The sequence below is a fragment of the Pseudorhizobium xiangyangii genome (assembly GCF_020531965.1).
Taxonomy (GTDB): domain Bacteria; phylum Pseudomonadota; class Alphaproteobacteria; order Rhizobiales; family Rhizobiaceae; genus Neorhizobium; species Neorhizobium xiangyangii.
In genome coordinates this window covers 165299-219435 of sequence record NZ_JAJAWH010000004.1, presented here as the reverse complement: position 1 = coordinate 219435, position 54137 = coordinate 165299, and the positions used below count along the sequence as shown (strand labels likewise).

Sequence of the window (54137 nt, the reverse complement as noted above, 5' to 3'; positions counted from 1 at the left end):
CCCATCCGAAGAAGGTAACGGTCCGAATCCTTGGGCTGGCCGCCTCAGCAGCCTCCGTCATCGCAATGGCCGGCGACGAGATCCAGATCGGCAAGGCCGGCTTCCTGATGGTTCATAATGCCTGGGTTATTGCGATCGGCAATCGACACGATCTCGCCGAAGCAGCGAAGACGATGGAGCCCTTCGATGACGCGATGGCGACGGTCTACGCGGATCGGGCAGGCGTGAAGAAGGCAAAAGCTGCGGAATGGATGGACAATGAAACCTGGTTCAATGGTGAGCAAGCCGTTTCCGAAGGTCTCGCGACAGCCTTTCTCCCCGCCGATCAAATTACCGAAGATAAAACGAAGGCCGAAAGCGGCCGCTCGGTGAATGCTCTTCGCAAGGTGGATGCCCACCTTGCCAAATCCGGAATTCCCCGCTCGGAACGCAGGACGCTTCTGAGCGAGGTAAAGGGCGGCGCGCAAGGCGCTGTCGCTCCCGTCACGCAGGACGCTGACGACATCAGTGCCGCACTTCAGCGGCTTTCCAGTTCGTTCCTCAACTAAGGACCCTCAACATGAAAAAGACCTATGCTTTGGCAGGGCTTGTCGCTCTGCTGATCGTCGGCGCCTGCGTAGTTTTCGGAGGCGTTTCCGACGCTCATCTCGCTCTCATCCATCCCCCGGTAGCTGCGGATGTCGTGATGGCAATGACTATGGTTCTTCCTGGTCTCCCGCAGCCGAAACTACGCGGTATCCTGTCCGTTCGTGCGGAAGGCGCCCCCGGTGACGTTAAGGCCGCGATCGAGGCCGTGAACAAAGCTTTCGAGACCTTCAAGTCCACGCATGCGGAGAAGGAGAAGGAGATCAGCAAGCGCTTCGATGACGTTGTCACGACAGATAAGCTGGAGCGGGTGAATTCCTCGGTCGGCGATCTGCAGAAGGCCATCGACGACATCAATGCCAAAATTGTTGCGGCACAGCTCGGCGCTGGCAGTGAGGAAGTGAAGGATCGCGAATATACCGACGCTTTCCGCGCTCACTTCCGCAAGGGTGAAGTCCAGGCCTCCCTCAATAAGGGGGCGGACGACGAGGGCGGGTATCTTGCGCCGGTGGAGTGGGACCGTACGATCGTCGACAAGCTGGTGGAAATCTCACCCATGCGCCAGATCGCGCAGGTGCAGACGATCTCCGGCGCCGGCTTCAAGAAACTCTTCAATCTTCGCGGGACTGGGTCCGGCTGGGTGGGAGAGACCGCAGCCCGTCCGGAAACGGCAACGCCGGAATTCGGCCCGCTGACGTTCACTCCTGGAGAGCTCTATGCGAACCCGGCAGCAACGCAGCAGATGCTCGACGATGCGGAGATCAACCTGGAGCAGTGGTTGGCGAGCGAGGTCGAGACCGAGTTTGCCTATCAGGAAGGTGTCGCGTTCGTGTCCGGCAATGGCACCAACAAGCCCAACGGCTTCCTGACATATGTGACGGGTGCGGCGAATGCTGCGGCTCATCCTCTCGGCGCAATCGCCCTGAAGACCGCTGCAAGCGCAACCGCCATCGTCACGGATGAGCTGATCGATCTCGTGTACATGCTACCGCAGGTCATGCAGCAGAATGCTCGTTTCGCCACCAACCGCAATGCTCTCGGCACTGTCCGTAAGCTGAAGGATGGCGACGGAAACTACATCTGGCAGCCTTCCTTTCAGATCGGGCAGCCGTCTCAGTTGCTCGGCTACCCCGTAACTGAAATGGCGGCTATGCCGAACATCGCAGCGAGCGCTGTGCCGATTGCCTTCGGTGACTTCCGCCGCGGCTACTTGGTTATCGACCGCACCGGCGTCCGTGTTCTGCGCGACCCATACTCCAACAAGCCCTACGTGATGTTCTACACCACGAAACGCGTTGGCGGTGGCGTCCAGGACCCGCAGGCCATCAAGGCCCTGAAGATGGCGGCCACCTAAGCCGTCTTCACTGATGGGGGACAAGTAGGCGGGCCACCTTGGCCCGTCTCATTCTTCAACCTCAACTGAACAGGAGGCCAAAATGGCCAAGAAAACTACCACGCCGACGGGTAAGTCCCCTGAGCAAGTAGCTGAGGAAAATCGCCAGAAGCGAGCCGAAGCTGCTGAGAAAGCCACCGCCATCGCCAAGGAAGAAGGCCGCCTGCCTGAAACCATGGCTGTGACCAACCCGGCACCAGCAACCGAAATGGATGCAGCCAGCGGAGCATTTATCGAGCCGGAGATTAAGAAGGCCATCCCGGTCGATCATCCGGCAATCGAAAACAATCCGCGGGCAGGTACGTCGGCTGTCCAGAACGGCGGCGATTTTAACGATCCTCGCCGCCGCCACCCATCCGACCCGGATTTCGTCGGCCAAGGCCTCGATCTCAGTGTCTACGGCAACAAGTCCGACGAGTAGTGCGATCGGACCGGGCGTCCTCTGGCGCCCGGTCCCTCTATAGCAAGGGGGTTTTGATGTTTCGTCCCGTTCTGGCAACGCCAGCGACCGTCCTTCCGGTAACCGTCGAGGAGGTAAAATCCTCCTTACGTATTGATGGCGATGATCTGGATTCTGAAATCGAGAGCGCCATCAAATCAGCGGTCGCCCACTATGAGGGATGGAACGGCAAGCTGGGGATTTCGCTGGTCGAGCAGACTTGGCGGGTTTCATTCGGACGCTTTGAGCGCAGCATGTTTTTGCCGCTCCGCCCTGTACAGCGCATTACCTCTGTTGATTGGAAAGACATTGACGGTGTTTCCGCGCCCGTCACTCCAGCCGAGTACCTCCTTCAATCGGATGCCGGCGGAACCTATTTCGCTCGGTTCTTCGACGCATATGTCTTTCCCACCAGTCTCTATGAGACCTCGCCTATCTCGATCGACTATGTCGCCGGCTGGCCGTTGAAAGATGGCAAGGCGACCACGCCGGAAGATATCAAGAGCGCGATCAAGATGCGTGTTCAGATGCAGATCGATGAGGCAGCCACGGCAAATCGAGAGCACCTGAAAGATTTCGAGCGCGAGCTCGTCAGCAAATACAAGCCTCCGAGAATCTAAGGAGCCAGCTATGCGCGTCCGTTTCACCCACTCATTTGACTACAAGCCGACCCCTCAAACGACGGTCGGCTATCTCGCCGGCATGGAAGCGACCGTTAAGCGCGAGTGCGCAGAGCAGGCGATCGCCGCCGGCAAGGCCGTCGAAGTCGAGCCAGCAGGGAAATCAGCCGATGGCGCCGATTAAAGCCCCGACTGCGCAGGAGCTGCAGCATCGTGTCGCCTTCGACAAGCGTATCGAGATTGACGACGGGGCGGGGAATACCCGCGGCGAGTTTCAGGAGCAGTTCACCGTTTGGGCAGCATTTCGCTCCCGCGGCGGCTCAGAAGCTGTTGTTGCCGACCGGCTGGAAGGCCGAAACCTGCTTGGCGTCTACCTTCGTTCATCCTCACAGACGCGGGAAATCACGAACGACTGGAGAATGAGGGACGCTCGCACCGGTGACGTCTACGCGGTCAAGATCGTGGATGCCGTGACCGATCGGCGGTTCGTCTATCTGGAAGCTCAGACTGGAGTGGCTGCCTGATGGCCTTCAAGGCGAAGATGCTGGGCCGCGAGAAGACCATGCGCCTCCTCAACGGCATTGTGCCGGAAGCAGAGAAAGAACTGGCGAAGGCTCAGATCGAGGCGGCGCAGACCGTCGCCAACAAGATCAAGCCGCGGGCGCCTGGTCCACGCACCGGTGCCTATCAGTCGAGCATTCAGGCCGACAAGCTGGCGAACCGACCGAAAGAGCGATCCATCGGCGGCGGTGCGTCCAACAGCAACACCAAAGACCCGAACGCCACAGGCGTGTTTGCGGACTACATCTGGCGCTTCCTTGAATTCGGTACCGTCAAGATGGCGAAGCGACCGCACATCTTCCCGACCTGGCGACAGGAGCGGAAGAAAGTTCGATCCAAGATGGCCGCAGCCGTCCGCAGGGCCGTGAAGAAGGCGAAGAGCAAATAAGATGGCCTCACCCTCATTCGAGCTTCAGGTCGCGATCGTGACGCGCCTGAAAGCCGCTGCTGCTGTGACTGCATTTGTCGGCGTCCGTGTCTACGACAGCGTTCCGGAGAATCCGACGTTTCCCTACATCACAGTTGGGGAAGGCGACGAGACGAGCGACGACGCTGACTGCGTCGATGGGTTCGAAATCTCGCTCGACATCGATGTCTGGTCCCGCGCTCAAGGCTTCCCGGAAGCGAAGAAGATCAGCGACGAGATCCGCAAGGCGCTCAAGTCGCCAGAACTGACCATCCCGACAAACGCTCTTGTCGACTTCCGTCACCGGCAGACGCGGTTCCTCCGCGATCCGGACGGGCTCACCTCGCATGCCGTGATGACCTTTGAGGGCTTCGCGGAACAACCTTAACCGCCACCAGGAGAATACCAATGGCCAAGGCTACGACCATCAAGGGCGGGAAGTTCCGCGTCCTCATCGGCAATGACGCCACCCCGATCGTGTACGCGGCTCCCTGCGGCTTCACGCAGCGCTCGATCACGCTCAACAAGGGGCTTGAAGAAGTCAACGTCCCCGACTGCGACGATCCGGACGCCATTGACTGGGTCGGCCGCGATGCGACTTCGCTCTCCATGTCGATCAGCGGCGAGGGCGTTCTCGCGTCCGAAAGCGTCGAGACTTGGCTTGATGCGTTCGAAAGCATCGACGCTATCCCGGTCAAGGTCGAGTGGGAGTTTCCCGCGAAAACCATCACGTGGACCGGCTCCATGCATCTTGAAAGCGTCGAAGCAGGTGCTGCCAATGCCGGCCGCGCAACGCTGAACGTCTCGATGCAGAGCGACGGCGAAATGGTCCGCACCGTCACGCCGGCTACTCCATAATGAGCAGAGACGGTTCCTGCGAAGTTCCGTTTAATGGCCAGCGGACGAGGTTCAAGCTGGCCTGGCGCGAACTGATGAAGATCCAGGAGGCCTGCGATGCGGGGCCCTACGTTGTGCTTGATCGGCTCCTTACCGGCCGGTGGAAGCTTCAGGACATTTCCGAGGTCATCAAGTGGGGCCTGATCGGTGCAGGTATGCCCCAGGCTGAAGCTCTCAAGCTGATCGAGACTGAGGTGGAAGAGCGTCGGCCGCTCGAAAACCTCGTGATCGCCCAGACTGTCCTTGGCGCTGGCGTCGTCGGCGCACCGGAGGAAGCGGTCGGAAAAAAATCGGCGGCGGCAAGTCAGGGAAAGCGGAAGACCCGCTCCCGAACGGCAAGTTCCGATTTGCCGCCATCATCGCAAACGGCATCGTAATGGGGATGACGCCGGCGGAAACGCTGGCGTGTTCCGTCTTTGAATACCTCGCCGCTCTGGATGGCTTCATCGAGGCCAACGATCCGGACGGCGACAAGAAGCTGAACGAGTCCGAAAAGGACGATCTCTGGGAGTGGCTTAACAGCTAGCCGCCCAGAGCCTTTTTCTTCGCGTCATCTAGATCGGCGGTCGAGATGAAGCCGCGGAATATGCACCTTGTAAGCGCCTGCTGGTCGTCAGAGCGCGTCTTGAGGTTACCGATGTCCCGCACTCGTTGGGTGCAAGCCCGTTGCTCTGCCAGCAGCTCACGCCGCTCCGCATCTCTGTACTGCGACCACGCATAATAGCCGCCACCGGCGATGATGACGACGCAGGCAGTTGCGATCAGGGCTTTAAGCCAGCCATCCATTGAGGGGTTCTCCATTGGCAACCGATAACGAACAGTTGGTGCTTAGCATCAGCGCCGACACGCGCCAAATCCAGCGCCAGTTGAAGACGCTCATTGGCCAGACGCAGCGCGACACCACGGCTATCGAGAATGCTTTCGGCGGGATCGATAAGGCTGCCTCTGGTGCATTCGCTGGTGTTGTTGCCAACAGCAATCGAGCGGGACGGGCTGGAGCTGATGCCGGGCGTAAGCTCGAAACGGCAATGAAGGGTTCTGCTGTCCAAACCTCGAACCTTGCAGCCCAGCTAAACGATATCGGCGTGCAACTTGCAGGCGGGCAGTCGCCTTTCCTGATCGCTCTCCAGCAGGGAACGCAGATCAACCAGGTATTGGGGCAGGGCGGCGCTCGTGCGGCCGTGGGTGCTCTTGCTGGCGCATTTACGTCGCTGATCAACCCTGTGTCCATTGCGACGATCGCCATCATCGGACTAGGCGGGACGGCGATCCAGTATTTCTCCACTCTGTTTTCTGAGGGCGAGAAGTCTGAGGAGACGCTGAAGAAGCAGGCCGACCTTATCCGCGCCATGGCGAAGGAATGGGGCGATGCAGTCCCGGCTCTCCGCGAATATTCCGACGAACTCGAACGCGCCAGCCGCGCTGCAGAACTGAATGAGGCAGGCGGTATCATAAACGAGCGGGCACTGGCAGACACCCGCACGCAGATCGATGACGCGGCGATTGCGATCACGGACCTTGTATCTCAGCTGCAAAGCGCAGGCGAAGAGACGGGAGTCATTACCGGTCTACAGACCGCGTTCAACGACTTCGCCAGCGCGGCTGAGGACGGGTCTCTGAAGGTCGAAGACGTCAAGTCTGTTCAGGACGCTCTCGCGACGGCGATCAACAGCACCGGCATTCCGGCGCTGGCTGATTTCAAGACGATGTTCGACCAGCTGGCGGGGTCTGCCCTCGGGGCTTCGGATGCCGTTCGCCAGACAAACGCAGCCATAGCGCAGGCTCAGGCCCGGATGAACGATCCGCGCACTTGGCGCAGCGCAGGCCGGACGGATCAGTTCGGCGCCGATGCAACGATCCAAGGGCAGGAATTCAACCTTCCTGATGCTGGCCCGACGCCTTCTGGCCGTCCGACGATCGAGTTGGGCACGGACGATGGTTCGAAAGCGGCCTCACGGGCGGGTAAAAGCCGCGCAAAGGCAATCAGCGAGGCTGAGCGCGAGCGCAAGGCGGTTTCCGATCTGATCGAGCAGCTTGAATTCGAACAGCAGATGATCAGCGCCACTGATGCCGAGCGAGCCGAAGCCAACGCTCTGCGCCGTGCTGGTGCTGCCGCAACTGAAGAGCAGAAGGCGAAGATCGCGGAACTGGTCGCGGCAACCTATGCCGAGCGCGATGCCATCAAGGCCAGCAAAGAGGCAATGCAGGAACTGAAGGCGGTAGGTCGCGACGTGCTGGAAGGCATCGTTTCGGACCTCAAGGCCGGCAAGTCTGCGGCTGACATCCTGGCGAATGCGCTTGGCCGCATCGCTGACAAGTTGATGAGTTCGGCGCTCGACGGCCTATTCGGTGGTATAGGCAGCATTTTCGGTGGTGGCGGCTTTGCGGCGCTTCCAAAGACTGGGCCTATCCCTACTCCTCGTGAGAGAGGTGGCCCCGTCACCGCTGGCCAACCCTACGTCGTCGGTGAGAAGCGGCCGGAGCTGTTCGTTCCGAACGTCAGCGGTCGGATTATTCCCAAGGTTCCCGGTGGCACGACCAGCATCAATTTCGCACCCGTCATCAACGCTCCAGGAGCCGACAAGTCGGAACTCGCCGCCGTGCGCCGCGATCTGGCGCGCATGAAGGCGGAGCTACCGGGAACGGTAAAGGCAGTCGTCCGCGACGGACAGAAGCGCAGGCAGGTTTAATGGCGATCACCTTTCCTCGCGAGCTGCCGGAGGGCTTCAAGTTCGTCACGGCCGACTTCGCCCTCAACGATCAGGTGAAGGCCTCTCCGTCTGGTGCTCGGCTGATAAACTATACGCAGGTGGCAGATCCGGCATGGCTGGCAACGCTTGTAACGAAGGGCCTTCGTCATTCGCAGTTTGCCGAGCTGGAGGCGTGGTGGCTTTCGCTGCGTGACAAGAACCGCGTGATGTTCCGGCATCCTCATGTTTGCTATCCGAAGAACCACGGCCAGAACCAGGCGCCGGCCGATGATGCCGGGGCTATAGTGTCGGTGACGGGCGGGAACGTCCTGAACGTCGGTAGTGTCGATGCAGGGCTATCTCTTGTCGTGGGTGACCGCCTCGGTCTGGAGAACGGCCTCCGTCGCCACATCGGACGCATCACGGAAGTGACCGGCTCGGGCACGTCGCGAACCATCACGATCGAGCCGCCGCCTTTCGCCGCGGTATCGGCTGCTGGCACCGTTGTGCGCTTTGCACGTCCCGGCCTTGTCATGCGGCCCGTTCCGAATAGCTGGTCCGTCCAACAGTCGGGCGGGCGCTACACGGCTTCGTTCCAACTCGTAGAAGGGCAGTGAGATGAGCGAGAAAGAGATCCAGACCGTCATGGCTCATGAGGTCGGCACGATCCCTGCCGAATGGCTCGCGCCTGAGACGGAAGCCGAGCCGCAGCCAGAGCCGAAGTACAGCCCGGATGATCAGGGGTTCAAGAAGGCCGTTATGGCCGTCGTTCTCGACATGAAGCGCCGCAAGGTCATCTGATGCTCTCCACCGCAGTCAAGAACCTCTACAACGAGGGGCGCATCAGCACGCGCCAGATGATCCGGTTCCAGTTCGGGTCTGGCGTCTATGGGTTCATCGCCCGCAGCGAGCCACTGACCTATTCAGGCGTCGAATACAAGCCGTTCGGCCTGATCGAGGTTTCGGATCTCGGCGGCGGTTCAGGCACGACGGCCGATGGCAGCTTCACGCTGACACTGGCAGAAAGCCCCGACGATGGTCTGACGCCAGCCGTGCTGACGCAGATCGAGAACGAGGACTACCGCGACCGGCCCGTCCGGGTGATGGACGCACACTTCCATCCTGATACGGGCGAACTGCTTCAGGTCGAGACTGTCGCTCGCGGCTACCTCGACGTGATCGAACATGCCGTCGATCCCGAACGCGGGTATGTCCTCACGGCGCGCTGTGAAGGCCGGCAACTCGACTACAGCCGCAAGAACGACCGCATCCGCTCAACTGCGGACCAGCAGCGCCGCGCACCTGGCGACAAGTTCTTCGAGCACGCCGGCAAGGCGGGTCGCGTCGAAGTTCTCTGGGGCCGCACGAAGTCGCAAGGATAATCCATGAGACACCCCGAATGGGAAAGTCGCCTCAACGCGGTTGTGGCGAAGCATCAGGCGTATTGGGACGGCCACAACGAGCCAGTTGTGCGCGAAGGCCAGTTGCCCGGTGCATGGGGCGTGTCCGACTGCTGGACGCTCACCATGGACGCCGTCGAGGCCGTGCAGGGCAAGCGCATCCTGTCGAAGCTCCGCAAATACAAGAGCGAGGCCGCGGGCTACCGCCTCTTCGCCAAGGCCGGCTTCAAGACGGTCGAGGAGGCGCTAGCATCCGTTCTGGAGCCGGTGCCCGTCCTCCTGGCGCAGCGCGGCGACGTCGGCGTAATCGAGCGCGACGGCGTCATCTCGTCCGGCGTCTTCACCTCTGCTGGTTTCGCTGTCCGCACGATCTATGGCCGCAGCGACACCATTGCCGGCAAGAAGCACGAAACCATCATTGGCTTCGATCTTCAGTTCCTGCCGCTCTCGGCGGTCAAGCAAGCTTTTCAGGTTCGATAGATGCCCTTTATTTCAGCGGCGGTCGCCGCCATTGGTGCCATTGGCACGGCTATCGGCAGCCTTGGCATCATCGGCAAGGCCATCATCGGCATTGGCCTCAACTTCGCTGTCGGTAAGATCCAGGAGGCGCAGGCCAAGAAGGCTGCAAAGAAGTCGGCCGGCACGCAGTTCGAGCGCGCCTATGGCGAGAACGTCAGCCGGAAGGTCGCCTGCGGCTATGTCGGGGTCGCCGGCCATGACGTCTATGTCAACACCTACGGCCCATCCAACAAGAACATGGACCAGGTCTTCGTGTTTTCGGATTTTCCATGCGACGGCTTATCGAAGGTGTGGGCCGGCGGGGATCTGCTTTCCCTAAATGTCGTGGCCTCAGGCGAATCCGCTCAGGTCTATGAGGTAGCAAGCGGCAAATACGCCGGCAGGATGGGCTTCACGTTCTTCACCGGTCGCCAGACCAGCGCCGACAGTGGGCTAATTGCAACATCCAACCCGTCCGGTCGTTGGACATCTGAGCATACCGGAGCGGGAATTTGCTGGGTGAAGGTGTCTCTGCTTTACAGCCAGGAGAACCTCAACAGCTTCCCCGACTTCTTCTTCGAGATCCGCGGCGCTCGTCTCTACGACCCGCGCAAGGATTCGACGGTCGGCGGATCGGGCGGTCATCGCTGGGGCAACTATGCCACCTACGAGTTCACCGAAAACCCCGTCATCATGGACTACAATTACCGGCGCGGCTTCTCGTGGAACGATGACATCTTCTGCGGCATGGAAATGCCACCGGAAGATCTGCCCATCGACAAGTATGCCACGGCGGCAAACATCTGCGACGAGATTGCCGGCGGCGAGCGTCGTTACCGCTGCTCCATCATCTTCGATACCGACGTTGACCACGGCGACAATATCGACGGTGTCATGCAGGCCTGTGGCGGCATGGTCATCGACAGCGTTGACGGCTCATGGCCGCTCATCGGTACGGAACAGCCGATTGTCGCGACGTTCACCGATGATGACCTGATCGTTGGCGAGAACGTCCGCTTCCAGCGGCGGCGCTCCATGGCGGAACTGGTCAACTCAGTCGGCGGCACCTATCCAGAGACAGCCAATATGTGGAGCCCAGCCGGCTACGACACACAGACGAATTCCAGCCAGGTTGCGCTCGATCGCCGGACGCGTGACCTTGCCATCAACTTCGATACGGTCCCATCCAAGCGGCAGGCCAACCAGCTTGCCTCACTCTACTACAATGAGAACCGCTATGAGGCGACGGCCGAGCTTGTGCTGCGTCCGTACTTTCAGGACATCCATGTCGGTGACTGGGTGCGGTGGGACTCGGAGATGTATGGTGACCGCGTCTACATCGTCCAGAGCCGGTCCATCCGCGCTCTGACCAGCGACGGGCCGCGCAACGTGGCTATCTCGCTTCAGGAGCGTGACGGCAGTATCTACGCCGGCACGGGTGTCCTTCCGCCGGTCATCTCCATTCCCAGCGGTGACCCGGTCTATCTGAACGAGCTGCCCGACTGGACGCCTATCCCGGTTCTCGCCACAAGCGACGACGGGCGGACCATTGCGGCCTTTCGTATGTCGTGGTCGCCCTTCGATGATGTGTCAGTCACCGCTATTCAATTCGAGTGGTGGCCGACTGCCGAGCCGAACAACCGGGTTTCGAAGAACGTAGAGCCCGATGTGACAATCACTCTCCTGCAGGAAGGCGTAGTCAGTGAGACGAACCATAGCTTCCGCCATAGGCTGATTGCTCCATCGCGCGTCACCAACTGGTCGAGCGTCAAGACTGCAACGTCTCTGGCGAGCGGCAATGCGGATCTGGAAGTCTACCTCGGCAACCTCAACAAGGAGGTGAAGGAGCAGTTCCAGAAGCTGTTCCAGGGGCTGGATGATCTTCGCCCGATCGTGGAACGGTTGCTGACGAACACGGCTTTGGCCGATGCGTCTTTCGAGACAAGCAAGCGTCGTCTGGAAGCGAAGCAGGGCGCAAGCCAGGCTTACTTCGAAGAGAACATCGCGGTCATCGCCTCGGAACTGGAAGCAGTCGCCGCCCAGATCACGGACATCTATGCCGAAGTGGACGACCGCTTCGCTCAGGGTCGCATCGAGTTTCGTGCGGCTGCCAATCAGTCGGGCGTCGATGCTCGGTTCGCGGTGGTCCTGCGGTCCTCGATTGCCAACGCCTTCAAGGAAAGCGGCTTCTTCCTTGAGCTCTACACCACCGGCGGCGTTCAGCGGTCGCGCTTCGCCGTGCTGGCGGATCAATTCGTTGTCACCGATGGGGCTAACTCGACACTGCCCATGGTCTTCGAGGGCGGGGTTCTGAAGCTTCAGATCGCCAACATCGGAACTGTCACAGCGGGTCTCATCCAGAGCACCAACGGCAAAATGGTCATCAACCTGAACGCCGGCAACATGTCGTTTTCGGATTAAATCATGTCACTTCGTGCAATCTTCAACGCTGGCCGGATCATCATGAGCAAGGCGGGGTTTGACGCCCATGGCTCACTCCCCGACGAGAACAAATTGTTCGACAGCAACTGGTTCGCGACGGGCATGATCGCCGCGCAGGGTACCTTCAACAAGCCGTCCAACGCGGAGTTCTCGCACCCCCACGGTCTTGGGCTGCACTATGTGCCAGCAGCGGAAGTCATCCCTCCGAGTAAGAAGCCCATGTGTGCGACCGTCACCAGCACGCACATCATTGTTCCCGGCTTCACCGAGTCTGGGACATATCGCTATACAATCTGGGCGATCTCCCAATGAAGAGGATGATTTTAGGCAACAAGTTCGGCGTGCCGGGCGTCTATATCTCGCAGCCTGGGGACGACATCGATAACCCGACAAAGAGCCTTCTTCTCGACAGCCGTTTCGCCACGATGATGCAGGTGCATTATTACCAGCGAGTTCGTCTCAGCAAGAACGACCAGTTCAACGGCACCTGGCGATATTTCACAACGCAGTCGTATCCCGCCTTGGGCTATGCGCCCATGATCTACACCACCTTGATTACATGGCGGAGCGAAGAGGCGGCATATCCGAACGGTATTGACGTCATCCCCGGAGCCCGAACCATAGATTCCCAAATCATCAATGCTGGATCTTCGAGCATGTCTGCCGAGTTCGTCGCGGGTGGTGCTGAGATGGACCTCGATCTGTTTTTCGTGATCTTCAGGAACCCGGCGATATGACAGAGCGGTTCTTTGTCGGAAACGATGGCGGGGCATTCAAGCTCCGCGTCTCGAAGCCCGGGATCACGGCGCGAAATGCAACTGTCGATCAGTGCTTCCTCCACGAGGGCGGCAGACCTCTGGCCTTCGTTGCGCAAGGTAGCCTCGGTGTCGGGAATGGTGGTTCGGCGTCTGTGGCGCTCGGTCGATCGTTTGCCTATCCACCGGTGGTTGTTCTTCGCTGCGCCACCAATAGAACCGCGGGACGTTACGCAACGAGCGGCGGGACAACCGGTTACTACGCCACCCTGAATATGGCTTCCGGCGTCCTGACCATCTTCAATCAGCTCGGCTACACCGACACCTTCAAGTACGTCGTCTTCATTCCCTCATAAGGGCTTCTTCACATGGCAACATCCTTCTACGACGTCGGGTCTGTGACCCTGACGAACGGCAGCGCCGTGGTGACTGGCGTCGGCACGCTGTGGCAGACCGCGCTCATCACCAATGGTTTCGTTGCGGTCGAGGCGCCTGGCAACCTCCTTCCGATCCTGACCGTCGATAGCGACAGCCAGATCACGGCGGAGCAAGAGTGGACCGGTGCGACCGGCACCTACTCCTACGGCATCCTCCGCCAGACCGACCAGATGCAGGACAACGCCGAGAACAGCCGTGCGCTGGCCTATGTCATTTCGGAGATCCGCAACGGGACGCTGTTCAAGTACGACGGAGCCGGCGATCTCACGAGCCTCGTTCTTCATGACAGTAAACCGAAGGGCTATAGCTATCTTGTGCTGGAGGGGGCCGCCGCTCAGCTTTATGTGAAAGCCAGCAATGCCGAGGGGGACTGGGCAGGGCCATTTGCTTATGGCGTTGGACCAGTAGGCCCGCCGGGTCCAGTTGGTTTTCTCGACTTCAAGGGCGAGTATGACGCTGGCGAAGCTTATGTTGCCAACGACGGTGTCCGCTACAACGGCTCATCTTGGGTGGCGCGTCAGCCAACAACGGGCAACGCCCCGCCAAACCTCCCGACGACGGAGAACGCCTACTGGTCTCTGCTCGCGATCAAGGGGCAGGACGGAACCGGGATTGGCGACATGGTCGCGGCCGTTTACGATCCCCAAGGCAGGCAAGCGGATGTCTTTGCGGAAATTGATGAGAAACAACTTGATCTCGGTCGGAAGCCGATATCCAGCTTCATCGCTACCGGAGTTGAGACGGCAGCCGTATTTGAGATCCCCTCCGGCTGCTTTTCTGTTCTCCTATCCGGTACAGTCATAACATCGGCGGCTGGTGCCCTCACATACATGCGCTTGAGCTTCGATGGCGGGACCACCTATCTTTCAGCGTCCGATAGCTACAACATTGGGCGTCTTGATATGTCGGGATCGACTATAAGTCACTCGGACGCTGGATCGCAAACACAAGTTGTCGCCGCCATTAATAGCGGGCTCGCTGGCGTTCCATGTAAGATGAGCCTTTGTGTGGATTCTCCCGCAGGTTTAGCTGTAGCAAGGTTCAGCGCGGTTTCTTACGCCCTTGGCGTGGGCACCATGGAGCGGCGATTCGAGGAGCACGGTCTTTCGCGTGGGGTGGGGGCCCCGACCCATGTGATGTTGTTTACTTCTTCTGGGACATTCAACGTCGGCACTCGTGTACACGCGGAGGCATTCTAATGACCATTACAGTCTGGGAGAATGGCGTACTGAAAGAAAAGCCAGCGGGCTTCATAGCGCCCATTGGTAATGCCTTCGTGGGCACTATCTCGAATACTGCGCTAACCCCCCGTCAGCTGCGACTGGGCCTCGTTACCAACGGCTTTTCGCTGGATCAGGTCGATGGCGTAATCAACGCCATCGAAGATCCGCAGCATCGCGCCATTGCTATGATCGAGTGGCGGGACGCGTCCCAATTCGAGCGAGATCATCCACTCATTGCGCAGGTCGGTGCTGCACTAGGGCTAACTGGAGATCAGATTGACGGGATGTGGGAACAGGCACTGCCTCTCTAGGCGCGTATGTCTCTGGTCTGGAGGGTGCCGCTCCGGAGGCGGGCATCTACCCATTTGCCAAACTTGATCATCGGTCTCTCGATGCAAGCGTATGACAGGTAGGCGGCAACCAGGACCAACAGTGTCGTCGTAATTAGGATCACGTAGCTGTTTCCGATGAAATTTCTCAGGATTGATATGAGCAATATTCCGAGGGGGACGTGAAGCAAGTAGATTGAGTAAGTCATGCTGGAACTATGATCCACAGCCTTGCCCCACCGGGACCAATCCCACGAAGATATCCAGACGAAGAAACCAAATAAGGAAAATACTACAACCTGAGAAATAAGGTTGAAATCCTGATGCAAACGCATCTCCATTGGTCCTGTGACTAAGAGACGAGCCCCATTAAACGCCAGTATAACCACTATGGGGGTCATCAGAGACCTGATGTTCATGATGCCATGCTTATTCCTAGCGACCCAGAAGCTTGACCCGATCAACATGAAAAGCAAATACGACAGGTCAACGGCATTGAGACCAAGAGCGTTTGGAGCGTCGGGGGCGGTAGCCACGAAAGCTTGTGCTGCTAGGGCTTGGACAGCAAGCACAGCAAGGATTCCAGCTGAAGCCCACAGGATTTTCCGCTCGGATAGCTGCCCCAATATCGCAATCAGGAAATAGAATTTCCACTCAATGACGAGGGTCCACGTCACTCCAAGAATGTTTTTGTACCCCGTAATATCGTTGGTCAGCGTCATTGTTGACAGTACAGCACCGATGGAAAGATCGCTCCACACCCCGACCAATGCCTGGATTGCCGCCGCCGCCAAGACGGCACAGACGAGCATCGGAAAGATGCGGAACGCCCGGTTCAGGAGAAATACCGTCCTGCTGTAACGCTTGAGCATCGGAGGTACGATCCATCCGCTGATCAAAAAGAACAAGCCCACGCCGACTATCGCAGTCGCTGTGCCCCACTCCGTCAGGAAGAACCAGTCTGGCCGCCACAGCACATTGCTGGCCTTATCGAGAAGTGGGAGATCTGTAGATCCAGACCAGCGGTAATATGGGTCATCTGCAGCGACGTTGCCGCCGAACATTAGGTGCCCCCACAAAACCAATAGCGCAGCAATCAAGCGGGCGACATCTAGGCCATATTCCCTCTGCATTTAGCCCCTGTTCCTACGGCTAGTGTTCATGCGCGTCTGTGAATGAAGATCAATCACAGCGTGCCCCGCTAGTCGAGTGCTTTGTGCGGTCAAACACACACCGACCATCCCACAATCTGGAGAACAATCATGAATGTGCCCATCACGGCGCAGCAACTTCGCTTGGCTGCAAAAGGGAAAGTCAACGAAGCGAATATGAACGCCGTGCTGGATGCTCTCAGCAAGTACGGGCAACGCTTCGGGCTCGATAAGCCGCATCGCCTCTCCCAGTTCCTTGCCCAGGTCATGCACGAGAGCGGAGATTTCAAATACGACAAGGAAATCTGGGGGCCGACCGCTGCTCAGAAACGGTATGAAGGCCGCAAGGATCTCGGCAATACCGCGGCTGGAGACGGCAAGCGCTTCATGGGCCGCTCAGCCATCCAGATCACGGGCCGCGCGAATTATGCCGAATTTACCCGCTGGTGCAGAGCCTTCGCAAAGACAGCCCCCGACTTCACCAAGGAACCTGAGAAGGTCAACACCGATCCCTGGGAAGGTCTCGGGCCGGTCTGGTACTGGGACACGCGAAACCTCAACAAGTGGGCCGACCAAGGCGATATCGAGACGGTCACGAAGCGCATCAACGGCGGTCTCAACGGCTACGATGATCGGGTAAACCGATACTGCCGCATCTCGCTTGTGCTTCTCGGGTATGGCCCGAAGGACGTTGGGCTGTTCCAGAAGGCTAACGGGCTCGATGACGACGGCATTCCCGGTCCAAAGACGCGGTCCTGCCTTCATACCGCCCTTGTCGCGCTCGTGCCTGGAGAAGCAAAGAAGCCAGAGGTTAAGGCGGCACCCGTCACGGAAGAGACCATCGTGGAGACTACCGTCACCGTTCCCGTTGACCGGCCCGTTGTCCCGGCAACGGTCGAGAAAGAGGTTCGCCAAAAGACGGGCTGGGGTGCTTGGCTCACTACCGCTCTGGGCATTGTCGGCGGCTTCGGAACGTGGCTGGCGAGCGCCGAACCTCAACTGGTTATCATCCTCGTGGGATCTGGGCTTCTCTGCGCTGGGCTCATCTTGTTCGGTGGGGAATGGATAGTCAGGCGCGTGAAGTCGATCCGCCGCGAGTTGGAGGCCTGACATGTTGGCCTTCCTTCTTTCACCAATCGGGAAAGCTCTGGGCGCAGCCGTGGTCACCGTCGGCATGATCTCTGGCGTCTTCCTCTACGGCAAGAGCGTCGGGCGTCAGGGAGCCGCTGTGGAGGCGCTCGAACTATCCGTCGAAGTCCTGCGCGAAAGGAGCCAGATCGATGACGAAATCTCTACTTCTGATGCTGCCACTCTGTGCGCTCATTACGGGCTGCCAGTCGAAGAGCAGCGCGAATGTGTGCGACGGCTGGAGCAAGCTTCGGCCGAGCCTTGAGACTGCTGTGTCGATCTCCTCCGGGGATAGGCCTTTCGCCAACCAAGTCGCTACCCACAACGCCTTTGGAACAAAGCGCGGCTGCTGGTGAAGCATCCTTCGAGAGCCGGTTAAAGGGCAGGGTATCGCATGCAGGATGAGAACACAGGGCGCCGCCTCGACGCCATAGAACGGAATGCCAGTGACCTTGCAAGGACGGCGACCGGGATCATGGAAGAGATTGCATCAATTAAAGCGCAGGTGCGGGAACTCGAGAAGCACCATCAGGACTACCGTGTCCGAAGCGCGGCGGAAGCTGAACGGGACAAGGCATTGCAGTCTGACATCGCCAACATCAAAGACGACATCAAGTCGATCAAAAGCCTTGGCAAGTGGGCTCTTACAACCTTCATCGGCGCGATCATCCTTGCCTTTGTCGCGTTCCTCATCAGGGGAGGGCTTGCCCCATGATCACAAAGAACCTCGCGTTCCTCGGCATCTATCTCTCGGCGGTGATGGTCCTGATGATGGGGTTCTTCACCATTGGGCCAGAGCTGGAGACAAGGTTCTGGCCCGCCTATGGGAAATTTCGACTGGTGTCGGTTGAGCCCTATGGAGAGGGCCACTCTCGCGCCGTCTTCGAATTCGAGAAGAAGCGATCCTGCACCCCGGCCGGTTTCGCGTGGTTCAACGGCGAGATCGGAAACAGCTATCAGGTGGTGAATTTCTCGATCGATGGACCCGGCGGAAGCGGCGTACAGCGGCCCACCGGCCACCATGTCTCCAGCCCGTACATCATCGAGGTAAACCCGAACGATGTCCGGACGCGGCTTCTGGGAGAGATCTACAGTCGCTGTCATCCGTTCTGGATCACCCGCTCTGAGGTGTTCCCCTAGAGCTAGCTCGGCGGCAACCCGTTCCGCTCCCTCATCCTATCGTACCAATCCTCAACAGCCTTCGCAGCTTGCCAGTGCTCTTGCTCCCAGCCTTGGTGGGGCATGATCCGCTGTGGAAAGCCTTCGTGCTGCGCCGCTCCGCCTGACCACATGAACATTCCTTTGCGGCTGTGCGTGGTCTTGTCCAGCATGATCCGGCCGATGCAGATCTTGCCATCGTAGGCGCTCCAGTCTTCGTGCCCTTCACCGGGCCACGTCGGCGTCCAGCGGTATTTCTTCTGCCAGGTCATACAAGACACTCTATATTAAGCACTCGGTGATGGAATGTGCGGATGACGAAGCGTCCTCGCAAGCCTAGTGCTCCGCTGCTAGTCGACGAGAACCTGCCAATCAAAGGCGGGAGGGTTAAAAGGCGCGACCCGCATCAGCCTGATCTCCCCTTCGACCCCATGCCTGAACGCATTGAGCCATGCCTTGCAAAGCTGGCGAGCAAGCCGCCTCAGGGCGATGAGTGGTCCTATGAGATCAAATGGGACGGGTACCGGCTCGCGGTCCATATCGAAGCGAGCGGCAAGGTCCGGATCATTACGCGGGGCGGGCATGACTGGACACACCGTTTCCCCGGCATTGCAGTCGCAGCGCGTGAATTTATCCCGAGCACAATGATTCTCGATGGTGAGGCCGTTGTGCTTGATGAGCAGGGGCGTTCTGACTTCGGACGCCTCCAGAACTCGCTGGGTGGGAGAGGCGGAAAGCTACCGGCCGGCAATGCGATCCTGTACGCCTTTGACCTGCTTTATCTCGACGGTCATGATCTGACGAAGATGGAATATGCCGGGCGTCGAAACATCCTTGACGGTCTTCTCGGAGGGCTCGAAGGCGCCATCCGGCTGTCTGATGAGTTCGATGCGGATCCCGACGAGCTACTCCGCCACGCATGCTCCCATGACCTTGAAGGCATTATCGCCAAGCATCGTGACCGGCCTTACCGCTCTGGCCGGACCGGTGACTGGCTGAAGATCAAATGCGTTCAAAGCGAAACGTTCGCGATCGTCGGCTATGAGCCGTCGACGGCGGTGTCCGGAGCCATTGCAAGCCTGCTTCTCGCTGCCCTCAAGGGGCCGGACTTTGTCTACGTTGGGAGCGTCGGGACTGGGTTCAAGCATGACGAGGCGAGGGCGCTCAAGAAGCAACTCGACAAGCTGAAGTCCAGCAACCCTCCTGTGCGCGTTCCTGGAAAGAAGCTGGTGCTGACCGCGCCAACTCTGGCCGCTGAAATAGAATTTCGGGCCTGGACGCACACCGGCACCCTGCGTCATGCCTCTTTCAAGGGGCTGCGGGACGCGGCGGACTGGGCTGAAATCTACCGGATCTCTGACGGGCACGGTAACGACACCCAATAGATTCAGACAGATGGTCCTAAGGGGGTGTTAAGTTGCGTCGCGGAAAGTCGATCTGTAGGCGGCCTGATCAAGTTTGAGCAGTGTTTCAGTGAGGCCACCTAAATCGGAGCGGATAGGCCACAGTATGCGGGCAGCGCACAGGAGGAAAATTCCTGCCTTCTCGACCTTCTCGATGGTTATGCCAATCAGTCGCTCGTCTGCGTGGAGCTGAACAGATTCAAACCTTTTCCCTTCTGGAAGTTCCGATATTCGCATACTCCGCATGTAACCGGCCTCGTTTGGATGGGCACCGTGATCTATCGCGTGTTCGTACAATTCGGAATAGAAAGAGCCGAGCGTTTGGTTCGCCTTAACAATCTGCGCAAGTACTCTCTTGTGCGTGAACATCGCCCTGGTGGCCGCCTTATGCTGCTCCGAATCACTGCGTCGAAGCCAGCATTCGGCGCGAGTGAGGTCACTGCCTATGTATAAAGAGTAAGCTGCGGTCTCAATGCAAAGGCGAAGCATTGTCGCTGTCTCGTAAACCTGGCCGGACGCCACGAGACTGACAGCGGCCCGAAAGCTACTATGTGCTCGCAACATCACAGTCGCGGGGAACCAAGGGTCAATATTTTTCGAGCCATTGAAAAGGTCGTCCACGGCCTTGTCGATTGCCACTAACCGGTTGAAGGGTGCCCTCTTATTGAAAAATGTCGCGTACTGGTTGCCCCGGGCATCGTCAAAGAATTTCGTCAATGGGTCGTTTCCCCACTGAGGGGGAGCCTGATCAGGCAATGTCATTGCGGCCTCTCTTAAAGGTCATTCTCGAATTGATAAAGGTTGTGCCGGTCCGCCACAACCCGACCGGCATTGCGCGGATTGGCGTAGGTGCCGAGGAATACTGCCACACTCCGCCATCCACCGGCGTCCATCGTCGATTTGACGTCTATACCCATCGCGAGCGTGTTGTTCGCGAACGCATGCCGGCCGCAGGTGTGAGACGGCTTGTAGGAGATGCCGGCGCGTTTGCAGACGGCGGAAATCCTCTCGTTGACAGAATGGCGGTTCCGGTAGCGGAATACGCGAGCTTCGGGATCCGGGGCGGTGGCGAGTGCGCGCATTCTTGTCACGAGCTGGTCCGTCATAAACCGCACCGAGTTGTGCTCGGTCTTGGTCTTCACCAGGAGCGCCGTTCGACCGACGAAATCCACATCCTGCCACCGCAGCGAGATAGCTTCCGAAACACGTGCGCCGGTCTGGCTCATGAAGAGCACGAGGCAAGCGACATGAGGCAGTCCGTCTTTTCCGCATTGCCGGACGAACGCGTGCAACCATGCCTGCGATGCAGCCTTCTTCCGCTTCGGTCTTTCCTCCCTGAAATTCCTGATCCTGAAGATCGGCGCCCAACCTCGATCATAGGCATGGTTGAGCACCGCCCGGATTGGAGTGATCGCGCATCGGTTTCGAGTTGCGCTGCTCTGTGTCGGATAAAGTTCCTTCGACAGTTCCTTGATGTCGAAGGGGACGATGTCTGTCAGCATCGCGGTACCGAGATGAGGCAGGATCCTGAAGAGGTACTTTGCTTCTCCACCGTGTTTTACATAGCTGGTGGCTGCTTCTGAAAAGGTCTTCATCTGCGATATCCGGGTATGGATACCCGACTGCAACGTCATGTTCATGGTCGCTCCTCATGGGGAGAACAAACCTCGCACGCGGACCGTTTGCGGACCGATTGACTTGAAAAGACCAGAACAAACCTAGATCAGGTGCGCGAGGCTGGCCCGGAAAAGGTGGGTTTTCGCGAAGCCATCGCCGTTCGGGACGGGGGCTTCGCATCGAAATCGTCTTCTGATTTTAAGCCATCCTGAACTCCGGGATTGGCCGCCAACACGGCGGAACAGATTGAAAACATCTGGTGGGACTTTGGTGGGACTCTCTGCACCGAACGCTGCATTTTCCCCCGTTCCGTTCCCTTTTTCTTCCAAAGCACCAATTTTCCGCTTGCGCCCGAATGGCTGAAAGACTAGGGAAATCATGCTCATTGAGCAGGTCGGGGCGTAGCGCAGCCCGGTAGCGCACTTGACTGGGGGTCAAGGGGTCGCAGGTTCAAATCCTGCCGTTCCGACCAATTAAATCAAATACCTAGTCAGCTCTCCCCGGGGCTGGCTATATTTTTTTGCGGAGCCGCGATTGCACACGAGCCCTGCCGACCCCTTGGACGCACGCCCGGTCCATTTCTTTTCTGATCGATGAAAATGACGCCAGCGGTTTCGAGGGCGGCGGACACGGAGGCGATGAGTTCAGCCCCGAACGCGACGTTTGCAAGTTCTGACAATTGTTCCCGTAATGCAGAGAGCACTCTTCACGCAGCCCGCAGTGCCGGTCCTGCGCGGGATCGAAAAGCCTTTTATTCCCGCGGTGAAACTTCAGCGCTGATTTGCAGGCGCTGACTACTGCTTTACACCCGCCTGAAAAAGGCGGGGTCAAATTATTTTGCGCATATTTTGCGTCTCGTTCTTCCCGCTTTTTTTGCCAAAATTACCGCCTAAGTAAGGTCATAAATTTAATGCGCGCATCTCGATATCTTTCAGTTTCATCACAGCGCTTCCATGAAACTGGGGATGTCGGCCTGTCGCAAGACGCCCTTGTCGGACGCGGTGCGTCCGACTGGTCGAACGGCCAGGTGGCGGCGGGGCGGTCGCCCTTGCTTTCGGGTGTCGCTACGGCAGCGCTTCTGGTGTTCAGCTATGCTGGCGGCGCCCTCCCGAACGTTTCCATCGCCGCATCCCGCCGCCGCTCCCTGTGGTATATCGCGCCTAGCCTGGCCGCCTGGCGCCTGACGCCGGGCTGCTTCGCGCTGGCTGCCGCTCTGCTGGGGCCGCTTTCGGCCAGTTCCGCGCATGCCGACAGCTATCTGATCGGACGGGGCGGCGACGGTGCCGCGGCTGCCCAGCCCGGTGGCAACGGCATGGGCGGCGACGGCGGCGGCGGCGGCATCGGCGGGGGTGGCGCTGGCGGCACAGGGCCCCACGGCGGTGGCGCCGGCGGCGGCGTGGAAACGGGCGGATACCTGGATCCCGGTGGTAATGGTGGCAGCAACCCCGGGTCCGATGGCGGCGTGGGCGGCTACGTGGGCGGCAACAGCGCCGGCGGCGGCGCCGGGGTTGGCGGCGGCGGCGGTGGTGGCCCGCACTCGCCGGGCACGGATGCCGGCGGCGGCGGTGCTGGATTGGGCGGCGCAGGTGGCCAATCGCTGGGTGGCGTTTCCGGTGCAAGCGGAGGAGTGGTTCGAGATATTTTCGGCGGAACCGTGTCCGCCAGCGCACCGGGCCAGGGTGCGCCGGCCGCCGCCGGCGCGAGCACCTCCACCGCGCGCACCTACGATTACGTAGGCGTGGGCGGCGGCGGCGGCGGCGCCTCGGATGCGGCCGGCGGCGGTAATGGTTTCACTGGAAGCTTCGGGTTCTCTGGCGCTCGCCTGACCGTCAATCGATCAATTTTGATCGGCGGCGGCGGTGGTGGCGGGACGGTCGGCTTTGCTGGCGGACGCGGCGGCGACGGCTTCCTGATGTTGAGCAACGGTGCGGAAATGGTGGTGGCCGAGCATCTGCTGGTCGGCGGCTCCAACGGCGGCGGCACCCTGGCCATGGCGAACGGCGGCCGAGGCGGCAGCGGTACGCTCCAGGTATCCGACGCCAGCGTCCTCATCGGCGCGGGCGGCCGATTGCGGCTGGGCGGTGTCGCGGGCGGCGGATCGGGAGCGTTGTTGCTCGGCCCGGGAACGCTGCATTTCGGTGCCGGCGCGACCTTCGTCATCAACGACAACGGCGCCTTGCGGTTCGGCGGCGCCCCAGGCGCGAACATCGAAGCCGGCAGCATCGTCGGTCTGGGAACCCTGCGAAATGACGGCAGCATCGAGTTCAACCAACGGGACACCGCCCTCCTGGAGGCCACGGTCACGGGCTCGGGCAGGATTATCTCGACCAGCGGCATTGCCACGCTGACTGGCGAGAACACTTACACGGGCGGCACCACGATTGCCGGCGGAACGCTCCAGCTTGGCAATGGCGGCACGAGCGGCAGCATTCTGGGCAATGTCACCAACAACGGAACGTTTGCTTTCAATCGGTCCGATGCGCTCAGCTTTGCCGGCGTGATTTCCGGCAGCGGAGCGGTGAACAAGACCGGTTCTGGCACCACGATCCTGACGGGTGACAGCAGCTACACAGGCAATACCGGCATTTATAGCGGTGCGCTGCAGGTCGACGGCAGCATCGTCAGCAGTGCCCATGTTTATGATGGCGCTACTTTGAGCGGGACAGGCACAGTCGGCTCGGCCATGGTCCGGAGTGGCGGTACGCTTTCTCCCGGATCGACAACGAGCGGTTCTGGTACATTGACTGTCGGTGGTGATCTGACGTTCGCAGCCGGTTCCAGCTATGCGGTGGGTATTGCAGGCGACGGCGCCAGCGATCTCACGCATGTTATGGGAACAGCGTCCATTCTGGGCGGCGTCATATCGGTAACCGCACTGGATGCGCAGAGCAGCTACCAGAACGGGCAGACATATAAGATCCTCACATCGGATACTGCGGTAAGCGGCACATTCGACGATGCGGTGTCGAAATCCGCGTTTCTCGATGCCAACGAAACCTATGATGCCAAAAATGTATATCTGACAGTTTCGACCAAGGGGGCCGATGAGGTGCTCTTCGAAACGGTCGCTGAGACAAAAAACCAGATGGCAACCGCGAAAGCCCTGGATACGCTTGAGCAGTCAGGTCCTTCTCTGGGCCTTTACAACAGGCTGCTGATGCTGAGTGCTGATGAAGCGCGCAATGCATTCGACCAGCTGTCCGGCGAAGCGCATGCCTCTGCAAAGGCAGCGCTTGTTGAAAGCAGCCAGTTCGTCCGCAATGCGATGAACAACCGGCTGCGTTCAGCCTCCGGCACCACGCCAACCCTGCCTGTTATGGCCTATGGACCGGAAACCAAAACGGTCCCCGACGCTTTCGACAGCTTCACGCCCGCCGCAAAGCCTGTAGACCATGGCGCCTGGATGCAGGGCTATGGCTCCTGGGACAGATACGATGGCAATGGCAATGCCGCCGGGCTCGACTATACGACAGGTGGCTTTGTCACCGGTGTGGATGGTATGGTTCTTGACAACTGGCGCCTTGGTTTCCTTGCGGGCTACAGCAGAACAACCTTTGATCTCAATGAGCGTTCATCGTCAGGGCAAAGCGATAATTATACGCTCGGCGCCTATACGGACACACAATGGGCCATGCCGCAGGGTGCACTGGCGCTTCGTTCCGGTCTTGCCTACACCTGGAGCAAGGTTGAGATGGAACGCCTGGCATATTTCTCAGGCTTCTCCGACAGTCTGGGGAGTAACTACAATGCCGGCACTCTTCAGGCCCATGGCGAACTTGCCTATCGCTGGGGCGACGAAGAAACGTTCCTGGAGCCGTTTGCCAACCTGGCCTACGTGCGTGTTCATACGGACAGTTTTATGGAAAGCGGCAGCACAGCCGCCGCATTGTCGGTCGGTAGCGACACACTGGATACCGCGTTTACCACGCTTGGCGTACGGGCATCCAAAGCGTTCACACTGGGCGGTCTTATGGCGAGTGCGCAGGGCTCAATCGGCTGGCGCCATGCCTATGGTGACCTTGCCACCAGTTCGACCAACAGCTTCGTCGGTTCATCGGCTTTCGCCGTCGATGGCGTGCCGATCACCAAGGATGCCGCCACAATCGAGGCGGGGCTGAATTTCATGGTGTCTTCGGATGCAACGCTCGGTATCAGCTACACCGGCCAATTCGGCAACGATGCCTACGAGAATGGCTTCGATGCCAAATTCAGGGTCAGGTTTTGACGTCACAATCAACACACCTGAAACCGTAGATCGTTTCTTCCCCAAAGGTCACAGCGCCGAAATGCTGAAAGCCCCGCCGGGACGACGGGGCTTTCAGTGGTCGTGGAAATGCCGAGAGTAGGCAGCCGGGACCTGGATGCTCACCGGCATGTGTGGCAGATGATCAGGTGATCCGGACGGTTAGCGGCTCCAGGCCCGCAATCGTTCCCACCAGCTCGTCACCGCGCACCACCGGGCCAACGCCATGCGGCGTGCCGGTCAAGATGATGTCGCCGGCCTTCAGTTCGAAGTAGGTGGACAGGTTGGCGATGATTTCAGGCACTTTCCAGATCAGAAGCTCGATGTCGGACTGCTGACGCGTCTCGCCATTCACGGTCAGCTTGATGTTGCCCGAGGAAATGTGGCCGCATTTCTCCACCGGCGTGATCGGGCCGCATGGGCAGGAATGATCGAATGATTTCGCAATCTCCCAAGGCCGGCCGCTGCCCTGGATATCGCGGCGTGTCATGTCGAGTGCGACCCCGTAGCCGTAGATATGGCTGAGCGCTTCGGCCTCCGGAATGTTGGTGCCACCGGATTTCAGAGCGATCACCATTTCCATTTCATGGTGAAAATCGTCCGTCTTTGTGGGGTAGGGCACGTTTCCGCCGTCCGCAACGATGGCATCGGTCGGCTTCTGGAAGAAGATCGGCGGGTCGCGCTCTTCATTGCCGCCCATTTCCCGCACATGGGCGACGTAGTTGCGCCCGACGCAATAGATGCGACGCACAGGAAAGGCATCTGCGGTGCCGACGACAGCAAGGCTTGCTGCCGGCAGTGGCGAGATTACGAAATTTCTTTTGACCGCGGTATCCATGGTTCCTCCTCCAGTTCACCGGTGACGTTCATAATTCAGATTTGGCGCCGCAGCCAGAAAAATCTACGATCCTTATAAAATGCGGCAATGCAGCATAATCATAGATTATTTTGACAATGGGTGAGATCGATGTTTTAGATGTTCGTCATCCGCTGAGGACAGCGGCGTTTTTGGGAGGAAACGGAATGAGGAAACTATCGCATCTGGGCACGATCGGAAGCGTCGGCGCCATTGTCTTCGCCCTGGTTTCAGCTTTTCCTGCCACCGCGCAGGACGTGAAGGACATCACCATCGTCGTTCCGAACCCCTCGGCGATCAATAACTTCCCGCTCTTCGTGGCGAAGGGGGAGGGGTACTTCGAGGAGGAAGGGCTCAACGTCAACGTCGAGGTGGTGAACGGCTCGGCATCTGTCCTGCAGACGATGGCCTCCGGTCAGGCGCAGATTGGCAATCCGGGGCCAGGGCCGTTGCTTGGCGCACGGGCGCGCGGCGAAGACGTCGTGTTCATCTACAATCATTTTCCGAAATCGGTGTTTGGCCTTGTGGTCAAGGACGAGTCGAAGGTCCAGACGCCTGCGGATCTCAAGGGCGCGGTCATCGGAGTGGGCACGGCCGACGGAGCCGAAGTCGGCTTCACGCGGGCCATCATGGCAGAGGCGGGGCTTTCCGAGGGCGCGGATTATACATTCCTTCCCGTTGGCGATGGCGGCACCGCGGTCGCTGCCTTCATGAATGACGAAGTCTCTGCCTATGCGGCCGCCGTCAGCGATTCCGCGATCATCCAGACGAGGGGCATTCCGTTGAGGGAGATCACCCCGGACGGCGCCCTTTCCTACTTCGGCAACGGCTGGGCGGTTACCCGAACCTATATGACCGAGAACACGGATGTCATCGAGGGCTTCGGGAAAGCGCTGGTCAAGGGCGTGAAGTTCGGCATGGATCCCGCCAACAAGGACAAGGTTCTCGAGCATGCTGCCGCGGGGAACCCGCAGGAAGGCGAGGACAAGGCCTTCGCGGAGACATTGCTCACTGCGATCCAGGACCGGGTAACGCCGGCTGATCCCAAGACGCCCTGGGGCTATCAGCCGCCGGAACACTGGGAGATGTGGCACGCCAGCCTGCAGGAAACGGGCGCCCTGTCCGAGCCGCTGAAGGACCTCAACGCCGCCTACACCAATGAGTTCGTGGAGAAATGGAATCAATGACGGTTCTGGAGAGAACCATCGGTGAACAGGTCGGCCCGCGAGGCCGACCTGTCTACGAGCTTCGAGGGGTCGCCAAATACTATGCACACGGTCATGTCCGGGCATTGGAGGAGGTTGATCTTACCCTGACCGAGGGAAGCTTCTCGTCAGTCATCGGTCCATCCGGCTGCGGAAAGACGACATTGCTGAAAATCATGGCGGGGCTTGTCCCGCCAAGCAAGGGGCAGGTCGTGCTGGAAGGCAAGCCTGTCACGGGCACACGCCGTGATATCGGCATGATGTTCCAGCAGGCGACGCTCTTTCCGTGGCGCTCGACCCTGGAGAATATCGTCCTGCCCATCGAAATCCGTGATGGAAAGGCCTCTGCCAAGGCAAAGCATGACGAGGCGAGGGCCCTCCTTAAACTGGTCGGTCTCGAGGGGTTCGAGAACGCGATGCCCAGCGAACTGTCGGGAGGGATGGCGCAGAGGGCGGCCATCTGCCGGATGTTGATCACGCAACCTGCCGTCCTCCTGCTGGACGAGCCGTTCAGCGCGCTCGACGAACTGGCGCGTGACTTCATGAACATGGAGCTGCAGCGGATTTGCATGGAGCGGTCTGCGACGGCCTTTCTGGTGACGCATTCCATCCCGGAGGCGGTCATCCTGTCGGACATCGTCTATGTCATGTCTCCGCGGCCGGGGCGTTTCGTGGAGGCGATCCACATCGATCTGCCGCGGCCCCGTTCGCTCGACATGATGACCGAGCCGAAGTTCGGAAGCTACGTGAAGCGGATCCGAGCACAACTCGACAAGGGAGCCTTCCTATGACGCATACGCCGACGTCGGATGAAGTCGAGCAGACGACGTGGTCCGAACCCGTCTCGCTGATCGAGACCCTGCCACGCTCGGCCGGAATCATCATCAACCTTCTTGCACTCGTCGGGATCTGGCAGCTGGTACATCTCAGCGGCATCGTTTCTCCGATCATCCTGCCATCCCCGATGGAGACTGCGGGAGACATCGTCTTCATCGGAAAGAACCTGTTCAGCGGCGGCTACATGCTCGCGGCGTTGTGGGTGACGGTGAAGGAAGTCCTCTTCGGCTTCGCAATTGCGATCGCCATAGGTTTCACCCTTGGCATCATCGTCGGTGAATCCGTGTTCGGCGAGCGTGCGGTTCTGCCTCTTCTGGTGGCCATCGACACGATGCCGAAGGTTGCGTTCGCGCCACTGTTCCTGGCCTGGCTGGGTTTCGGCATTGCGTCGAAGGTTGCTCTTGCGGCCTTCATCGCGACATTCCCCATCGTGGTCGCAACGGCGGCGGGCATTCATGCCGCCGACGAGAACGCCAAGATGCTGTTCAAGACGATGGGCGCGAGCCGTTGGCAGACCCTGTTCAAGATGAAGCTCCTGGTCGGCCTTCCTCAGATGTTCACAGGGCTGAAAATTGCAGCGGTCGGCGTCATGGCCGGGGCAATTACCGGCGAGTTCATCGGCGGCGGAAAGGGGTTCGGAGAGTTGATCCGGGTGGCAGCCTCGCAGCTGAACACCCCCCGCGTCTTCGCGCTGATCCTTTATCTCAGCCTGCTCGGCCTGGCTCTTTTCTGGGTCGTCGTATGGGTTGAGCGCCGCGTCGTCTTCTGGCACAGCACGACTGCGGCCTCCAAGGGGAGGTAATCTGAAAGCCGACGATGAAGCCCCAGCTCCTGACTGAAACGCCCGAGAAGGCGACCACGGCAACGCTGGTTTACCAGCGGCTGCGGACCGATATCCTCAAGGGCGTTCTCAAGCCGGGGCAGAAACTGCAAATAGACGCGATCGCCGCCCGCTACGAAGCGGGCGCCAATCCCGTTCGCGAGGCCCTGAACAGGCTGACGTCGGAACGCCTGGTCGACAGGAAGGATCAACGCGGCTTCTTCATTCCCGAAATCCATATCGAGGATTTTCGCGATCTGGTGAAAACCCGTTGCTGGATCGAGAGCAAGGCGCTTGAGGAATCGATCGCCCACCGGACCCAGCAATGGGAGGACAACGTCATCCTCACCTTCCACAGGCTGGCCAGCACGCCGATACGGATGCCGGAGGATGGGGGCGACAATTCCGAGTGGGAGGCGCGGCATAGGGCCTTTCACAACGCCCTCATCGCCGCCTGCGGCTCCGTCTGGATCATCCGTATGTGCAACGAGATGATGGATCACGCGGAACGCTACCGCTACATTTCCATGGTCAAGAGCTATCCTCGTCGGGATTCCGTCGCCGAGCACGCGCGCATCATGGAAGCTGCCATCCAGGGCGACGCCGAGCGAGCAAAATCGGAACTGGTCAGCCAGTACATGCTGACGCTGCAACTGACCGAAAGTCAGCTCGCCGGGGACATCTAAACGCGATCCGGATTGCGCAGGCGGTGGGTGGGAAGCGCCCGCCCGGATGATAAATATCCGGGCGGTATCTGGTCTGCTCAGGCAGTCCGGCGGATAGCGGAGGCGCCGTCATCCATTCGCATCAAACCATTCTTGGCACTTAGCGAACAGGATCTGTTGCAGGCTCCCGCGGTGCCGCCACCTCATCCTTGTCCTCCTCCACCGGCGGCTTCACCCGCAGGAGCTTGAGGACGAAGACGAAGAAGGCCGGGACGAAGAACACCGCCAGGACTGTTGCGGAGATCATTCCGCCGAGCACGCCCGTGCCGATGGCATTCTGGCTGGCCGCGCTCGGACCGGTCGCGATGGCAAGCGGCACGACGCCGAGCGTAAATGCCAGCGACGTCATGATGATCGGGCGGAAACGCACCCGGGCTGCATCCACCGCGGAATCCATGAGGGATCGGCCCTCGGCGTAGTAGTCCTTCGCAAATTCCACGATCAGGATGGCGTTCTTTGCTGAAAGCCCGATGATCGCGATCAGCCCGACCTTGAAGTAGATGTCGTTCGGCATGTCCCGCAGCATGACGGCGAGAACCGAGCCGATGACGCCCAAGGGCACGACCAGCATCACCGCAAGAGGAATGGACCAACTTTCGTAGAGACCAGCCAGAAGCAGGAAGACGAACAAAATACTGAGGCTGAACAGGATAGGAGCCTGCGTGCCCGAGGTGATTTCTTCCAGCGACTGTCCCGACCATTCGAAGCCGAAACCTTCCGGCAGTTCCGCCGCCAACCGCTCCATCTCGGCGATAGCCGCGCCCGACGATTGGCCAGGCACCGGCGCGCCGGAGATCCTCATCGTCGGATAGCCGTTGTAGCCGACGATCTGCGGAGCACCCTTCTGCCACTGGGCAATGGCGAAGGATGACAGGGGAACCATCCCGCCGCTCGCATTGCGCACGTTCAGATTGAGAACATCCTCGACCTGCAGACGCTCGCGATCGTCCGCCTGCACGATGACGCGCTGCATGCGTCCCGCATTCGGATAGTCGTTGATGTAGGACGAGCCGAGATTGGCGGTGATGGCGTTGTTGATATCGGCGAAGGAAACGCCGAACGTGTTCGCCTTTTCGCGGTCGATGACGAGGAGAACCTGCGCTGCGTCCGGCAACCCTTCCATGCGCACGCCGGTCACGATCCCGCTCTGCGAGGCTTTCGCCAGGAGTTGATCGCCTGCCTTCTTGAGCGCATCCTGCCCAAGGCCGGTGCGATCCTGGAGCCTGAAGGAGAAACCGCTCGATGTGCCGAAGCCTTCGATCGGAGGAGGAGAGAGAGCGAAGGTGGTTGCGTCCTTGAGGCCGAACAGCTGCATGTTCGCCCGGTCGGCGATCTCCTGGACCGAATTGCCTTCTCCGCGTTCCGCCCAGTCCTTCAGCGTCACGAAGGCGAGAGCCGCATTAGCCCCGTTCCCCGAGAAGCTGAAGCCCAGGATGGACACGATGTTCTCGACCGCCGGTTCGGCGGAGAAGATCGACTCGATCTGTTTGACCGATGCGAGGGTACGGTTGGCACTCGCCTCCGGCGGGCCCTGGATGTCGACGATGAGGAAGCCCTGATCCTCGTTCGGAACGAACGAGCTCGGCAGGTTGACGAACAGGTATCCCAGCCCGATCACGAGTGCCAGATAGACGACCATCATGCGTCCCGCACGCCGCACTATTCCGGCGACGGCAATAGTATAGCGCGAGGTCAGCCCATCGAACTTGCGGTTGAACCAGCCGCCGACGCCCTTCTTCTCGTGATGCCCGCCCTTGATCGGCTTCAGGAAGGTCGCGCAGAGGGCGGGGGTGAGTGAAAGCGCCAGAAAGGCCGAGAACAGGATCGACGTCACCATCGTCAAGCTGAACTGGCGATAGATGATACCGGTCGAGCCCGGAAAGAACGCCATGGGGATGAAGACGCACGACAGAACCAGCGTGATCCCGAGGATCGCACTGGTAATCTGGCTCATGGCTTTCCTGGTTGCGGCCTTCGGGGACAATCCTTCCGTCGCCATGATGCGCTCGACGTTCTCGACCACGACGATTGCGTCGTCGACGAGAATGCCGATCGCCAGAACCATGGCGAACATGGTCAGCACGTTGATCGAGAAGCCCGTGGCGTACATGACCGCCACTGTTCCGAGCAGCGCGACAGGAACCACCAGCGTGGGAATGATGGTGTACCGGAAGTTCTGGAGGAAGATGAACATCACGACGAAGACGAGAACGACCGCCTCGACCAGCGTATAGAGGACCTTCTCGATCGAAGCGGACACGAAGGGGCTGGTGTCGTAGGGTACGGAGTACTCGACGCCGGCCGGGAAGAATCGCGAAAGCTCCGCCATCTTCTCCTGGACGGCATTGGAGACAGCGACGGCATTGCCGGTGGAGGACAGCTGGATTGCTACCGCAGCACTGGGCTGGCCATTGAGCCGGCTGGAGAAGTTGTAGGTCTCCGCACCATCCTCGACGCGGGCGATATCCTTAAGTCGGACGGTCGAGCCGTCTGGATTGGCACGCAGGATGATCTGCTCGAATTGCGCGACATTCGTCAGCTGGCCCTGGACGAGGACGGTGGCGGTGATGTCCTGCGTGACGGGATTGGGCGCTGCGCCGATCTGGCCAGCGGCAACCTGCGCATTCTGGGCGGTAATCGCCGCATTGACGTCTTCGGCCGTAAGGTTGAGGCCGACCATCTTGTCGGGATCGACCCAGACGCGAAGCGCACGCTGCGCTGCGAAGAGCTGGACGCGGCCGACGCCGTCGATACGGCGCAGTTCACCGAGAACATTGCGGTTCAGGTAGTCGCCGAGGGCGACCTCGTCGCGTGTGCCGTCGGTGGATGTCAGCGACACGATCATCAGGAAGCCCGATCCGGCTTCCTCGACATTGATGCCCTGAGACCGCACGGTCGCCGGGAGGCGGGCCTCGACGCGGCGGATGGCGTTCTGCACGTTGACGGAAGCCTGGTCGATATCCGTGCCGGCGACGAAGGTCGCGTTGATGCTCACCGAGCCGGAATTGTCGGACGTGGATTCGAAGTACTGCAGGCCTTCGACCCCGTTCAACTCCTCCTCGATCTGCCGGGTCACTCCCTGATAGATTTCCTGCGGTGACGCGCCGGGGTAGGAGGTCGAAATCGTTATCTGCGGCGGCGCGACCTTTGGGTACTGCGCGATCGGCAGGAAGGGCAGGGCGATCACGCCGGCGATTGAAATGAAGATAGCGAAGACCCACGCAAGAATGGGGCGCCTGATAAAGAAGTGTGCCATGATCGGTTACTCGGTCGCCTGATCTTGTCGGGAGTTCTGGTCGCCTGGGCTGGCCGTGGGCGTCCACGGCTCCGCAGCGACCTTTCCGCCGGGTTGTACCTTCTGGACGCCATCGACGATGACGCTGTCGCCATCGTTCAGACCGGATTCGACCACCCAGTCCGAACCGGTGACGGCGCCGAGAGTGATATTGCGGAGCTCTGCGGTACCCTCGGCATCGACAACGTAGACCTGCGCCTGGCCCGCTTCCGTGCGCAACACCGCCCGCTGGGGAACGGTCACCGCGGCCTCGCGGATGGCCTGCTCGACGCGGACGCGAACATACATGCCCGGCAGGAGGTCTCCCTTGGGGTTCGGGAATTCTGCACGCAGCGTCACCTGGCCGGTCGTAGGCTCGACACTGGCGCTTGCAAACAGCAGTCGGCCGGAATCGCCGTAGACCGTGCCGTTGTCAAACACGAGTTCGACGCGAGCCTGACCGGGAGCGGGACTGGCAAGCTTGCCCTGTTCGACGGCCCGCTTGAGGTTCATCAGGTCCTGCGCCGATTGGGTGAAGTCGGCATAGACGGGATCGACCTGCTGGATGAGCGCAAGATTCGAGGTTCCATCCGCCGTGACAAGTGCGCCTTCGGTGACGAGTGCCGCTCCGATAATGCCGGTAATGGGCGCACGGACCTCGGTATACTCGAGGTTGATCTGCGCCTCTTCGAGCATTGCTTCAGCAAGAGCTACGTCCGCGTCGGCCTGCGCCAGATTGACCGCGGCCGTATCGTAATCGATGCCTGTGGCGACGTTGCGCTCGCGCAATGTCTTCTGGCGCTCGAGCTGCTGGCGGGCGTTCTGCTGCACGGCCTTCGCCTTCTGCAGTGATGCCTCGGCGCTGGCGACACGAACCCGGAAGAGCCTCGGATCGATGCGGTAGAGCACGTCGCCCTCCTTCACCAGGCTTCCCTGTGCGAAAACCCGCTCCTGGAGGATGCCGGAGACACGGGCCCGTACCTCGGCAACCCGCGTTGCCGCAATGCGGCCCGGCAGTTCGCTCATCACAGGCACCGCACGAGCCGCCAGTTCGACGACACCGACCGCGGGCGGTGGCATTTCGCCACCGGATTGGGCTGCGGCATACCCGGTCGAGGTTGCGACTAGGACGCCGGTGAGCAGGTAGGCCTTCAGGCGGGGAGACAGAAGAGTAATCATGGTTCAAACCCTTGGCGTGTCATCTTGGGGAACAAATTGGGCGTTGTCGGGGTAGGTGGCGTAGATCGTCCTGATGCCTTCGAGGATTTCAGTCCGCTGTTCCGCGTCCCAGCGGTGAAAACTGAAGAGTTCGGTACAGTAAAAGCCCGTAAGTGCGAGGTAGGCCATCAGTGCAGCCTTGGGATGCTTGCCGCCGGACATCGCCTTGAGGTCTGTCGCAGTCCACTCGCGCATCTGTCGCTGCACCTTTTCTTCCGTGGACATGGCGGCGCTGATCGCCAGGGCGACGGCCCTGTCGATGTCGTCCGGCGCCTGTTCAGCCAGTGTGATCCTCCCGAAAAGTTCGGGGTGAGGGGCGTGAGTATGCGCTTCGACGGACTGTTTCACACGCTTGAATTCCTCAGACAGCGTGCGGTCGATCAGGGCTTCGAGAAGAGCGCTCTTCGATTTGTGATCGTAGACGACCCGGGATTTGCTGACACCCGCTTCCTGTGCAACGGCGTCAATAGACAGACCCGCCGCGCCAAGCCGCGTCACGACGCGTTCCGCGGCATCCAGAATGTCGTCAGTTGTTATTTTTCTCGTGCGTCCCAATTCAATCTCCAGAAAGATTGGGATTAATTTATGAACGTTCGTATTTTAATGCAAGAAAAATTCTGGCTCCTTGCACAGAAGCCTATAGCAGGTTAGCGCCAGTTACGAAAAAGCCCCGCAGTGGCGGGGCTTTCAAGTTTGTCAGGCTGGTCTAGATTTCCGGGCAGCCGCGAACATTTGCAAAGACGATACGATCGGGGCCGCGTCGCGTCATACCTTCGACCGTCACGCTACGACGGGTAACGCGGGTGACTTCTGCGCGCCGGAGGCCTTCGTCACGTGCGATCGACAGTGCTTCGCGCGGGCTGCATTCGTCGCGGCGGCGATCCCTGCGCTCATAGTCGCGATCACGGTCACGATCACGGATAACCGGACGGACGCCATCGGGGCCGATCCGCAATTCGATATCCTGTGCATTGGCGATCGTTGAACCGGCCCCCGCTGTGCCGAGTGCCAGAGCTAGGGTTAGTCCCGTTTTTGCCAACATTTTCAGCATGGTATTTCTCCGTAAGGGCGAGTTCTCGCTCCACTGATACGACAGGCGACGCGGGTGGGATGATCAAGTCCCGCGCGGACTGCCTCTGTTATGTTACGCCGCCCGAAAACGCGAGCAGAACAAGGCCGCTGCCTCTAGCTGCAGCCTTTTGCCGTTCGAATCTCGTTCGGAATTCAGTCTAGCGGAACCGGGGTGCGCGTGACGCATTCATGAGCAATTCCTGCTCCGATGCAAATGGTCCCAGCAGCTTTAGAAGACGGTTTTCCTCTTCTCTTTCGAGCCTGTAGCGTTTTGCGAACTCGCTTACGCTCCAGACCTTGCGAAGACCGATCTGACCTGCATCGATACGCTCGCTCATGTGTTTCCCCAGCACGCATATCCGGTACAACGCCCGTTATGCCGAGAAGTTCCGCAGCGAATGAAGTTTCGACCGAGCCTTGGGCATCGTGCAGGGGAGCTAGCCGTCGTTGGCGGAGCTGAGATTCTGGGGGCGAATGCCGTCGTCAGCATTGCGTTGCCGAAGCCGGACCCCGGGGCCGGCGCCCGGATTGTCCTCGCCCGCCGCCAGAAAGACCACGCCCTTCGATTCCAGTGTGAGGCGCAATCGCTCGACGACAGCCGGATCCACGGCGGTCGCCGTTTCGGCCTCTTCGATTGCGTCGGTGGAAAGACCTGTGGTGTTCGCAAGCTCCGTCACTGATAAGCCTGCCATGGCACGCCCGGCGCGCAATTGTATTCCTGTAAGCATGTTTGGAATCTGGTGCGTGTGGACCGGAAGTCAAGCGGCCGAATTTGGCCCGGCCGGGATACGTTTCGTCTTCTGATGGCGTTGCTCGAGCGCAATACAGCCCCAGACTATGCCGAGCAGGAGATAGAAGTGTCGCCAGTGGTCCGTATCGATGACATTGCCGATCAGGCAGTGTCCGAGGATCGTGATCCAGGCGATCATCAGATGCGGCTGCCACGGACGTTCGCGGAGCAGGTATCTGAACCCGGCGGCAAGGGTCCAGCCGATCAGGACGACGTAGGAGATGAAGCCCAGCCAGCCATAGGTGGTGAGGGACTTCAGCCAGATATTGTGCTCGTCCTCACCGTACATTTTCCCGAGTTCCATCGGCCCGATGCCGAGCGGCCGCTCCATGGCCAAAAGGAAGCCGATCTTGTGGCGATCGAAACGGCCCATATGGGCACCGTCGTAGTCCTGAACGAGACGGGCGCGCGTCGTGAAGAGGTCGGCGACCTTGTCGAACTGCAGGGCGATGATCAGCGCGAGTACCAGAAGCACGACGGCAGCGAGCGACAGTGCCAGGATCTTCAGTCGGAACGCAGCGGTACGCTCCTTGAGCAGCATGAGGAAGATCAGTGACACGCTGCTGAACAGCAGCAATCCCCAGGCTGCGCGCGAAAAGGAAAGGAAGACGCCGAACACCAGGACAAGCAGGCCTGCGACGACAAGCGGGGCCTGTTCTAGCCGCCCGGTCAGAAGCCGGTGAAGGAGGTAGAGGATGGGGGCGATCAGAAAAGGCCCGAAGACGTTGGGATCCTGGAATGCTCCCATGGCGCGATCATAGCGCGTGAAGGCTTCGGCGCCGGGGAAGGCATGGAAATAGCCGAGAACGCCAAGTATCGAGGTAATAATGGCGGCGGCAACCCAGGCCTTGAAGATCAGTTCAAGACGCTGCGGCCGTTCCTCGATGACGGCGGCATAAAGAATGGTCGTGAGCGCCAGGAACGTCGAGACCGCGACATACATCGGTCCGCCGCCGATATCCCGCATCACCAGCAGCGACAGCATCCCGCCGACATTATAGAGGAGCAGCAGGGCAAGCGGGACCGCGACCGTTCTCGAAATGGCCAGCCCGAACAGGAACCAGATCACGATCTGCACCGCCATGATCAATTCGTAGGGCGCCGGTTCCGACATGACGAAGCCGGAGAGGAAGACGCCGAAGGCGATCATGGCCGATCCCGACAGGCCCGCGAGCGATCGGCGGACATCAGAGGCGCGGACATCGTGGGATATGACGCTCAATATGCGTTTTCCACGTTGAGCAACCGGATCGGGGTCAGGAACAGGATCTTCAGGTCGAAAAGCAGCGACCAGTTCTCGATATACTGGAGATCGTAGGCCGTGCGCATGCGGATCTTTTCGTCGCTGTCCAGTTCGCCGCGCAGGCCGTTGATCTGCGCCCAGCCGGTAACACCCGGCTTGACCCGGTGACGGGCGAAGTAGCTCTCCACGACATCCACATAGCGGCGATCACCGGTTTGGGCGTGGACCGCGTGCGGCCGTGGCCCGACGAGCGACAGGTCGCCCCGCAGGACGTTGAAGAGTTGCGGCAACTCATCGATCGACGATTTGCGCAGAAAGCGTCCGACGCGCGTGACCCGAGGATCCCCCTTTGTCACCGCCTTCTTGGCGGTCGGATCCGACAGGTTGGTATACATCGAGCGGAACTTCAGAACGTCGATCACCTCGTTGTTGAAGCCGTGACGCTTCTGCACGAAGAGAACCGGTCCTTTCGACGTGGCCTTCACTGCAATGGCGGCCCCGATCATCACCGGCCAGAGGAGAGCGATGGAAAGCAGGCAGAAGGCAATGTCGAACGTGCGCTTGGCGACCGAATCCCAGTCGCGGATCGGTTTGTCGAAAATGTCGAACATCGGCACGCTGCCGATGTGCGAGTAGGACCGGGGCCGGAAGCGCAGGCGGTCCGTATGTGCGGCCAGCCGGATATCGACCGGCAGGACCCACAGCTTGCGCAGGAGCTGCAGGATGCGGGCCTCGGCAGTTGCCGGCAACGCGATAATCAGCATGTCGACACGGGCCAGGCGGGCAAATTCCACCAATTCCGCAAACGTGCCAAGCTTCGGATAGCCTGCAACCACTGCCGGCGAGCGCGCGGAGCCCCGGTCGTCGAAGATGCCGCAAATGCGGATATCGTTATCGGCCTGCTGTTCCAGCGCGCGGACCAGCTGCTTTGCAGGGTCGCCGCCTCCGACGATCACCGCGCGCCGCTCCATGATGCCGTTTCGGGCCCAGTGGCGTATGCCGAATGCCACCAGCTGGCGCTCGATGAGCAGGAACAGTTCGATGCCGGCAAGCCAGGTGAGATAGCCGGTTATCGAGTGGGCCTGACCTTGCGCCAGATAGAGGCCTCCCGCCGATACGAGAAAGCCGACAGCGCCGGCTGCAAGTATCTGCCTGCGGGCTACCGAGGCGCTACGCAGCGATGGGATGTGATAGGCGTCCGCCACTTGCATCAGCAGCACGGTCACGATCGCGCCTGCGGTCACGGCGGCGAGGTTCCAGCCCAACCCTGTCCCTTCGGCTCCAGCCAGCGCCGTGGCAGCAAGAAGGCCGATGGCCAGAAATGACATGAATTCGAGGAGGCGGATCTGGCCGATCAGCATCGACGGGGAATAATTCTCGTCGCGAAACTGTTCGGCGATCTGAAGTGCGAATGCGTTGAGTACGGAGGCCGGTTCGGCCTCCGTGGCCCGCGCGGACTCGTCCGTCATCTGACCCGAGGCCTGACGGCGCAGGGATTCGATGTCGAATTGGTCCTTTTTGCCCAGTTCGTTCAGCGCACTGATCCTCCTGCGGCATACCTCCGGCCGCTCTGTCACCCGGACTAGCAGGAAGTTGCTAAAAAACGCTTTAGGGCCTTGTGTTCCGATATCAGGCGCTGAGCACGTTCCGGTACAGGTCGAGCATGTTGCTCGCCATGGCGGACGTCGAAAATCTGGACCTGAATTCGGTGGCCTTGGGCATGACGCGGTCGTGCCAGTCGGGATCGGTGGCAGCCAGTGCCATGATCCGGGACAGGTCGGTGGCATCACCGGGGGTGGCGAGAGCCTCGCTCGCGGCGCCCAGGATTTCGGGAATTCCTCCGACGCGGGAGGCGATGACGACCTTGCCGGCCGCAAGGGCCTCGATGACGATGTATGGCATGGCCTCGGCGCGAGACGGGACGACGACGGCGCGTGTCATGGCGAAAGCCTCCCGTGCCGGCATGGCGTCCTGCATCCGTATCCGCCGCATGAGGCCGCGTTCGAGGATCATGGCTTCGTAGCGATCGCGGTCCGGCCCGTCGCCGATCATGAGCGCGGACAGGGGGCGCCCCAACTGACGTTCTGTCTGCGCGAATGCTTCTATGAAGATGTCCGGTCCCTTCAGGTCCCGCAGCATACCGATATAGAGGAAATCGACGGCATCGGAACCCGCCGGCACCGGCTCGAATTCCCGGTCGCGAACGCCATTGAGGATGACCTGCTGGCGGGTGTGAGAGTGCCCAACCTTCGCTTCGTAGGTGCGTCGCTCATAGTCGCATACGAAGACGAGGGCGTCGGTGAAGCGCTCCTGGAAGCGTTCCAGCCGGAGGATCGCCTTGCCGGTCAGGCTGGACGCATCGAAGTGCAGGCTGCCGCCATGCGGCGAATAGAGGCGGGCTACGCGAAACTTGTTTACCCGCAAGGTTGAGCCGATCAGACGGGCAAGTGCGCCACCCTTGGCGCCGTGTCCGTGCAAGATGTCCGGCCGCAAGCTCTTGATATGCTTATAGCTCCTGTAAAGGGCTGGGAGATCGGAAGGCGTGATGGCGCGACGCATCGGGATCCGCGTCAGGCCCAGGGAAAGCAGTGGTGTTATGCTGTCGAACAACCGGTCTTCATGGGCGCCGCCCGTCGTGCTGTCGCACAGAATGCCTACCTCGTGGCCGGCCGCCCGCTGTTCTTCGACCAGATCGCGGACATGGCGAAAGATGCCGCCGACCGGCGATCTGAAGCAGTGCAGGATTCGCAGCTTTGCGGCATCGGTCATGGTCGATCAGAACAGCCGCTCGCGGACATAGATCGTATCGCCGGCAAGTACGGGGCTCGAAACCGGCGTCCGCCCGCTGATGGCCTGGCCGTTGATCCTCCGGGTTACGTCGGCGTCGCGCTGGTAGCCGCGCGGGGTGAAGCCGCCGGCAATTGCGACCGCGTTTTGGATGGTCATGCCGGGAACGTAGGAATATTGTCCAGGCCGTCCCACTTCGCCCATGACGAACACGGGCCGGTAGCGATCGACTTCGATCGTCACATCCGGGTCGCGGAGATATCCCTGCTTGAGGCGGGCAGCGATCGCACCTTCAAGCTTGGGAAGGGTCTCGCCGCGGGCGGCGACCTGGCCGATCAGCGGGAAGGCGATGTAGCCTGCCTGGTCGACCGTATAGCTATTGGACAGGCCGGGCTGCTCGAACACGGTGACGCGAAGCCGGTCGCCGCTGTCCAGGCGATAGGGTTGAATGGTTGCTTCCTGAAAGGACTTCGGTGCGGGCTGCGATGTCGAACAGGCCGTCAGACCCATCGCCACAGACGCGAGGGCGAGTGCCATCAGGGATGTTCTGCGTGCGAAGGGCATTCGCTTCAAGCTCCGGCTGTGCAATTGGACAGACCCGTTATCGAACCATTAGGGTTAATACCGAGTAAAGCCCACGCATCCCCCGGTCGTCCGATCGCAGCCATTAACCGTCGCGTTACCATACGGGTTTACCATCGCGCGTATTGGCAAGGTTGGAGCTTGGGCATGTCGGGCGTAATGGGCAACAATCAGGACGCGGATATCGATCTGGGGCGCCTCGCCTCGGCGGTCTGGCAGCGTCGAGGAAGAGTGCTCGGCATTGCTGTTTTTGCAGCCGGGGTCTCCTTCGCTGCAACGACCTTGATGACGCCCAGCTTCAGGGGGGAGGCGAGGCTGCTGATCGAGTCACGCACACCCAGTTTCTCGGGAGCGCAGCCGCAAGCGGGCAATGATCCCGTCCTGGATGCACTCAATATTGCAAGCCAGGCCGAGGTTTTGCAGTCCAGCGATCTGATAAAGCAGGTTGCCCGGGATCTGCGTCTATATGAGGTCGCCGAGTTCGACCCGGACAGCCAGTCTCTGTTTCCAAATCCTCTGGTCCTGCTGGGTGTCAAGCAAAACCCCCGGGACCTGGCACCGGAGGAACGTGTCGTCCGTGAATTCCGGGAGAAGCTTAGGGTATTCCCCGTCGAGAACTCCCGCGTCATCGCGATCGAGTTCTCTTCTCACGATCCAAAACTCGCGGCTGCGATCCCCAACGAGATGGCAGAGGTCTATCTGACGCTGCAAAGCGGCGCCAAGCTCGACACGCAGTCAAACGCGGCAAAATGGCTTGAGCCGGAAATCGCCACGTTGACGGAACGCGTGCGGGAAGCCGAGCGGAAAGTTGCCGACTATCGCTCCGATGCCGGCCTGTTCCAGACGACCGAGACCAGCAGCTTCGCATCGCAGCAGCTGAACGATATTTCGACAGAGCTTGCTCGCGTCCGCGGCGAGCGTGCCAATGCGGAAGCGCGGGCGGAAAATGTCCGCACTGCGGTCGAGGCTGGCAGGGAATCGGACACTCTGGCGGATGTCGTCGGCTCGCAGGTCATCCAGCGGCTGAAAGAGACCGAGGCCAATGTTCAGGCGCAGATCTCGGATCAGGCGACCGTGCTTTTGGAAAGCCATCCGCGCCTGCGGGGGCTTCGGGCGCAGCTTCAGGGCATTCAGCGACAGATCGGCAGCGAGACCCGGAAAATACTCTCAAGCCTGGATAACGAGGCGGAGGTTTCTCGTATTCGCGAGCGCCAGCTTGTCCAGCAGCTGAACACGTTGAAGGCGGATTCCGCCAGGGTTGGCGAAGACGAGGTCGGACTGCGCGCACTCGAGCGCGAGGCGACCGCACAACGGCAGCTTCTCGAAACCTATCTTGCCCGCTATCGCGAGGCCGCATCCCGGCAGGATCCTGGCTCGGCACCGGCCGATGCCCGCATCGTTTCAAGCGCCATCGAACCACGTGAGCCGTACTTCCCCAAGGTGCTGCCGATCGTCATCGTCGTGACGCTCGCGTCGCTGATCCTCAGTGCGATCGCCATCATGATGAGCGAGCTCTTCTCGGGCAGGGCATTGCGCTTCCCTGACGAGGGTGAGGAACGGCCGATCGAAGCGCAAACGGTCGCACGCCAGATTCAGGCCGATGCGGTTGCGGAATTCGACCGGCTCAACGCTGATGTTGAAGACGTGCGCGAGGAGCCGGAACTCTTGCAGCCTGCGCCTGTCGTGGCTGCAGTCCAGGCATCAACCCGAACCATGGCATCAGTCCCAACACCTGCCCCAGCATCACCTCCAACACCGGCCTTGGCCACGGACGAGCCGTTCAGCATAGAGACCGTTGCGACATACCTGCTTCGCTATGACGTATCCGTTGCCATAGCGATATCGCCCGAGGGCGACCGGGGATCGACTGCCACCGTCTTGTTGGCGCGAGAAGTGGCTGATCGCGGGCAATCTGCCATCGTCATCGACATGACGGGTTCGGCATGCCCGACCCGATTGATGGTAGACGGCCCATTGCCGGGTATCACGGATCTTCTTTGCGGCGATGCGGCGTTTGGCGAGGCGATCCATCAGGACCGCGTTTCCGAAGCTCATATCGTTCCGCACGGAAACGCCGATGCGGTTGCCGCAATGCGTGGTGTCGAACGCCTGACAATGATCGTCGATGCACTTTCGGACGCCTACGACCTCGTTCTCCTGGAATGCGGTCCGGCAGATGTGGAGGGTGTGGCGCGCCTGACCCGCAGCCGCGACGCCGAGATCATCTTCTCGGTGAGCGATCCTGACGGCGAGGCGCTTGCCGATCTGGTGAAGAGCTTCAAGCTCGAAGGCTACAACAATCTGCTGGTGATGGCCGCAGACGTGGCCGCACTCAACTCCGACCGCAGCCGGGCTGCGTAACATTGAGGAATTGCTAGCGGCTGACGGCGGTCCGAAGCTTCTGCATCAGTGAATAGAGGACCGCGTTCTTCTTGACCGCGGCTTTCACGCGAGGGAGCGCGGCGAGCACGGGATAGGCAAGCCGGCCGCGCCGCGTTAGCGGCAGGAGGATGTCGTGCAGGACCGTCTCCTGCGTACACCAGCTGCGCTTGTAGGGTTGGTCGCCCAGGCCGAAATCGAAGACGGTCGCGCCCTCTTCTATGGCCTGCTCGATCATCAGGCGGAACAGCAGGTCGCCGGGACTTGCCTCCGGATGAAGCCCTTCGTCAATTGAACTGAACTGACAAAGGACATGGCCGCCCTTGCGCGACAGCGCCGCGATGGCGGCAATGCGCCCGTCCTTTTCTTCTCGCAGTCGGATCGCGTGCATGGTGAGGATGCGGTCTGGTCCGTCCCGCGACCGGTCGATGAGGGCGTGCAGAAATGCACGCACGCTGGCTGGCTGGAATACATCCGGCAGACCGAAGGCGGCGAACCGTTGCGCCTTCTGCTGAAAGAAGAGATCGAGAAGCGCATGCTGTTCGTCGGCAGACCCTGGGCATATGTGATCGAAGCCGCCGACCGCGTTCAGCCGGCGACACTGGATCCGGTATCTCCGATTCCGGGTCTTGGCGTTCAGCTGGCGGATCGTCTGCTCCGTATCGCGCAGCAGGGGAAGCTGGAAGGTCCGGGTCGGATGTTCGGCGGTTGCGAGCCGGCCGAATGGATGCGTAAAGCCGCCCCATGTCCGAGCGAGCGTGTCGACCAGCAGGAGGTCGGCACTTCGGGACAGGATTTTGCTTAGGGATTCGACGATTAGCCGGAGTTCCTCCGGCGAAGGATCAGGAAAGTCGGCGCTGAACAAACCGCTGTTGAGGTTGTTGAAGCGGCCGCCGGGCACGGTCGCTATCCGCAAGGTGAGTTGGATCGCTTGCTCAAGCGGCAGGATGAGGACTGTACGATCGTGCATCCGGCCCCGGACTATAAGCGGCGCCCGGCGGTGGGTGGACCACCACGCCATGCACCAGTCGAAGTCCTGATGCAGAGAATTGCGCGGCAGCGCGGCGAGCAAACGCCATTCGGCTTCCAGTTCGGACGGATCATCCACGACGTCCAGGCGCAGATCGGCGAAAGCGAAGAGGGGCTCCGCCGCAGGCGTCGGTGCGGCCTTGTCGGCGGACGTCACATACTGGGCGTTTGAAATTGGCATATGGAGTCTGTCCCGGGCTGCAACGGGCAACATAGGGCAGACCTGCCAATTTTGAGTTTACAGGAGGTCCCGAACGTTCCTCACCATCGTGTTATGGTTAAGCGCGCTGGAACGGAGCTGTCAGTTCTTCTTGCGAACCGGCCCTGCCATCCACTTGATGATCAGCATGGCGGGCAGGATCCAGACGAGGCCCGAGAACAGGAAGTAGAGCAGGTGGACCCACCAAGGGTAGGTCGCAAGCGTCAGGGTGGCGATCGTGGTCGCAAGCAGCGCGTAGACGATCACCAGGCAGATGATCAGGATTGTTCCAATGAAGCTCCGCAGGCGTTGCGGCATCTGTATTCTCCTGGCGTTCTGGCGCGTAAAATGGCCGCGACTGCATGCCGCAAAGCGCCGGGGCTTGTTTTGCACGGGTCCATGGGGCAAATCAACGCCAGAAACCGGGGCATTTTGACTTGCCACCGCCAATCCCCCAGGAGTGACGATGTCAGCGGCCGACGTAACAGCAGTGGAAATCCTTGGACACACGCATAAGCGTGAGCGCGATCGCAGGCTGGTGCGCATCTGGCTCGGCATCGTGATCGTCACGCTCTTCTGTCTCGTGATCGTCGGCGGCGCAACGCGCCTGACAGGTTCCGGTCTTTCCATCACCGAATGGAAGCCGATCCACGGGATCATTCCGCCGCTATCCGCAGGCGAGTGGCAGGAGGAGTTCGACCTCTACAAGCGTATTCCGCAATACCAGCAGATCAACAAGGGCATGTCGCTGGACGAGTTCAAGGGGATCTTCTGGTGGGAATGGGCGCACCGTTTCCTCGCCCGTGGGATCGGCATCATCTTTGCAGTGCCTCTGGTCTTCTTCTGGCTTGCGGGCAAGATCGAGCCGCGCATTCGCCGGCCGCTGATAGGTCTGCTCGCTCTTGGCGGGTTCCAGGGCTTCATCGGCTGGTGGATGGTATCCTCGGGCCTGAGCAAGCTCACCAGCGTTTCGCAATATCGTCTTGCCGTCCACCTGACGATCGCCTGTCTGATCTTCGCCGCCTGCGTCTGGATCATGCGTGGACTTGCGCCGCACAGCGACGACACATCTCCCAATAGGCGGGCCAAGGCCGGGGCGGCTCTCGTTGCGGTTCTCTGCATGGTGCAGATCTACCTCGGCGCGCTGGTTGCCGGGCTTGACGCCGGATTGACCTACAACACCTGGCCGCTCATGGACGGCGCTATCATCCCCGGCGATCTGTTCATCCAGCAGCCGTGGTGGATCAATCTTTTCGAGAACCCGAAGACAGTGCAGTTCGTGCATCGCATGGGTGCCTACGCGCTGCTCCTCCTGGCCATCTGGCACATGGTGGCGATGCTGCGTGATGCTCCCGGTACGACGCACGCCCGCCGTTCGGTCGTGATGCTCGGGCTCATCCTTGTTCAGGCCGGTATTGGCATCGCCACGCTGCTGTCGCAGGTGCATCTCCACACGGCGCTGGCCCATCAGGGCATGGCGTTGATCGTTCTGGCCTTTGCCGTCGCGCACTGGCGCGCCTTCGTTGGCGAGTACCCGCATGAAGTGACGGTCAAGGTTCTGAACTAGGTGCTGCCGAGGGCGGCATTGACGGCTTCAGCGACAGCTAGTTCGTTGTCGCGTTCGACATCATTGCCGTCCTCGTCATGCCATGCTGCCGACAGGCAGCCATAGGCAAAGGCGTAGCGCAGGATCGTGCGGATATCCCGGTTCAGCGTCTCGGCAAACACCTGCGCCATCCAGACGATCCGCTCCTCGTCTCGGGTAAGGTCGATACGGTCCATCGGATTGGAGAACATGTTGGCGACATCGAGCGCCGGGTCTCCGACCAGTCCGGCTGGATCGATGACGATCCAGCCGCGCGGGCTGAGCATGACGTTCTCATGATGCAGGTCGCCGTGCAGCGGCTTCATGTCCGGCTGGTTGGCCAGAAGCTCCTGGGCCATCACCGCGGCTTCGACGTAGATGCTGCTGCCGTTGGCGGAGCGATCCTGCTTCGCCTTGCGGAACAGGCTTTCGAAATAGCGGTCGAGCGGCTGCAGGCTTGCGGGTGGCCGCTGGTCGGAAGCGCCGTGATATTCCTTGAGCACTGCGGCTGCGATCATCGTCGCATCCCGGTCGCCATGCGAGGCAATCCGGTCCCTGAGCGTCAGGGTCCCCGCATGCTCCATCAGCAGGATATTGTCGGAGCGTGCGATGAGCCTCACACACCCGGCGCCATTGCGCCAGTCGAGGAAGTCAGCGCCGCGAAGGCTGTCGTCCAGGGCTTTCGGCTTCAACACCTTGACGATGTCGCGCTCGCCGCCGGCGCGCGTCACCTCGTAGACGGTGCCGACTACCGTGTCAGCAATCTGGCGCGCGCTCTCGACCTGCCAGACGGTAGGCAGTGATGGAAGCTTCGTCGTCATCCTGCCGAAAGCATGGCGTCCATGTTCTGCACGGCGGCGCCGGAGGCTCCCTTGCCGAGGTTGTCGAGGACCGCAACGAGATTGATGTGGTCGCCGCCGGGCGTGCCCAGGACGAAGAGCTTCATCGTGTCCTGGCCGGCAAGTTCCTCGGCGTCGATCCGGGCGAGGTTCTTGCTCTCCTCCAGGCCGACCACCTCGACGACCTTCTGGCCGGCATAATGCGCCACCAGCACCTTATGCACGCTCTCGCGTGTAAAACCGTTCTTCAGATCCTGCAGGAAGAGCGGCACCTGGACGATCATTCCCTGCGGGAACCGTCCGACAGCGGGGGAGAAGAGCGGCGCGCGGTCCAGCAGGCCGTGGATCTCCATTTCCGGCACATGCTTGTGCTTCAGCGTCAGGCCGTAGACGAAGTGGTTGGCCGAAATCGCGTCCTCGCGGTCAGGGTCTTCCATCTGTGCGATCATCTGCTTGCCGCCGCCGGTATAGCCGGACACCGCATTGACGCTCACCGGATAGCCGTCCGGCAGGACGCCGGCAGCCCGGAGCGGCCGGATGAGGCCGATTGCTCCCGTCGGGTAGCAGCCGGGATTGGAGACAAGGCGCGCATCGCGGATCTTCGCCTTCTGTGCCTTGTCCATCTCTGCAAAGCCGTAGGCCCACGAAGGATCTACGCGGTAGGCCGTCGACGTGTCGATGATGCGTACCTTGTTATTGCCGGCGAGCATGCCGACAGCTTCGCGCGATGCATCGTCGGGCAGGCACAGGATTGCGATGTCAGCGCTGTTGAGCAGGTCTTCCCGCATGGCCGGATTGCGGCGTTCGGCTTCGGGGATAGACAGGAGATCGAGGTCGCGGCGGGCGGCCAGGCGCGTGCGGATCTGCAGGCCCGTAGTGCCGTGTTCGCCATCAATGAAAATCTTTGCCATCGCCCTTGTCCCGTCAATTCAATTGGTTAGCGCAGTCGGTTGACTCGATCTTCGAGCACGTGCCGATGCCGCATCAGCGTCCTGCGAGCCGTTCCGCCTTCAATCCAAGCATATACATGGCCACCGTTGCACCAGCAATGGCGGTTACGTCCGCATGATCGTAGGCAGGAGCCACCTCGACCACGTCCGCACCGCGGATATCGAGCCCCTGCAATTTGCGCAGCACCGAAAGGATCTTGGCGCTGGAGGGGCCGCCTGCGACCGGTGTGCCGGTGCCCGGCGCGAAGGCCGGGTCGAGGCAATCGATGTCGAAGGTGAGGTAACAGGCACGGTCGCCGACATGGGCGAGGATCTGGTCGGCGATCGCCTGGGCGCTGAGATCCTCGACCTCGTATCCGTGCAGGATCTTGATGCCGAAGTCTTGCGGGGCGTGTGTCCGGATGCCGATCTGGATGGAGCGGGCAGGATCGATCACGCCTTCACGCGCGGCACGAGCCACGAACGAGCCGTGGTCGATGCGCTGGCCGTCGTCGTCCCAGGTGTCCTGGTGCGCGTCGAAATGGACCAGCGCGAGGGGACCGTGCCTGGCCGCATGCGCCTTGAGCAGCGGCCACGTGATGAAATGATCGCCGCCAAGCCCCAGAAGAAAGGCGCCCGATGCAATAATCGTCTCGGCTTCCTTCTCGATCAGTCCCGGCGTCTGCTGGTGGTTGCCGTAGTCGAGCAGCACATCGCCATAGTCGATGACGGCCATGGCCTCGAACAGATCACGCGAGAAGGGGTATTGCGGGTCGTTGTCGAAGATTGCCGACGCACGCCGGATGGCCTGCGGCCCGAACCGGGCGCCGGGCCGGTTGGACACGGCGGCATCGAAGGGGATGCCGAGAACGACGGCGTCGATCCCTTCCAGCGATTTGGAGTACCTGCGCCGCATGAAGGAGAGGGCGCCTGCATAGGTCGGGTCGGTCGCTGCACCGCGGACAGACTTTGCGGTGAACGCATTGTCGATGGATTTGCTCGCCATGTCGTCTCGTTCCTATGTCGTCTCGTTCCTATTTGCCAAAACCGTAGGCGCGCTCAACCCGAGCGATCCGCACCTGATATTCCTCGTACCACCGCTCGCGTCCAAGCTTTTGTGCTGCCATATGCGACACGACGGCTTTCCAGGCCCGGATGCTCTCTTCGTCCGCCCAAAAGGAGTTGGTGATGCCGAAGCCATCGGTGCCCCGCGCGCTCTCGACCCCCAGAAAGCCCGGCTGCTCGCCGGCCAGTTTCACCATGGTATCGGCCATGGTGCCATAGCCGTTCTCGCCCTCGGTACGACGGGAAGAGAACGCGACAATGTAATAGGGCGCTTCTGGCAACTGGGCAAAAGGTGAGGCTGAAACTGTCGACATGATAGGCTCTCGGTAGCGATGGAGATGGCCGGCATGTTGAGTATTGCGGCGTGATGCGCAAATTCCAAATCTTGATCGATGCTGCAAACGAAAAAAGGCGGAGCCGAAGCTCCGCCTTTCGAAAGTCTGCAGTCCGAAACGATTAACGCTTCGAGAACTGGAAGGACCGGCGGGCCTTGGCCTTACCGTACTTCTTACGCTCGACGACGCGGCTGTCGCGGGTCAGGAAGCCACCCTTCTTGAGTACGGCGCGCAGGGCCGGCTCGAAGTAGGTGAGGGCCTTGGACACACCGTGACGAACGGCGCCGGCCTGACCGGAAAGACCACCACCGGTAACGGTGGCGATGATGTCGAACTGGCCGGAGCGGGCAGCGGCGACCAGCGGCTGCTGCAGGATCATCTGCAGGACCGGACGGGCGAAGTAAGCCGTGAAGTCACGGCCGTTGATGATGATCTTGCCCGAGCCAGCCTTGACCCATACGCGGGCGATGGCGTTCTTGCGCTTGCCGGTTGCGTAGGAGCGGCCCTGCGCATCGACCTTGCGGACGTGAACCGGAGCCTGGTTTTCGGTCGCCGGAGCGAGGTCCTTCAAAGAGGAAAGATCGGCCATTATCAGGCGCTCCTTGTGTTCTTGCTGTTCAGCGAAGCCACGTCGAGAGCGACCGGCTGCTGTGCTTCATGGGGGTGGTTCGAGCCGGCGTAAACGCGCAGGTTCTTCATCTGGCGACGGCCGAGCGGGCCGCGCGGAACCATGCGCTCAATGGCCTTCTCGAGAACGCGCTCCGGGAAGCGGCCTTCGATGATGGCGCGTGCTGTGCGCTCCTTGATGCCGCCCGGGTAACCGGTGTGCCAGTAATATTTTTTGTCGGAATACTTCTTGCCGGTGAAGACGCACTTTTCCGCATTGATGATGATGACATTGTCACCGTCGTCGACGTGCGGGGTGTAAGTGGCCTTGTGCTTGCCGCGCAGGCGATTGGCAACGAGGGTGGCGAGGCGACCGACAACGAGCCCTTCGGCGTCGATGATGATCCACTTCTTCTCCACCTCGGCGGGCTTCTGAACGAAGGTCGACATGGTGTTACTCTTTCTTTTGAACCCGGGACTTCGACGGATCGAAGCGAGGGCGTTTCTTGTTGCTTGAATTGGCGGCCAAGAATCCTGTGAGGAGAATATGCCGTCAAAAAGAATGCCGACCACGAGGGTCAGCAATCTGCCGTGGCTTATACCGGCAGGTCATTTTTCCGTCAAGGCAGCGGATTATGGGCGTCCAAAAAAATACCCTGTGAAATCAACCGTCTAGATATGGGGTATTATTGTACCTCATTCTGCCGTGGGGGAATCGAATAGGTCGCCGTCGCCTGGGCGACTGCTTCACCGCTGCTGTCCTGCGTGAGGATGGTGTCGATGACCGCCAGCCGCCTGCCCAGCTTGAGGATGCTGCAATTGCAGAAGAGCGGCGAAAGCTTCGGCTTGCGCAGGAAGTTGACGTTGAGGCTGGTCGTGACGGCAAGTGCGACTGGCCCGATATGCGCGAGGATGGCCGCATAGGCAGCGACATCCGCCAGCATGACCATCGATGGTCCCGAGATGGTGGCGCCGGGCCGCAAATGCCGCTCCTCGGGATCTAACCGCATCGTGAGGCCGCCCGGTCGGACATCCGTGATCGTCAGCACGCGGCCGTCCATATGGATCTGCGGAAACTCGCGGTCGAGGAAGTCGTGGATCTCCTCCATTGTCATGATCGGCTGCATGTTTCCTCCCGGCACTGTCCATCCGACTTAGCAAGAAATTGCGCAAGCTGCAGCCAGGGAGTGCTGGCGCGACAGAAAATCGGATAGGCGGCGGTGCATTTTGCCGGACATAGCCTAGATCTACACGGAGCTTCAAATCCGTTTTGGGAATAGCCATGAACCACGACCGCTACGACAACGACTATATCGCCGCCATCCTCAAGGGCACGAAGACGATTGCCCTGTTGGGAGCCTCACCCAATCCGGATCGGCCAAGCCACGGAGTCATGCGTTTCTTGCTGACCAGGGGCTACAGGGTCATCCCGGTCAATCCGGGGCAGGCTGGCAAGGAAATCCTCGGCCAGAAGGTCTATGGCACGCTTGCCGATATTCCCGAGCCAGTCGACATGGTCGATGTCTTCCGCAATGCGCAATATCTCGATGGAATTGTCGACGACGCCCTTGCGCTGCCGCAGAGGCCGAAGGTGATCTGGGGGCAGTTGGCCGTGCGGGACGACAAGGCTGCCGCCAAGGCGGAAGCCGCTGGCATCCAGATGGTAATGGACCGCTGCCCGGCCATCGAATATCCGCGGCTGATGACCTGAATCAGCTCATCAACTGAGGTGATGTGTGCTGAAGTCCCGCAAGATTGTCCGCGTTGCTGCAATATCGCACGTATTCCCGCTCCAGCACCTGTGCAGCCAGATCGCGGTGGCAACGGTCCTTGGACTCGCACAGCGAACAGTTGATCTGCATGTCGCGGAAATGGGTGGGATGTAGCCGCTGCACCTCGGCTGGATCAATGTTGAGCTCCAGCATCAGCGCCTTCAACTCGTCGGCGGAGTGAGGCCCGGCCTTTGCCAAGAGCTTCAGCTGGTCCGCCGAAAGCCCGCAATCATATGCGATTTCCTGTAGCGTCCGTTCGTCGAGGCGGCCGATAACATCTGCCTCGGTTGCGGCCTGCAAGGCCTCGGAGCACCAGTGCATGAAACGTGATGCAATACTGCGGCGATCATGTTGAGCCTGAATTCCCATGGCCAGCTCCTTTGACTTTCCATCAAGGATAGCGATGGGGAAACAAATTTCCTTGATCGGGATCAAGCAAACGGCTTTCTTGTTGCAAAATACAATTCTGCCTGACGGAGGAAGACATGACGACACAGAACCCCGGTTTCTCGACGCTCGCCGTCCACGCCGGTGCTCAGCCCGACCCGACGACGGGCGCACGGGCAACGCCGATCTATCAGACCACGTCCTTCGTCTTCGAGAACGCCGACCACGCCGCGGCGCTCTTCGGCCTTCAGCAGTTCGGCAACATTTATACCCGCATCATGAATCCCACGCAGGCGGTGCTGGAGGAGCGCGTGGCAGCGCTCGAAGGCGGCACCGCAGCGCTCGCCGTCGCTTCCGGCCATGCGGCGCAGATGCTGGTCTTCCACACGATCATGCGGCCGGGCGACAACTTCGTTGCAGCACGCCAGCTCTACGGCGGCTCGGTCAACCAGTTCGGCCATGCCTTCAAGAACTTCGACTGGCACGTTCGCTGGGCGGATTCCTCCGACCCGTCGAGCTTCGAGAGCCAGATCGACAGCCGCACCAAGGCGGTCTTCATTGAAAGCCTCGCCAATCCCGGCGGCACGTTCGTCGATATCGCAGCGATCGCCGATGTCGCCCATCGCCATGGTCTGCCGCTCATCGTCGACAACACGATGGCGTCACCCTATCTCGTGCGGCCACTGGAGCACGGTGCGGATATCATCGTCCATTCGTTGACGAAGTTTCTGGGCGGGCACGGGAATTCCATGGGCGGAGTTGTCGTCGACGGCGGGACCTTCGACTGGTCCAAGTCCGGAAAGTATCCGATGTTGTCGGAGCCGAGGCCCGAATATGCGGGCATCGAACTGCACAAGACCTTCGGCAACATCGCCTTTGCAATCGCGTTGCGGGTGCTCGGTCTGCGTGATCTCGGGCCGGCTATCTCGCCGTTCAATGCCTTCATGATCCTCACGGGTATCGAGACCTTGCCGCTCAGGATGCAACGGCACAGCGACAATGCGATTGCGGTGGCGAAGTGGCTGAAGGGGCACGCCAAGGTGGCCTGGGTCAATTATGCGGGGCTCAACGACGATCCGAACTACGATCTGCAGCAGCGCTATTCGCCCAAGGGTGCTGGTTCCGTATTCACTTTCGGCCTGAAAGGTGGCTATGAGGCGGGCAAGTCGCTCGTTGAGGGGCTGCAGATGTTCTCGCATCTCGCCAATATCGGCGATACCCGTTCGCTGGTGATCCACCCTGCATCGACGACGCACCGGCAGTTGAGCGAAGAGCAGCAGGTCTCGGCCGGTGCCGGGCCTGACGTCGTGCGCCTGTCCATCGGCATCGAGGATCCGGCCGACATCATCGCAGATCTCGATCAGGCATTGGCAAACGTGGCCTGATTTTACTATAGAAGCTGCTCATATAGTCGTTTTTACCAGGTTGGCCGGTATTGGCTGGCTACAGAGGTTGCTGTTTGCTCCTCTGTAGTGGGTGAAACCCGAAGCAACCTCAGATAGGGGCGGGGACGCAGTGTCCCGCTCCAGTGGAGAATTCCCGTGAGCGAGCAGTCAATTCTTCGGCTGTCGATCGCCGTCACGGTCGTATTGGCCGCATTCGGTATTACCGTCGGTCTCTTGTCCGGCTCCTTTGCCATCGTGTTCGACGGCTTTTATTCGCTGTCCGATGCCTTCATGACGATTCTCGCATTGCTGGTCTCGAAACTCATCGCGGCGTCCGCCGAACCGACGTCCCGAGGCAAGCTCATCGATCGCTTCAGCGTCGGCTTCTGGCACCTGGAACCGATGGTGCTCGGCCTCAACGGCACGCTTTTGATGGGCGCGGCGGTCTATGCCTTTATCAGCGCCGTCGGCAGCCTGATGACGGGCGGCCGACCCATCGATTTCGGCCCCGCCATCATATTCACCGTCGTCACTGTCACGGTGTCGCTCGGCATGTGGTTCTTCTGCCGGCGGGCGAACCGCGAGCTGAAATCCGGTTTCGTCGCGCTCGACATCCAGGCGTGGCTGATGACGGCGGCGCTGACTTCGGCGCTGCTGGTCGCCTTTGTCCTCGGGTACTCGATACACGGTACGGAGTTCGAATGGTTGAGCCCATATGTCGATCCGGCCGCGCTCGCTATCATCTGCCTCATCATCGCGCCGGTGCCGTTGGCGAGTGTCCGCCAGGCCGTCGCCGACATCCTGCTGGTGACGCCGGTGGAGTTGAAGCGGCATGTCGATGCT

At 60.4% G+C, this 54137-nt stretch carries 63 protein-coding genes and 1 tRNA gene (2 of these 64 running past the window's edge); 38 read left to right on the top strand and 26 right to left on the bottom strand.

The window, feature by feature from the left end:
- The 11 genes from LH464_RS05300 to LH464_RS05250 form a co-directional block, all read left to right on the top strand.
- Positions 1 to 548, top strand: partial view of a head maturation protease, ClpP-related gene (locus LH464_RS05300; RefSeq protein ID WP_226785324.1) — the 3' portion only. 301 nt of this gene lie to the left of the window's left edge; only the last 548 of its 849 coding nucleotides appear in the window; the start codon falls outside the window, past its left edge; the stop codon is at positions 546 to 548.
- A gap of 11 nt (positions 549 to 559) precedes the next feature.
- Positions 560 to 1939 carry a phage major capsid protein gene (locus LH464_RS05295; RefSeq protein WP_226785323.1) on the top strand — a complete coding sequence of 460 codons (1380 nt, stop codon included), beginning with the start codon at positions 560 to 562 and terminating at the stop codon, positions 1937 to 1939.
- A gap of 82 nt (positions 1940 to 2021) precedes the next feature.
- Positions 2022 to 2399, top strand: a complete 378-nt coding sequence (locus LH464_RS05290) for a hypothetical protein (protein WP_226785322.1) — start codon at positions 2022 to 2024, stop codon at positions 2397 to 2399.
- Between the two features lie 56 nt (positions 2400 to 2455).
- On the top strand, positions 2456 to 3037 hold the full coding sequence (locus LH464_RS05285) for a head-tail connector protein (RefSeq protein WP_226785321.1): 582 nt from the start codon (positions 2456 to 2458) through the stop codon (positions 3035 to 3037).
- Positions 3038 to 3047: 10 nt separating this feature from the next.
- Complete coding sequence (locus LH464_RS05280; protein WP_226785320.1) at positions 3048 to 3221, top strand: hypothetical protein; 174 nt, start codon at positions 3048 to 3050, stop codon at positions 3219 to 3221.
- Positions 3208 to 3561 (top strand): head-tail adaptor protein, encoded by a 354-nt coding sequence (locus tag LH464_RS05275; protein ID WP_226785319.1) that lies wholly within the window; start codon positions 3208 to 3210, stop codon positions 3559 to 3561. Before LH464_RS05280 ends, LH464_RS05275 begins: the two co-directional genes overlap by 14 nt.
- Positions 3561 to 3986 carry an HK97-gp10 family putative phage morphogenesis protein gene (locus LH464_RS05270; protein ID WP_226785318.1) on the top strand — a complete coding sequence of 142 codons (426 nt, stop codon included), beginning with the start codon at positions 3561 to 3563 and terminating at the stop codon, positions 3984 to 3986. Before LH464_RS05275 ends, LH464_RS05270 begins: the two co-directional genes overlap by 1 nt.
- A gap of 1 nt (position 3987) precedes the next feature.
- A complete protein-coding gene (locus LH464_RS05265) occupies positions 3988 to 4392 on the top strand; it encodes a DUF3168 domain-containing protein (protein WP_226785317.1) in 405 nt (134 codons plus the stop codon).
- Between the two features lie 20 nt (positions 4393 to 4412).
- Positions 4413 to 4862, top strand: a complete 450-nt coding sequence (locus LH464_RS05260; protein ID WP_226785316.1) for a phage tail tube protein — start codon at positions 4413 to 4415, stop codon at positions 4860 to 4862.
- Positions 4862 to 5278: a gene transfer agent family protein gene (locus LH464_RS05255; protein WP_226785315.1), complete on the top strand. Its 417-nt coding sequence runs from the start codon at positions 4862 to 4864 to the stop codon at positions 5276 to 5278. Before LH464_RS05260 ends, LH464_RS05255 begins: the two co-directional genes overlap by 1 nt.
- Positions 5278 to 5427 carry a hypothetical protein gene (locus LH464_RS05250; protein ID WP_226785314.1) on the top strand — a complete coding sequence of 50 codons (150 nt, stop codon included), beginning with the start codon at positions 5278 to 5280 and terminating at the stop codon, positions 5425 to 5427. Before LH464_RS05255 ends, LH464_RS05250 begins: the two co-directional genes overlap by 1 nt.
- Here the strand turns inward: LH464_RS05250 and LH464_RS05245 are convergent.
- Positions 5424 to 5687 (bottom strand): hypothetical protein, encoded by a 264-nt coding sequence (locus tag LH464_RS05245; RefSeq protein ID WP_226785313.1) that lies wholly within the window; start codon positions 5685 to 5687, stop codon positions 5424 to 5426. The two genes, LH464_RS05250 and LH464_RS05245, sit on opposite strands and share 4 nt — an antisense overlap.
- A gap of 14 nt (positions 5688 to 5701) precedes the next feature.
- Between LH464_RS05245 and LH464_RS05240 the strand changes: the two genes are divergently transcribed.
- The 11 genes from LH464_RS05240 to LH464_RS05190 are packed head-to-tail and all read left to right on the top strand — an operon-like array spanning position 5702 to position 14658.
- Positions 5702 to 7591, top strand: a complete 1890-nt coding sequence (locus LH464_RS05240; protein ID WP_226785312.1) for a phage tail length tape measure family protein — start codon at positions 5702 to 5704, stop codon at positions 7589 to 7591.
- Positions 7591 to 8208, top strand: a complete 618-nt coding sequence (locus tag LH464_RS05235) for a hypothetical protein (RefSeq protein WP_226785311.1) — start codon at positions 7591 to 7593, stop codon at positions 8206 to 8208. Before LH464_RS05240 ends, LH464_RS05235 begins: the two co-directional genes overlap by 1 nt.
- 1 nt (position 8209) lies before the next feature.
- The gene (locus LH464_RS05230) at positions 8210 to 8392 is read left to right on the top strand and encodes a hypothetical protein (protein WP_226785310.1); all 183 of its coding nucleotides are present in this window, start codon (positions 8210 to 8212) and stop codon (positions 8390 to 8392) included.
- Entirely contained in the window at positions 8392 to 8973 is a 582-nt protein-coding gene (locus LH464_RS05225; RefSeq protein ID WP_226785309.1) for a DUF2163 domain-containing protein, read from the top strand. The genes LH464_RS05230 and LH464_RS05225 overlap by 1 nt, the downstream gene beginning before the upstream one ends.
- A gap of 3 nt (positions 8974 to 8976) precedes the next feature.
- Positions 8977 to 9471 carry a DUF6950 family protein gene (locus LH464_RS05220; protein WP_226785308.1) on the top strand — a complete coding sequence of 165 codons (495 nt, stop codon included), beginning with the start codon at positions 8977 to 8979 and terminating at the stop codon, positions 9469 to 9471.
- Positions 9472 to 11910: a phage tail protein gene (locus tag LH464_RS05215; RefSeq protein ID WP_226785307.1), complete on the top strand. Its 2439-nt coding sequence runs from the start codon at positions 9472 to 9474 to the stop codon at positions 11908 to 11910.
- 3 nt (positions 11911 to 11913) lie between these two features.
- Complete coding sequence (locus LH464_RS05210; protein ID WP_226785306.1) at positions 11914 to 12243, top strand: hypothetical protein; 330 nt, start codon at positions 11914 to 11916, stop codon at positions 12241 to 12243.
- The gene (locus LH464_RS05205; protein ID WP_226785305.1) at positions 12240 to 12668 is read left to right on the top strand and encodes a hypothetical protein; all 429 of its coding nucleotides are present in this window, start codon (positions 12240 to 12242) and stop codon (positions 12666 to 12668) included. The genes LH464_RS05210 and LH464_RS05205 overlap by 4 nt, the downstream gene beginning before the upstream one ends.
- Positions 12665 to 13042 carry a hypothetical protein gene (locus LH464_RS05200; RefSeq protein WP_226785304.1) on the top strand — a complete coding sequence of 126 codons (378 nt, stop codon included), beginning with the start codon at positions 12665 to 12667 and terminating at the stop codon, positions 13040 to 13042. The genes LH464_RS05205 and LH464_RS05200 overlap by 4 nt, the downstream gene beginning before the upstream one ends.
- 12 nt (positions 13043 to 13054) lie before the next feature.
- Complete coding sequence (locus tag LH464_RS05195; protein ID WP_226785303.1) at positions 13055 to 14323, top strand: hypothetical protein; 1269 nt, start codon at positions 13055 to 13057, stop codon at positions 14321 to 14323.
- A complete protein-coding gene (locus LH464_RS05190; protein WP_226785302.1) occupies positions 14323 to 14658 on the top strand; it encodes a hypothetical protein in 336 nt (111 codons plus the stop codon). The genes LH464_RS05195 and LH464_RS05190 overlap by 1 nt, the downstream gene beginning before the upstream one ends.
- Here LH464_RS05190 and LH464_RS05185 read toward each other — a convergent pair.
- Complete coding sequence (locus LH464_RS05185) at positions 14655 to 15809, bottom strand: acyltransferase family protein (RefSeq protein ID WP_226785301.1); 1155 nt, start codon at positions 15807 to 15809, stop codon at positions 14655 to 14657. The two genes, LH464_RS05190 and LH464_RS05185, sit on opposite strands and share 4 nt — an antisense overlap.
- Before the next feature lie 129 nt (positions 15810 to 15938).
- On the opposite strand from LH464_RS05185, the gene LH464_RS05180 reads away from it, so the two are divergent.
- The 4 genes from LH464_RS05180 (at position 15939) to LH464_RS05165 (ending at position 18095) form a co-directional block, all read left to right on the top strand.
- The gene (locus LH464_RS05180; protein ID WP_226785300.1) at positions 15939 to 16937 is read left to right on the top strand and encodes a glycoside hydrolase family 19 protein; all 999 of its coding nucleotides are present in this window, start codon (positions 15939 to 15941) and stop codon (positions 16935 to 16937) included.
- A 1-nt stretch (position 16938) separates the two neighbouring features.
- Positions 16939 to 17220: a hypothetical protein gene (locus LH464_RS05175; RefSeq protein WP_226785299.1), complete on the top strand. Its 282-nt coding sequence runs from the start codon at positions 16939 to 16941 to the stop codon at positions 17218 to 17220.
- 129 nt (positions 17221 to 17349) lie between these two features.
- Positions 17350 to 17670, top strand: coding sequence for a hemolysin XhlA family protein (locus LH464_RS05170; protein ID WP_226785298.1), 321 nt, complete (start codon positions 17350 to 17352; stop codon positions 17668 to 17670).
- Complete coding sequence (locus LH464_RS05165) at positions 17667 to 18095, top strand: hypothetical protein (protein ID WP_226785297.1); 429 nt, start codon at positions 17667 to 17669, stop codon at positions 18093 to 18095. The genes LH464_RS05170 and LH464_RS05165 overlap by 4 nt, the downstream gene beginning before the upstream one ends.
- 2 nt (positions 18096 to 18097) lie before the next feature.
- On the opposite strand, the gene LH464_RS05160 is transcribed toward LH464_RS05165, so the two are convergent.
- Complete coding sequence (locus LH464_RS05160; protein ID WP_226785296.1) at positions 18098 to 18385, bottom strand: hypothetical protein; 288 nt, start codon at positions 18383 to 18385, stop codon at positions 18098 to 18100.
- A gap of 42 nt (positions 18386 to 18427) precedes the next feature.
- On the opposite strand from LH464_RS05160, the gene ligD reads away from it, so the two are divergent.
- Positions 18428 to 19498 (top strand): non-homologous end-joining DNA ligase, encoded by a 1071-nt coding sequence (gene ligD / locus LH464_RS05155; protein WP_226785295.1) that lies wholly within the window; start codon positions 18428 to 18430, stop codon positions 19496 to 19498.
- 27 nt (positions 19499 to 19525) lie between these two features.
- On the opposite strand, the gene LH464_RS05150 is transcribed toward ligD, so the two are convergent.
- Positions 19526 to 20278 carry a DUF5677 domain-containing protein gene (locus LH464_RS05150; protein ID WP_226785294.1) on the bottom strand — a complete coding sequence of 251 codons (753 nt, stop codon included), beginning with the start codon at positions 20276 to 20278 and terminating at the stop codon, positions 19526 to 19528.
- Between the two features lie 11 nt (positions 20279 to 20289).
- The gene (locus LH464_RS05145) at positions 20290 to 21156 is read right to left on the bottom strand and encodes a tyrosine-type recombinase/integrase (protein ID WP_226785293.1); all 867 of its coding nucleotides are present in this window, start codon (positions 21154 to 21156) and stop codon (positions 20290 to 20292) included.
- 372 nt (positions 21157 to 21528) lie between these two features.
- Here LH464_RS05145 and LH464_RS05140 point away from each other — a divergent pair.
- Together LH464_RS05140 and LH464_RS05130 are read left to right on the top strand one after the other, a co-directional pair.
- Positions 21529 to 21605: transfer RNA gene (locus LH464_RS05140), tRNA-Pro, on the top strand.
- Between the two features lie 438 nt (positions 21606 to 22043).
- On the top strand, positions 22044 to 25358 hold the full coding sequence (locus tag LH464_RS05130) for an autotransporter outer membrane beta-barrel domain-containing protein (RefSeq protein WP_261358562.1): 3315 nt from the start codon (positions 22044 to 22046) through the stop codon (positions 25356 to 25358).
- Between the two features lie 163 nt (positions 25359 to 25521).
- Here LH464_RS05130 and LH464_RS05125 read toward each other — a convergent pair whose 3' ends face one another.
- Positions 25522 to 26214 carry a fumarylacetoacetate hydrolase family protein gene (locus LH464_RS05125; RefSeq protein WP_226785291.1) on the bottom strand — a complete coding sequence of 231 codons (693 nt, stop codon included), beginning with the start codon at positions 26212 to 26214 and terminating at the stop codon, positions 25522 to 25524.
- A 185-nt stretch (positions 26215 to 26399) separates the two neighbouring features.
- Here LH464_RS05125 and LH464_RS05120 point away from each other — a divergent pair, with 185 nt between their 5' ends.
- The 4 genes from LH464_RS05120 to LH464_RS05105 are packed head-to-tail and all read left to right on the top strand — an operon-like array spanning position 26400 to position 29780.
- Complete coding sequence (locus LH464_RS05120) at positions 26400 to 27419, top strand: ABC transporter substrate-binding protein (protein WP_226785290.1); 1020 nt, start codon at positions 26400 to 26402, stop codon at positions 27417 to 27419.
- Complete coding sequence (locus LH464_RS05115) at positions 27416 to 28228, top strand: ABC transporter ATP-binding protein (RefSeq protein WP_226785289.1); 813 nt, start codon at positions 27416 to 27418, stop codon at positions 28226 to 28228. The genes LH464_RS05120 and LH464_RS05115 overlap by 4 nt, the downstream gene beginning before the upstream one ends.
- A complete protein-coding gene (locus LH464_RS05110) occupies positions 28225 to 29076 on the top strand; it encodes an ABC transporter permease (RefSeq protein ID WP_226785288.1) in 852 nt (283 codons plus the stop codon). Before LH464_RS05115 ends, LH464_RS05110 begins: the two co-directional genes overlap by 4 nt.
- A 14-nt stretch (positions 29077 to 29090) precedes the next feature.
- A complete protein-coding gene (locus LH464_RS05105; RefSeq protein ID WP_226785287.1) occupies positions 29091 to 29780 on the top strand; it encodes a GntR family transcriptional regulator in 690 nt (229 codons plus the stop codon).
- Positions 29781 to 29919: 139 nt separating this feature from the next.
- On the opposite strand, the gene LH464_RS05100 is transcribed toward LH464_RS05105, so the two are convergent.
- The 10 genes from LH464_RS05100 to LH464_RS05055 all read right to left on the bottom strand — a co-directional run bounded on the left by LH464_RS05100 (position 29920) and on the right by LH464_RS05055 (position 40766).
- A complete protein-coding gene (locus LH464_RS05100; RefSeq protein WP_226785286.1) occupies positions 29920 to 33075 on the bottom strand; it encodes an efflux RND transporter permease subunit in 3156 nt (1051 codons plus the stop codon).
- A 6-nt stretch (positions 33076 to 33081) separates the two neighbouring features.
- A complete protein-coding gene (locus LH464_RS05095) occupies positions 33082 to 34272 on the bottom strand; it encodes an efflux RND transporter periplasmic adaptor subunit (RefSeq protein ID WP_226785285.1) in 1191 nt (396 codons plus the stop codon).
- A gap of 3 nt (positions 34273 to 34275) precedes the next feature.
- On the bottom strand, positions 34276 to 34866 hold the full coding sequence (locus LH464_RS05090; protein ID WP_226785284.1) for a TetR/AcrR family transcriptional regulator: 591 nt from the start codon (positions 34864 to 34866) through the stop codon (positions 34276 to 34278).
- A 151-nt stretch (positions 34867 to 35017) separates the two neighbouring features.
- Positions 35018 to 35362, bottom strand: coding sequence for a hypothetical protein (locus tag LH464_RS05085; RefSeq protein WP_226785283.1), 345 nt, complete (start codon positions 35360 to 35362; stop codon positions 35018 to 35020).
- A gap of 178 nt (positions 35363 to 35540) precedes the next feature.
- Positions 35541 to 35720, bottom strand: coding sequence for a hypothetical protein (locus tag LH464_RS05080; protein WP_226785282.1), 180 nt, complete (start codon positions 35718 to 35720; stop codon positions 35541 to 35543).
- 99 nt (positions 35721 to 35819) lie between these two features.
- Positions 35820 to 36074, bottom strand: coding sequence for a DNA-binding protein (locus LH464_RS05075; RefSeq protein ID WP_226785281.1), 255 nt, complete (start codon positions 36072 to 36074; stop codon positions 35820 to 35822).
- A 66-nt stretch (positions 36075 to 36140) separates the two neighbouring features.
- Positions 36141 to 37394: an O-antigen ligase family protein gene (locus LH464_RS05070; RefSeq protein ID WP_255648269.1), complete on the bottom strand. Its 1254-nt coding sequence runs from the start codon at positions 37392 to 37394 to the stop codon at positions 36141 to 36143.
- Entirely contained in the window at positions 37391 to 38950 is a 1560-nt protein-coding gene (locus LH464_RS05065) for an undecaprenyl-phosphate glucose phosphotransferase (protein WP_226785356.1), read from the bottom strand. The genes LH464_RS05070 and LH464_RS05065 overlap by 4 nt, the downstream gene beginning before the upstream one ends.
- A gap of 94 nt (positions 38951 to 39044) precedes the next feature.
- Positions 39045 to 40184, bottom strand: a complete 1140-nt coding sequence (locus LH464_RS05060; RefSeq protein WP_226785280.1) for a glycosyltransferase family 4 protein — start codon at positions 40182 to 40184, stop codon at positions 39045 to 39047.
- A gap of 6 nt (positions 40185 to 40190) precedes the next feature.
- Positions 40191 to 40766, bottom strand: a complete 576-nt coding sequence (locus LH464_RS05055; RefSeq protein ID WP_226785279.1) for a polysaccharide biosynthesis/export family protein — start codon at positions 40764 to 40766, stop codon at positions 40191 to 40193.
- 165 nt (positions 40767 to 40931) lie between these two features.
- Between LH464_RS05055 and LH464_RS05050 the strand changes: the two genes are divergently transcribed.
- Positions 40932 to 43145 (top strand): Wzz/FepE/Etk N-terminal domain-containing protein, encoded by a 2214-nt coding sequence (locus LH464_RS05050; protein ID WP_226785278.1) that lies wholly within the window; start codon positions 40932 to 40934, stop codon positions 43143 to 43145.
- A gap of 13 nt (positions 43146 to 43158) precedes the next feature.
- On the opposite strand, the gene LH464_RS05045 is transcribed toward LH464_RS05050, so the two are convergent.
- Both LH464_RS05045 and LH464_RS05040 read right to left on the bottom strand, forming a co-directional pair.
- Complete coding sequence (locus LH464_RS05045) at positions 43159 to 44373, bottom strand: GNAT family N-acetyltransferase (protein WP_226785277.1); 1215 nt, start codon at positions 44371 to 44373, stop codon at positions 43159 to 43161.
- 120 nt (positions 44374 to 44493) lie between these two features.
- Positions 44494 to 44709, bottom strand: a complete 216-nt coding sequence (locus tag LH464_RS05040; RefSeq protein WP_226785276.1) for a DUF2842 domain-containing protein — start codon at positions 44707 to 44709, stop codon at positions 44494 to 44496.
- A 148-nt stretch (positions 44710 to 44857) separates the two neighbouring features.
- On the opposite strand from LH464_RS05040, the gene LH464_RS05035 reads away from it, so the two are divergent.
- A complete protein-coding gene (locus LH464_RS05035) occupies positions 44858 to 45958 on the top strand; it encodes a COX15/CtaA family protein (protein ID WP_226785275.1) in 1101 nt (366 codons plus the stop codon).
- On the opposite strand, the gene LH464_RS05030 is transcribed toward LH464_RS05035, so the two are convergent.
- The 7 genes from LH464_RS05030 to LH464_RS05000 all read right to left on the bottom strand — a co-directional run bounded on the left by LH464_RS05030 (position 45955) and on the right by LH464_RS05000 (position 50877).
- Entirely contained in the window at positions 45955 to 46797 is an 843-nt protein-coding gene (locus tag LH464_RS05030) for an aminoglycoside phosphotransferase family protein (protein ID WP_226785274.1), read from the bottom strand. The two genes, LH464_RS05035 and LH464_RS05030, sit on opposite strands and share 4 nt — an antisense overlap.
- Positions 46794 to 47726 (bottom strand): N-acetyl-gamma-glutamyl-phosphate reductase, encoded by a 933-nt coding sequence (argC, locus tag LH464_RS05025; protein WP_226785273.1) that lies wholly within the window; start codon positions 47724 to 47726, stop codon positions 46794 to 46796. Before argC ends, LH464_RS05030 begins: the two co-directional genes overlap by 4 nt.
- Positions 47727 to 47799: 73 nt before the next feature.
- A complete protein-coding gene (gene speB / locus LH464_RS05020; protein WP_226785272.1) occupies positions 47800 to 48750 on the bottom strand; it encodes an agmatinase in 951 nt (316 codons plus the stop codon).
- Between the two features lie 28 nt (positions 48751 to 48778).
- The gene (locus LH464_RS05015) at positions 48779 to 49123 is read right to left on the bottom strand and encodes an antibiotic biosynthesis monooxygenase family protein (protein WP_226785271.1); all 345 of its coding nucleotides are present in this window, start codon (positions 49121 to 49123) and stop codon (positions 48779 to 48781) included.
- Positions 49124 to 49265: 142 nt separating this feature from the next.
- Entirely contained in the window at positions 49266 to 49733 is a 468-nt protein-coding gene (gene rpsI, locus LH464_RS05010; protein ID WP_226785270.1) for a 30S ribosomal protein S9, read from the bottom strand.
- Between the two features lie 2 nt (positions 49734 to 49735).
- Positions 49736 to 50200, bottom strand: coding sequence for a 50S ribosomal protein L13 (gene rplM / locus LH464_RS05005; RefSeq protein ID WP_226785269.1), 465 nt, complete (start codon positions 50198 to 50200; stop codon positions 49736 to 49738).
- 236 nt (positions 50201 to 50436) lie between these two features.
- A complete protein-coding gene (locus tag LH464_RS05000) occupies positions 50437 to 50877 on the bottom strand; it encodes a PaaI family thioesterase (RefSeq protein WP_226785268.1) in 441 nt (146 codons plus the stop codon).
- Between the two features lie 155 nt (positions 50878 to 51032).
- Between LH464_RS05000 and LH464_RS04995 the strand changes: the two genes are divergently transcribed.
- Positions 51033 to 51461: a CoA-binding protein gene (locus LH464_RS04995; protein WP_226785267.1), complete on the top strand. Its 429-nt coding sequence runs from the start codon at positions 51033 to 51035 to the stop codon at positions 51459 to 51461.
- Position 51462: 1 nt separating this feature from the next.
- On the opposite strand, the gene LH464_RS04990 is transcribed toward LH464_RS04995, so the two are convergent.
- The gene (locus tag LH464_RS04990) at positions 51463 to 51891 is read right to left on the bottom strand and encodes a DUF6455 family protein (RefSeq protein WP_226785266.1); all 429 of its coding nucleotides are present in this window, start codon (positions 51889 to 51891) and stop codon (positions 51463 to 51465) included.
- A gap of 116 nt (positions 51892 to 52007) precedes the next feature.
- Between LH464_RS04990 and LH464_RS04985 the strand changes: the two genes are divergently transcribed.
- Together LH464_RS04985 and LH464_RS04980 are read left to right on the top strand one after the other, a co-directional pair.
- Complete coding sequence (locus LH464_RS04985; protein WP_226785265.1) at positions 52008 to 53294, top strand: O-acetylhomoserine aminocarboxypropyltransferase; 1287 nt, start codon at positions 52008 to 52010, stop codon at positions 53292 to 53294.
- Positions 53295 to 53450: 156 nt separating this feature from the next.
- Positions 53451 to 54137: the 5' portion of a cation diffusion facilitator family transporter gene (locus LH464_RS04980; protein WP_226785264.1), read on the top strand. The gene runs 234 nt beyond the window's last position; the window shows 687 of its 921 coding nt (coding positions 1-687); it begins with the start codon at positions 53451 to 53453; its stop codon lies beyond the right edge, outside the window.

Bases quoted from the DNA above. Each gene is read 5' to 3' on its own strand.
- LH464_RS05295 (WP_226785323.1), top strand. From the start codon at position 560: ATGAAAAAGACCTATGCTTTGGCAGGGCTTGTCGCTCTGCTGATCGTC.
- LH464_RS05290 (WP_226785322.1), top strand. From the start codon at position 2,022: ATGGCCAAGAAAACTACCACGCCGACGGGTAAGTCCCCTGAGCAAGTA.
- LH464_RS05285 (WP_226785321.1), top strand. From the start codon at position 2,456: ATGTTTCGTCCCGTTCTGGCAACGCCAGCGACCGTCCTTCCGGTAACC.
- LH464_RS05280 (WP_226785320.1), top strand. From the start codon at position 3,048: ATGCGCGTCCGTTTCACCCACTCATTTGACTACAAGCCGACCCCTCAA.
- LH464_RS05275 (WP_226785319.1), top strand. From the start codon at position 3,208: ATGGCGCCGATTAAAGCCCCGACTGCGCAGGAGCTGCAGCATCGTGTC.
- LH464_RS05270 (WP_226785318.1), top strand. From the start codon at position 3,561: ATGGCCTTCAAGGCGAAGATGCTGGGCCGCGAGAAGACCATGCGCCTC.
- LH464_RS05265 (WP_226785317.1), top strand. From the start codon at position 3,988: ATGGCCTCACCCTCATTCGAGCTTCAGGTCGCGATCGTGACGCGCCTG.
- LH464_RS05260 (WP_226785316.1), top strand. From the start codon at position 4,413: ATGGCCAAGGCTACGACCATCAAGGGCGGGAAGTTCCGCGTCCTCATC.
- LH464_RS05255 (WP_226785315.1), top strand. From the start codon at position 4,862: ATGAGCAGAGACGGTTCCTGCGAAGTTCCGTTTAATGGCCAGCGGACG.
- LH464_RS05250 (WP_226785314.1), top strand. From the start codon at position 5,278: ATGGGGATGACGCCGGCGGAAACGCTGGCGTGTTCCGTCTTTGAATAC.
- LH464_RS05245 (WP_226785313.1), bottom strand. From the start codon at position 5,687: ATGGATGGCTGGCTTAAAGCCCTGATCGCAACTGCCTGCGTCGTCATC.
- LH464_RS05235 (WP_226785311.1), top strand. From the start codon at position 7,591: ATGGCGATCACCTTTCCTCGCGAGCTGCCGGAGGGCTTCAAGTTCGTC.
- LH464_RS05230 (WP_226785310.1), top strand. From the start codon at position 8,210: ATGAGCGAGAAAGAGATCCAGACCGTCATGGCTCATGAGGTCGGCACG.
- LH464_RS05225 (WP_226785309.1), top strand. From the start codon at position 8,392: ATGCTCTCCACCGCAGTCAAGAACCTCTACAACGAGGGGCGCATCAGC.
- LH464_RS05220 (WP_226785308.1), top strand. From the start codon at position 8,977: ATGAGACACCCCGAATGGGAAAGTCGCCTCAACGCGGTTGTGGCGAAG.
- LH464_RS05215 (WP_226785307.1), top strand. From the start codon at position 9,472: ATGCCCTTTATTTCAGCGGCGGTCGCCGCCATTGGTGCCATTGGCACG.
- LH464_RS05210 (WP_226785306.1), top strand. From the start codon at position 11,914: ATGTCACTTCGTGCAATCTTCAACGCTGGCCGGATCATCATGAGCAAG.
- LH464_RS05205 (WP_226785305.1), top strand. From the start codon at position 12,240: ATGAAGAGGATGATTTTAGGCAACAAGTTCGGCGTGCCGGGCGTCTAT.
- LH464_RS05200 (WP_226785304.1), top strand. From the start codon at position 12,665: ATGACAGAGCGGTTCTTTGTCGGAAACGATGGCGGGGCATTCAAGCTC.
- LH464_RS05195 (WP_226785303.1), top strand. From the start codon at position 13,055: ATGGCAACATCCTTCTACGACGTCGGGTCTGTGACCCTGACGAACGGC.
- LH464_RS05190 (WP_226785302.1), top strand. From the start codon at position 14,323: ATGACCATTACAGTCTGGGAGAATGGCGTACTGAAAGAAAAGCCAGCG.
- LH464_RS05185 (WP_226785301.1), bottom strand. From the start codon at position 15,809: ATGCAGAGGGAATATGGCCTAGATGTCGCCCGCTTGATTGCTGCGCTA.
- LH464_RS05180 (WP_226785300.1), top strand. From the start codon at position 15,939: ATGAATGTGCCCATCACGGCGCAGCAACTTCGCTTGGCTGCAAAAGGG.
- LH464_RS05175 (WP_226785299.1), top strand. From the start codon at position 16,939: ATGTTGGCCTTCCTTCTTTCACCAATCGGGAAAGCTCTGGGCGCAGCC.
- LH464_RS05170 (WP_226785298.1), top strand. From the start codon at position 17,350: ATGCAGGATGAGAACACAGGGCGCCGCCTCGACGCCATAGAACGGAAT.
- LH464_RS05165 (WP_226785297.1), top strand. From the start codon at position 17,667: ATGATCACAAAGAACCTCGCGTTCCTCGGCATCTATCTCTCGGCGGTG.
- LH464_RS05160 (WP_226785296.1), bottom strand. From the start codon at position 18,385: ATGACCTGGCAGAAGAAATACCGCTGGACGCCGACGTGGCCCGGTGAA.
- ligD (WP_226785295.1), top strand. From the start codon at position 18,428: ATGACGAAGCGTCCTCGCAAGCCTAGTGCTCCGCTGCTAGTCGACGAG.
- LH464_RS05150 (WP_226785294.1), bottom strand. From the start codon at position 20,278: ATGACATTGCCTGATCAGGCTCCCCCTCAGTGGGGAAACGACCCATTG.
- LH464_RS05145 (WP_226785293.1), bottom strand. From the start codon at position 21,156: ATGAACATGACGTTGCAGTCGGGTATCCATACCCGGATATCGCAGATG.
- LH464_RS05130 (WP_261358562.1), top strand. From the start codon at position 22,044: ATGCGCGCATCTCGATATCTTTCAGTTTCATCACAGCGCTTCCATGAA.
- LH464_RS05125 (WP_226785291.1), bottom strand. From the start codon at position 26,214: ATGGATACCGCGGTCAAAAGAAATTTCGTAATCTCGCCACTGCCGGCA.
- LH464_RS05120 (WP_226785290.1), top strand. From the start codon at position 26,400: ATGAGGAAACTATCGCATCTGGGCACGATCGGAAGCGTCGGCGCCATT.
- LH464_RS05115 (WP_226785289.1), top strand. From the start codon at position 27,416: ATGACGGTTCTGGAGAGAACCATCGGTGAACAGGTCGGCCCGCGAGGC.
- LH464_RS05110 (WP_226785288.1), top strand. From the start codon at position 28,225: ATGACGCATACGCCGACGTCGGATGAAGTCGAGCAGACGACGTGGTCC.
- LH464_RS05105 (WP_226785287.1), top strand. From the start codon at position 29,091: ATGAAGCCCCAGCTCCTGACTGAAACGCCCGAGAAGGCGACCACGGCA.
- LH464_RS05100 (WP_226785286.1), bottom strand. From the start codon at position 33,075: ATGGCACACTTCTTTATCAGGCGCCCCATTCTTGCGTGGGTCTTCGCT.
- LH464_RS05095 (WP_226785285.1), bottom strand. From the start codon at position 34,272: ATGATTACTCTTCTGTCTCCCCGCCTGAAGGCCTACCTGCTCACCGGC.
- LH464_RS05085 (WP_226785283.1), bottom strand. From the start codon at position 35,362: ATGCTGAAAATGTTGGCAAAAACGGGACTAACCCTAGCTCTGGCACTC.
- LH464_RS05080 (WP_226785282.1), bottom strand. From the start codon at position 35,720: ATGAGCGAGCGTATCGATGCAGGTCAGATCGGTCTTCGCAAGGTCTGG.
- LH464_RS05075 (WP_226785281.1), bottom strand. From the start codon at position 36,074: ATGGCAGGCTTATCAGTGACGGAGCTTGCGAACACCACAGGTCTTTCC.
- LH464_RS05060 (WP_226785280.1), bottom strand. From the start codon at position 40,184: ATGACCGATGCCGCAAAGCTGCGAATCCTGCACTGCTTCAGATCGCCG.
- LH464_RS05055 (WP_226785279.1), bottom strand. From the start codon at position 40,766: ATGCCCTTCGCACGCAGAACATCCCTGATGGCACTCGCCCTCGCGTCT.
- LH464_RS05050 (WP_226785278.1), top strand. From the start codon at position 40,932: ATGTCGGGCGTAATGGGCAACAATCAGGACGCGGATATCGATCTGGGG.
- LH464_RS05045 (WP_226785277.1), bottom strand. From the start codon at position 44,373: ATGCCAATTTCAAACGCCCAGTATGTGACGTCCGCCGACAAGGCCGCA.
- LH464_RS05040 (WP_226785276.1), bottom strand. From the start codon at position 44,709: ATGCCGCAACGCCTGCGGAGCTTCATTGGAACAATCCTGATCATCTGC.
- LH464_RS05035 (WP_226785275.1), top strand. From the start codon at position 44,858: ATGTCAGCGGCCGACGTAACAGCAGTGGAAATCCTTGGACACACGCAT.
- LH464_RS05030 (WP_226785274.1), bottom strand. From the start codon at position 46,797: ATGACGACGAAGCTTCCATCACTGCCTACCGTCTGGCAGGTCGAGAGC.
- argC (WP_226785273.1), bottom strand. From the start codon at position 47,726: ATGGCAAAGATTTTCATTGATGGCGAACACGGCACTACGGGCCTGCAG.
- speB (WP_226785272.1), bottom strand. From the start codon at position 48,750: ATGGCGAGCAAATCCATCGACAATGCGTTCACCGCAAAGTCTGTCCGC.
- LH464_RS05015 (WP_226785271.1), bottom strand. From the start codon at position 49,123: ATGTCGACAGTTTCAGCCTCACCTTTTGCCCAGTTGCCAGAAGCGCCC.
- rpsI (WP_226785270.1), bottom strand. From the start codon at position 49,733: ATGGCCGATCTTTCCTCTTTGAAGGACCTCGCTCCGGCGACCGAAAAC.
- rplM (WP_226785269.1), bottom strand. From the start codon at position 50,200: ATGTCGACCTTCGTTCAGAAGCCCGCCGAGGTGGAGAAGAAGTGGATC.
- LH464_RS05000 (WP_226785268.1), bottom strand. From the start codon at position 50,877: ATGCAGCCGATCATGACAATGGAGGAGATCCACGACTTCCTCGACCGC.
- LH464_RS04995 (WP_226785267.1), top strand. From the start codon at position 51,033: ATGAACCACGACCGCTACGACAACGACTATATCGCCGCCATCCTCAAG.
- LH464_RS04990 (WP_226785266.1), bottom strand. From the start codon at position 51,891: ATGGGAATTCAGGCTCAACATGATCGCCGCAGTATTGCATCACGTTTC.
- LH464_RS04985 (WP_226785265.1), top strand. From the start codon at position 52,008: ATGACGACACAGAACCCCGGTTTCTCGACGCTCGCCGTCCACGCCGGT.